The sequence below is a fragment of the Viridibacillus sp. NPDC093762 genome, from assembly GCF_050279675.1.
Taxonomy (GTDB): domain Bacteria; phylum Bacillota; class Bacilli; order Bacillales_A; family Planococcaceae; genus Viridibacillus.
Window position 1 is genome coordinate 1 of sequence record NZ_JBNNUK010000021.1, and the last position, 57526, is coordinate 57526.

At 34.4% G+C, this 57526-nt stretch carries 57 protein-coding genes and 2 pseudogenes; 17 read left to right on the forward strand and 42 right to left on the reverse strand.

Annotated features, from left to right (window positions below):
• The 11 genes and pseudogenes from ACQKM9_RS18495 to ACQKM9_RS18545 all read right to left on the reverse strand — a co-directional run.
• Window positions 1–161 (reverse strand): annotated as a pseudogene (locus ACQKM9_RS18495) (purine-nucleoside phosphorylase); the annotation flags it as partial.
• 585 nt (window positions 162–746) lie between these two features.
• A complete protein-coding gene (locus ACQKM9_RS18500) occupies window positions 747–1469 on the reverse strand; it encodes an exonuclease domain-containing protein (RefSeq protein WP_427735860.1) in 723 nt (240 codons plus the stop codon).
• A gap of 2 nt (window positions 1470–1471) precedes the next feature.
• Window positions 1472–2446: a DUF294 nucleotidyltransferase-like domain-containing protein gene (locus tag ACQKM9_RS18505; RefSeq protein WP_427735861.1), complete on the reverse strand. Its 975-nt coding sequence runs from the start codon at window positions 2444–2446 to the stop codon at window positions 1472–1474.
• 59 nt (window positions 2447–2505) lie between these two features.
• The gene (locus tag ACQKM9_RS18510) at window positions 2506–3786 is read right to left on the reverse strand and encodes an ammonium transporter (RefSeq protein WP_427735862.1); all 1281 of its coding nucleotides are present in this window, start codon (window positions 3784–3786) and stop codon (window positions 2506–2508) included.
• Between the two features lie 299 nt (window positions 3787–4085).
• Window positions 4086–4289, reverse strand: coding sequence for a hypothetical protein (locus ACQKM9_RS18515; RefSeq protein ID WP_427735863.1), 204 nt, complete (start codon window positions 4287–4289; stop codon window positions 4086–4088).
• Window positions 4290–4329: 40 nt separating this feature from the next.
• Window positions 4330–4644 (reverse strand): hypothetical protein, encoded by a 315-nt coding sequence (locus tag ACQKM9_RS18520; RefSeq protein ID WP_427735864.1) that lies wholly within the window; start codon window positions 4642–4644, stop codon window positions 4330–4332.
• A 680-nt stretch (window positions 4645–5324) separates the two neighbouring features.
• On the reverse strand, window positions 5325–5765 hold the full coding sequence (locus tag ACQKM9_RS18525) for a cell wall hydrolase (RefSeq protein ID WP_427735865.1): 441 nt from the start codon (window positions 5763–5765) through the stop codon (window positions 5325–5327).
• A gap of 232 nt (window positions 5766–5997) precedes the next feature.
• Entirely contained in the window at window positions 5998–6144 is a 147-nt protein-coding gene (locus ACQKM9_RS18530) for a hypothetical protein (RefSeq protein ID WP_427735866.1), read from the reverse strand.
• 378 nt (window positions 6145–6522) lie between these two features.
• The gene (locus tag ACQKM9_RS18535) at window positions 6523–6729 is read right to left on the reverse strand and encodes a hypothetical protein (protein ID WP_427735867.1); all 207 of its coding nucleotides are present in this window, start codon (window positions 6727–6729) and stop codon (window positions 6523–6525) included.
• A gap of 37 nt (window positions 6730–6766) precedes the next feature.
• Window positions 6767–7357 carry a TetR-like C-terminal domain-containing protein gene (locus ACQKM9_RS18540; protein WP_427735868.1) on the reverse strand — a complete coding sequence of 197 codons (591 nt, stop codon included), beginning with the start codon at window positions 7355–7357 and terminating at the stop codon, window positions 6767–6769.
• A gap of 143 nt (window positions 7358–7500) precedes the next feature.
• Entirely contained in the window at window positions 7501–8247 is a 747-nt protein-coding gene (locus ACQKM9_RS18545; RefSeq protein ID WP_427735869.1) for an SDR family NAD(P)-dependent oxidoreductase, read from the reverse strand.
• 955 nt (window positions 8248–9202) lie between these two features.
• On the opposite strand from ACQKM9_RS18545, the gene ACQKM9_RS18550 reads away from it, so the two are divergent.
• Together ACQKM9_RS18550 and ACQKM9_RS18555 are read left to right on the forward strand one after the other, a co-directional pair.
• On the forward strand, window positions 9203–10408 hold the full coding sequence (locus ACQKM9_RS18550) for a quaternary amine ABC transporter ATP-binding protein (protein WP_427735870.1): 1206 nt from the start codon (window positions 9203–9205) through the stop codon (window positions 10406–10408).
• Window positions 10409–10411: 3 nt separating this feature from the next.
• Window positions 10412–12139, forward strand: a complete 1728-nt coding sequence (locus tag ACQKM9_RS18555; protein ID WP_427735871.1) for a glycine betaine ABC transporter substrate-binding protein — start codon at window positions 10412–10414, stop codon at window positions 12137–12139.
• Between the two features lie 48 nt (window positions 12140–12187).
• Here the strand turns inward: ACQKM9_RS18555 and ACQKM9_RS18560 are convergent, their stop codons facing one another.
• The 8 genes from ACQKM9_RS18560 to ACQKM9_RS18595 all read right to left on the reverse strand — a co-directional run bounded on the left by ACQKM9_RS18560 (window position 12188) and on the right by ACQKM9_RS18595 (window position 21394).
• The gene (locus ACQKM9_RS18560; RefSeq protein ID WP_427735872.1) at window positions 12188–13549 is read right to left on the reverse strand and encodes an MmgE/PrpD family protein; all 1362 of its coding nucleotides are present in this window, start codon (window positions 13547–13549) and stop codon (window positions 12188–12190) included.
• An 11-nt stretch (window positions 13550–13560) separates the two neighbouring features.
• Window positions 13561–14688, reverse strand: a complete 1128-nt coding sequence (locus tag ACQKM9_RS18565; protein WP_427735873.1) for a zinc-dependent alcohol dehydrogenase family protein — start codon at window positions 14686–14688, stop codon at window positions 13561–13563.
• 14 nt (window positions 14689–14702) lie between these two features.
• Entirely contained in the window at window positions 14703–16139 is a 1437-nt protein-coding gene (locus ACQKM9_RS18570; RefSeq protein ID WP_427735874.1) for an aldehyde dehydrogenase family protein, read from the reverse strand.
• 69 nt (window positions 16140–16208) lie between these two features.
• A complete protein-coding gene (gene ahlS, locus ACQKM9_RS18575; protein ID WP_427735875.1) occupies window positions 16209–17042 on the reverse strand; it encodes an AhlS family quorum-quenching N-acyl homoserine lactonase in 834 nt (277 codons plus the stop codon).
• Window positions 17043–17100: 58 nt separating this feature from the next.
• Window positions 17101–18282, reverse strand: a complete 1182-nt coding sequence (locus ACQKM9_RS18580; RefSeq protein ID WP_427735876.1) for a CaiB/BaiF CoA transferase family protein — start codon at window positions 18280–18282, stop codon at window positions 17101–17103.
• A gap of 47 nt (window positions 18283–18329) precedes the next feature.
• Window positions 18330–19499 (reverse strand): acyl-CoA dehydrogenase family protein, encoded by a 1170-nt coding sequence (locus tag ACQKM9_RS18585; protein WP_427735877.1) that lies wholly within the window; start codon window positions 19497–19499, stop codon window positions 18330–18332.
• Between the two features lie 12 nt (window positions 19500–19511).
• Window positions 19512–20297: an enoyl-CoA hydratase/isomerase family protein gene (locus ACQKM9_RS18590; protein ID WP_427735878.1), complete on the reverse strand. Its 786-nt coding sequence runs from the start codon at window positions 20295–20297 to the stop codon at window positions 19512–19514.
• A gap of 2 nt (window positions 20298–20299) precedes the next feature.
• Complete coding sequence (locus ACQKM9_RS18595) at window positions 20300–21394, reverse strand: zinc-binding dehydrogenase (protein WP_427735879.1); 1095 nt, start codon at window positions 21392–21394, stop codon at window positions 20300–20302.
• Window positions 21395–21682: 288 nt separating this feature from the next.
• On the opposite strand from ACQKM9_RS18595, the gene ACQKM9_RS18600 reads away from it, so the two are divergent.
• Entirely contained in the window at window positions 21683–23287 is a 1605-nt protein-coding gene (locus ACQKM9_RS18600) for an ABC-F family ATP-binding cassette domain-containing protein (RefSeq protein ID WP_427735880.1), read from the forward strand.
• Between the two features lie 169 nt (window positions 23288–23456).
• Here ACQKM9_RS18600 and ACQKM9_RS18605 read toward each other — a convergent pair whose 3' ends face one another.
• Both ACQKM9_RS18605 and ACQKM9_RS18610 read right to left on the reverse strand, forming a co-directional pair.
• Entirely contained in the window at window positions 23457–24137 is a 681-nt protein-coding gene (locus tag ACQKM9_RS18605) for a YjjG family noncanonical pyrimidine nucleotidase (protein WP_427735881.1), read from the reverse strand.
• A 262-nt stretch (window positions 24138–24399) separates the two neighbouring features.
• Window positions 24400–25224, reverse strand: coding sequence for a DUF4097 family beta strand repeat-containing protein (locus tag ACQKM9_RS18610; RefSeq protein ID WP_427735882.1), 825 nt, complete (start codon window positions 25222–25224; stop codon window positions 24400–24402).
• Between the two features lie 369 nt (window positions 25225–25593).
• Here ACQKM9_RS18610 and ACQKM9_RS18615 point away from each other — a divergent pair, with 369 nt between their 5' ends.
• Complete coding sequence (locus ACQKM9_RS18615) at window positions 25594–26118, forward strand: cupin domain-containing protein (RefSeq protein ID WP_427735883.1); 525 nt, start codon at window positions 25594–25596, stop codon at window positions 26116–26118.
• A gap of 310 nt (window positions 26119–26428) precedes the next feature.
• Here ACQKM9_RS18615 and ACQKM9_RS18620 read toward each other — a convergent pair whose 3' ends face one another.
• The 3 genes from ACQKM9_RS18620 to ACQKM9_RS18630 form a co-directional block, all read right to left on the reverse strand.
• A complete protein-coding gene (locus ACQKM9_RS18620) occupies window positions 26429–26842 on the reverse strand; it encodes a MarR family winged helix-turn-helix transcriptional regulator (RefSeq protein ID WP_427735884.1) in 414 nt (137 codons plus the stop codon).
• A 170-nt stretch (window positions 26843–27012) separates the two neighbouring features.
• Window positions 27013–27192: a hypothetical protein gene (locus tag ACQKM9_RS18625; protein WP_038189333.1), complete on the reverse strand. Its 180-nt coding sequence runs from the start codon at window positions 27190–27192 to the stop codon at window positions 27013–27015.
• A 179-nt stretch (window positions 27193–27371) separates the two neighbouring features.
• A complete protein-coding gene (locus tag ACQKM9_RS18630; protein ID WP_427735885.1) occupies window positions 27372–28133 on the reverse strand; it encodes a glycosyltransferase in 762 nt (253 codons plus the stop codon).
• A gap of 243 nt (window positions 28134–28376) precedes the next feature.
• Between ACQKM9_RS18630 and ACQKM9_RS18635 the strand changes: the two genes are divergently transcribed.
• The gene (locus ACQKM9_RS18635; protein WP_427735886.1) at window positions 28377–28745 is read left to right on the forward strand and encodes a VOC family protein; all 369 of its coding nucleotides are present in this window, start codon (window positions 28377–28379) and stop codon (window positions 28743–28745) included.
• Window positions 28746–28871: 126 nt separating this feature from the next.
• Here the strand turns inward: ACQKM9_RS18635 and ACQKM9_RS18640 are convergent, their stop codons facing one another.
• The 5 genes and pseudogenes from ACQKM9_RS18640 to ACQKM9_RS18660 form a co-directional block, all read right to left on the reverse strand.
• The gene (locus ACQKM9_RS18640) at window positions 28872–30581 is read right to left on the reverse strand and encodes a M3 family oligoendopeptidase (RefSeq protein WP_427735887.1); all 1710 of its coding nucleotides are present in this window, start codon (window positions 30579–30581) and stop codon (window positions 28872–28874) included.
• A gap of 187 nt (window positions 30582–30768) precedes the next feature.
• Window positions 30769–31172, reverse strand: a pseudogene (locus ACQKM9_RS18645) (DUF5391 family protein).
• Window positions 31173–31204: 32 nt separating this feature from the next.
• Complete coding sequence (locus ACQKM9_RS18650) at window positions 31205–31666, reverse strand: GNAT family N-acetyltransferase (RefSeq protein ID WP_427735915.1); 462 nt, start codon at window positions 31664–31666, stop codon at window positions 31205–31207.
• 183 nt (window positions 31667–31849) lie between these two features.
• Window positions 31850–32140 (reverse strand): hypothetical protein, encoded by a 291-nt coding sequence (locus ACQKM9_RS18655; RefSeq protein WP_427735888.1) that lies wholly within the window; start codon window positions 32138–32140, stop codon window positions 31850–31852.
• An 81-nt stretch (window positions 32141–32221) separates the two neighbouring features.
• Entirely contained in the window at window positions 32222–32836 is a 615-nt protein-coding gene (locus ACQKM9_RS18660) for a TetR/AcrR family transcriptional regulator (protein WP_427735889.1), read from the reverse strand.
• Window positions 32837–33018: 182 nt separating this feature from the next.
• On the opposite strand from ACQKM9_RS18660, the gene kynU reads away from it, so the two are divergent.
• From kynU to kynB, 3 genes are all read left to right on the forward strand, one after another.
• A complete protein-coding gene (gene kynU / locus ACQKM9_RS18665; RefSeq protein WP_427735890.1) occupies window positions 33019–34296 on the forward strand; it encodes a kynureninase in 1278 nt (425 codons plus the stop codon).
• Window positions 34297–34492: 196 nt separating this feature from the next.
• Entirely contained in the window at window positions 34493–35347 is an 855-nt protein-coding gene (gene kynA, locus ACQKM9_RS18670; protein WP_427735891.1) for a tryptophan 2,3-dioxygenase, read from the forward strand.
• A gap of 72 nt (window positions 35348–35419) precedes the next feature.
• Window positions 35420–36046: an arylformamidase gene (gene kynB, locus ACQKM9_RS18675; RefSeq protein ID WP_427735892.1), complete on the forward strand. Its 627-nt coding sequence runs from the start codon at window positions 35420–35422 to the stop codon at window positions 36044–36046.
• A gap of 228 nt (window positions 36047–36274) precedes the next feature.
• Here the strand turns inward: kynB and ACQKM9_RS18680 are convergent, their stop codons facing one another.
• The 3 genes from ACQKM9_RS18680 to ACQKM9_RS18690 form a co-directional block, all read right to left on the reverse strand.
• Window positions 36275–36646, reverse strand: coding sequence for a VOC family protein (locus tag ACQKM9_RS18680; RefSeq protein ID WP_427735893.1), 372 nt, complete (start codon window positions 36644–36646; stop codon window positions 36275–36277).
• Window positions 36647–36931: 285 nt separating this feature from the next.
• The gene (locus ACQKM9_RS18685) at window positions 36932–37132 is read right to left on the reverse strand and encodes a cold-shock protein (protein ID WP_038189357.1); all 201 of its coding nucleotides are present in this window, start codon (window positions 37130–37132) and stop codon (window positions 36932–36934) included.
• A gap of 218 nt (window positions 37133–37350) precedes the next feature.
• Window positions 37351–37638, reverse strand: a complete 288-nt coding sequence (locus ACQKM9_RS18690; RefSeq protein ID WP_427735894.1) for a DUF1033 family protein — start codon at window positions 37636–37638, stop codon at window positions 37351–37353.
• 126 nt (window positions 37639–37764) lie between these two features.
• Here ACQKM9_RS18690 and ACQKM9_RS18695 point away from each other — a divergent pair, with 126 nt between their 5' ends.
• The 3 genes from ACQKM9_RS18695 to ACQKM9_RS18705 all read left to right on the forward strand — a co-directional run bounded on the left by ACQKM9_RS18695 (window position 37765) and on the right by ACQKM9_RS18705 (window position 41729).
• Entirely contained in the window at window positions 37765–39492 is a 1728-nt protein-coding gene (locus ACQKM9_RS18695) for a methyl-accepting chemotaxis protein (RefSeq protein WP_427735895.1), read from the forward strand.
• 391 nt (window positions 39493–39883) lie between these two features.
• Window positions 39884–40540 (forward strand): 5-bromo-4-chloroindolyl phosphate hydrolysis family protein, encoded by a 657-nt coding sequence (locus tag ACQKM9_RS18700; RefSeq protein WP_427735897.1) that lies wholly within the window; start codon window positions 39884–39886, stop codon window positions 40538–40540.
• The gene (locus ACQKM9_RS18705; RefSeq protein WP_427735898.1) at window positions 40530–41729 is read left to right on the forward strand and encodes a toxic anion resistance protein; all 1200 of its coding nucleotides are present in this window, start codon (window positions 40530–40532) and stop codon (window positions 41727–41729) included. Before ACQKM9_RS18700 ends, ACQKM9_RS18705 begins: the two co-directional genes overlap by 11 nt.
• Before the next feature lie 78 nt (window positions 41730–41807).
• On the opposite strand, the gene ACQKM9_RS18710 is transcribed toward ACQKM9_RS18705, so the two are convergent.
• From ACQKM9_RS18710 to ACQKM9_RS18740, 7 genes are all read right to left on the reverse strand, one after another.
• On the reverse strand, window positions 41808–42992 hold the full coding sequence (locus ACQKM9_RS18710; protein ID WP_427735900.1) for an ABC transporter permease: 1185 nt from the start codon (window positions 42990–42992) through the stop codon (window positions 41808–41810).
• A 71-nt stretch (window positions 42993–43063) separates the two neighbouring features.
• Complete coding sequence (locus tag ACQKM9_RS18715; RefSeq protein WP_427735916.1) at window positions 43064–43528, reverse strand: DUF523 domain-containing protein; 465 nt, start codon at window positions 43526–43528, stop codon at window positions 43064–43066.
• A 304-nt stretch (window positions 43529–43832) separates the two neighbouring features.
• Window positions 43833–44426 carry a GNAT family N-acetyltransferase gene (locus ACQKM9_RS18720; protein ID WP_427735901.1) on the reverse strand — a complete coding sequence of 198 codons (594 nt, stop codon included), beginning with the start codon at window positions 44424–44426 and terminating at the stop codon, window positions 43833–43835.
• Window positions 44427–44629: 203 nt separating this feature from the next.
• Entirely contained in the window at window positions 44630–45115 is a 486-nt protein-coding gene (locus ACQKM9_RS18725) for an HIT family protein (RefSeq protein WP_427735902.1), read from the reverse strand.
• Window positions 45116–45519: 404 nt separating this feature from the next.
• Window positions 45520–46047 (reverse strand): DUF2812 domain-containing protein, encoded by a 528-nt coding sequence (locus ACQKM9_RS18730; protein ID WP_427735903.1) that lies wholly within the window; start codon window positions 46045–46047, stop codon window positions 45520–45522.
• A 2-nt stretch (window positions 46048–46049) separates the two neighbouring features.
• Window positions 46050–46364, reverse strand: a complete 315-nt coding sequence (locus tag ACQKM9_RS18735; RefSeq protein ID WP_427735904.1) for a PadR family transcriptional regulator — start codon at window positions 46362–46364, stop codon at window positions 46050–46052.
• A 174-nt stretch (window positions 46365–46538) separates the two neighbouring features.
• On the reverse strand, window positions 46539–47963 hold the full coding sequence (locus tag ACQKM9_RS18740; RefSeq protein ID WP_427735905.1) for a PLP-dependent aminotransferase family protein: 1425 nt from the start codon (window positions 47961–47963) through the stop codon (window positions 46539–46541).
• 107 nt (window positions 47964–48070) lie between these two features.
• Here ACQKM9_RS18740 and ACQKM9_RS18745 point away from each other — a divergent pair, with 107 nt between their 5' ends.
• Both ACQKM9_RS18745 and ACQKM9_RS18750 read left to right on the forward strand, forming a co-directional pair.
• On the forward strand, window positions 48071–48679 hold the full coding sequence (locus tag ACQKM9_RS18745; protein WP_427735906.1) for a LysE/ArgO family amino acid transporter: 609 nt from the start codon (window positions 48071–48073) through the stop codon (window positions 48677–48679).
• Between the two features lie 192 nt (window positions 48680–48871).
• A complete protein-coding gene (locus ACQKM9_RS18750) occupies window positions 48872–50239 on the forward strand; it encodes an MFS transporter (protein WP_427735907.1) in 1368 nt (455 codons plus the stop codon).
• A 206-nt stretch (window positions 50240–50445) separates the two neighbouring features.
• Here the strand turns inward: ACQKM9_RS18750 and ACQKM9_RS18755 are convergent, their stop codons facing one another.
• From ACQKM9_RS18755 to ACQKM9_RS18765, 3 genes are all read right to left on the reverse strand, one after another.
• Complete coding sequence (locus ACQKM9_RS18755; RefSeq protein ID WP_427735908.1) at window positions 50446–50838, reverse strand: hypothetical protein; 393 nt, start codon at window positions 50836–50838, stop codon at window positions 50446–50448.
• Between the two features lie 610 nt (window positions 50839–51448).
• On the reverse strand, window positions 51449–51985 hold the full coding sequence (locus tag ACQKM9_RS18760) for a YusW family protein (RefSeq protein ID WP_427735909.1): 537 nt from the start codon (window positions 51983–51985) through the stop codon (window positions 51449–51451).
• Window positions 51986–52135: 150 nt separating this feature from the next.
• On the reverse strand, window positions 52136–53605 hold the full coding sequence (locus ACQKM9_RS18765; protein WP_427735910.1) for a UDP-N-acetylmuramoyl-L-alanyl-D-glutamate--2,6-diaminopimelate ligase: 1470 nt from the start codon (window positions 53603–53605) through the stop codon (window positions 52136–52138).
• 278 nt (window positions 53606–53883) lie between these two features.
• Between ACQKM9_RS18765 and ACQKM9_RS18770 the strand changes: the two genes are divergently transcribed.
• The 4 genes from ACQKM9_RS18770 to ACQKM9_RS18785 all read left to right on the forward strand — a co-directional run bounded on the left by ACQKM9_RS18770 (window position 53884) and on the right by ACQKM9_RS18785 (window position 57366).
• Window positions 53884–54414, forward strand: a complete 531-nt coding sequence (locus ACQKM9_RS18770) for a GNAT family N-acetyltransferase (protein ID WP_427735911.1) — start codon at window positions 53884–53886, stop codon at window positions 54412–54414.
• A gap of 264 nt (window positions 54415–54678) precedes the next feature.
• The gene (locus ACQKM9_RS18775; protein WP_427735912.1) at window positions 54679–55674 is read left to right on the forward strand and encodes an alpha/beta fold hydrolase; all 996 of its coding nucleotides are present in this window, start codon (window positions 54679–54681) and stop codon (window positions 55672–55674) included.
• Window positions 55675–55699: 25 nt separating this feature from the next.
• A complete protein-coding gene (locus tag ACQKM9_RS18780) occupies window positions 55700–56371 on the forward strand; it encodes a response regulator transcription factor (RefSeq protein ID WP_427735913.1) in 672 nt (223 codons plus the stop codon).
• Window positions 56368–57366, forward strand: a complete 999-nt coding sequence (locus ACQKM9_RS18785) for an ATP-binding protein (protein WP_427735914.1) — start codon at window positions 56368–56370, stop codon at window positions 57364–57366. The genes ACQKM9_RS18780 and ACQKM9_RS18785 overlap by 4 nt, the downstream gene beginning before the upstream one ends.
• Window positions 57367–57526 lie beyond the last annotated feature (160 nt).

Sequence of the window (57526 nt, forward strand, 5' to 3'; positions counted from 1 at the left end):
TATCCAAGCATGCCACGCACTTCGTTGAACTGCACGACATCTTCCAAATAATTATCTGCAATAAATTTAGCTCGTAATGGATCACCTGGTAATAGTATTGTCTCTGCAATTTCTACTCCATTAGGCTTAATGTGTGGCGTTTCTTTGTGATTTGTACTCATTGAATAAGTCTCCTTTGTATATGATTAATAAAGTCGTTTTACTCTATTTCTTTAGAAATCTGAATGCGCTTACTTTTCGAGAAAAAATAGACAACTTATATATCTAATGAACATCTCGTATGACAAGTTGTCTAATTGATATTATATAAAAATACCACACGTTCATTTCTTTTTTCAATAAAATTTTGAGTTTAACAATTTAATATTAAAATATCTGCACTTTTTATACTAGATTTCATTGAAATCACCTTATTTATGGAAATTCAAATAGTATGGCCATAAAAAATCTATACACAACTTCAAATACTCGTCACTTAGATTTTTTGTTTGGTTTTTACAACAAAAAAAGAGGCTGTCTAATAAGTCCTATTTAGACTTATTAACACCTCCATTACATCAATTAAGCACTTTAGCGTTATAGCAATACTTCCATTTACATGAAGAATCATATTAATTAATACTTATTTATTGATATTTTTTCAAATCTACCAATTTTCTATAAAAAAACTAAGCATTACATCATTATATTACAATGAAAATTTCTCTAATTTAATTTTCATTGCTTCATTATTATCAAATCGTGATTTATATCCTTGCAAAACGCTCATAAACATCATTTAATGTTCCACAACCCAATTCCTGAACTTTCGCTACATATAAGCTCCACAGTTCAGCAGTTAGCTTTGCATCCCCTAATGCATGGTGACGGTTGACCACTGAAATACCATTTTGCTCACATAAATCCTCTAGTTTCATATTTTTAGATTTAGGTTCAACAATTTTATATAGGAAAGAAGTGTCCACAATTCGATGCTTAAAAGGTGTGCGAAATAACTTTGAGCTGGCATGTTGCATAAAATGTCTTTCATGATTGGCATGATGTGCTACAAGCGTACAATCCCCTTTAAATTGAAGGAAATGGATGAGAACTTCGGATAAACTTGGCGCTTCTATTAATTGATCATTTGTGATACCAGTGAGCTGAATAATTTCCTGGGGAATGTTCTGATCAAAATGAACGAGCGAGTAAAATCCCTCATCTTTTATAATAGTTTTTCCACTCATTTTAATTGCACCAATTGAAAGTATTCCATCACCTTTTTCAGGAGAGAAGCCTGTTGTTTCAATATCGAAAACTACTACATTTAGTTCATGCAAAGGCGTATTTAATGCTTTTTCTTGATTCACCTCTTTTTGCAAATGCCTTAAAAAAGCCATTTGCTGTGAGTTTTGAATATCACCTATTCTACCAGTATTTCTTTTACCTTGAATTCCTCTTAATAGTTGGATAAACGGTTCAAAAACCATTGTTAACACCCTTTATCGATAATTGCTATGACATAATCATGAAGCTTCTTACCATCCTTTAGAATTCTTTTTATTTCTTTCCGTTGTTCTTTTTGAAGACTTTCTATATTCAAGTAATGTGTGTCGGTATAGGATTCCACTTGAAATAATGTCAGACGATATTTTAATAACGTTAAGAAATTGTCTTCACAACCCTTTAACGCCTTTGAATAGTCCTTTGTTTGCTTCAAACATTTCATTCTATCTAACGTAGAAGTTTCAGAAACCCCTTCTTTTATAGACAACACTCGAATGGCATTCACATAGGGTAAAAACGCTGCATATTTTAGATTCACACTTCCTTGGTACATACCATGTTGTTCTACTAAAATTTGACCAAGTGGCCCAATGATATTCTTTACATGCGTTACATTCGCCATAAAACGCTTTAGAACTGTCTGATTTTTTAATTGATATTGGTAAATAACCATTTTTAATTCTTCTACAAAAAAGTTTCTACCTGTTAAAACCCTTGCATCATAAAATATTTGCACGTAACGAATAGCATCCCAGCTTTCGTCTTCCATCCATTTTAGAAGCTGCGCTTTCCATTCATGCATTGACTTACACCAAAGTGAATTTGAGCTCATGACATTGCCTTTACAATAGGGGTAACCAACGATGAATAGTCCATAAGATACTTCTTCACCGAGTTTCTTAAAATAGATATCATTTTCTACATTCGATATTGCATATATCAATCCATGATCTTGGTCACTAATGACTCCTTGCTCAAATCTGCCACCACTCCCAGTAATAAACCATGAGAACTCACAGGGGGGACTTCCCTTGTTCACGCGACCGATGGCTATATCAAATACTTTGCACATTACTTGATCATGAAATTTATTCAAAGAAACAGTATCATCTAGAAAAGAGGAGATATTTTTAACCTTCCATTCCTTTATAGATGCATATGTTCCAATATCTGTTTCCACAGCAACACTTCCCTTTTTACACCAAAAACGCCTTATAAGGGGCTTTTGCCACATTAACGTTACTTAGTTTCTACTACTGGACGTAGGTTTGAGCCTTCTAAAACCATTTGCTCAGGATACCCGTAGTTACCATGTTCACTCATATCAAGTCCCATGATTTCCTCTTCCTCGCTAACACGAATACCACCCATCACTTTTTTCATGATATATAAGATGACAAACGATACAGCAAATGCATAAGCACCAGATGTTGCAACCCCCATTAACTGTACACCTAACTGTTCAAAACCACCGCCATAAAGTAAGCCTGGCTTACCTACTGTTGCAAGTTCAGGTGTAGCAAATAGCCCCGTTGATAAGGTGCCCCATATACCTGCTGTTCCATGTACGGATAATGCGAAGATTGGATCATCAATTTTTTTCTTTTCAAAAAATCTAGTACTATAAAATACTATGACGCCAGCTACGAACCCAATGACTACAGATGCCCAAACATCTACAAATGCACATGCAGCTGTAATTGCTACTAACCCAGCTAGCGCACCATTTAAAATCGTTGTGATATCAGGTTTACCTAACATTACCCACGAAATTAGAGTCGCTGCGACTGCACCTGCTGCTGCAGCAAGATTCGTGTTTAAAGCAACAAATCCGAAGAAGGCACCATCAACTGATACAGTACTACCTGCATTAAATCCAAACCAACCAACCCAAAGGATTAATACAGCTAAAGCAGTATACACTTGGTTATGACCAGCAAGATTATTCGCAGAACCATCTTTTTTATATTTCCCAATTCTTGGTTTCAGTAAGATAGTTGCTGCAAGAGCTGCCATTGCACCGGTTAAATGGACAACTGTTGAACCAGCAAAATCTTGTTTCCCATGTTCAGCTAACCAACCGCCCCCCCAAATCCAGTGTGCAATGACAGGATAAACTAATACTCCGAATAGAATTGTGAAGATGACGTATGCTGAAAACTTCGCACGTTCTGCAAATCCACCGAGTGCGATTGTAACTGATATACCTGCAAATGCTAGTTGGAAGACGAAAAATACAGTTGTAGCAAGCCCTGAATCTTTAACTAATTCTCCTGAATAGAAAAAATCTGACATTCCAACAAAGAAATTCGCATCACTACCAAAGATAAACCCATAGCCTGCTGCCCAGAAAACTAATGATGCTAAACCAAAAGTAAAGACTGTTTTTCCTGCTACGTGACCTGCGTTTTTCATTCTTGTTGAACCTGCCTCAAGTAAGATAAATCCACCAATCATAAAGATTACTAAAATTGCTCCTAGCATCGTCCACAAGCTGTTCATCAAATACATAACATCCATCTTCAATCTCCCCTTTTCACCATGTTAGATTTCTTAATATTTATATGTCAGAAAACTTAACACGTTATTTATATTCTTTATTTTAACCTGTTCCCACCCCTTGTCAACAGAATTTTCAGAATAAATAGAAATTACGTTATAAAAACTAACATGAAAAGGGTTTCAATATCGCTAAAAGACCACTTGTATCCATATTCATTAGAAAATAAAAAGAATACATTTTGAGAAGACATGTTCAAAATGAATTCTTGCAAAAAATCTATGTATTTTTAAGCGTTACTTTGCCTTCTCTATTTTCTTCATGAGGATAGTTTGTCCTCCGTAACAACCTTAAACAATATTGCTGAATTTTCTTTTGTCAATTTAGCATACAGATTATTCCCCTGAACTATTTCTACTTGATCTTTATTAGGACTTATCCAAAGTTGATACACCATGGCTTTTGCCTCTATTTTAGGATTTTTATACTGATAAAAAAATGCGTAAGCAGCTGGAAGATCCATCTCTACTTTATCATCTTCCCAATTTGTTTCTTTTAAATTCTTATACTTCCCTACGAATTATCGGAATTGCTGCAAGTACATTATCTATTATAAAAGTACGGTTAGCGCGTTTAACAAAGCAATAAGCTAGGAAATTTTCGGATGATATTTTAATGATCTTCACACGTCGTTTTGTAATGTCTCCACTACTCGACATATATATCATGTTCACCAATTGATTACGCTGCATTGCTTTCATTAATAACTCTTTAACATTGTTCACTCCTTTTACATCAATAAGAACATTCTTTTCTACTGAGAAAAAAATAACCAGGGGACCGAATTCACGGTTACCTAGTTTTAAGTGTAGTATCATGGTTATGGAGTTATGAAAGTTAATATGAATAATTAGCTAAAATAAGGTTACTTAGACTTATTTTATTGGTTTATTCATTAAGTTTAAACATAAAAAATTGAACGTAAAAATCTTCATTATCAATATTTTTTTCTTCTTCAAACTCAATATTTAGCGCTTATCAAAAGGTTCTTCTAAAATATAACTGAAGGTTCATTCTTTGCTAATTTAACAACAATGCATTTCCTTTTATCCAATTAATCAACATCTACGTTAGTCTATACGCCTTCCAATTTAAATCGAATGACTTAATTTCGAAATCGTCATTTGATGATATGTCTAACCCATCTGTAAACTCGCAAAGATTGAGTAATAATGCTGAGTATATGACAAATATTTCAATTGCTCTTTTTCACAATCATGCTTCCTTCAATAAAATACTATTACTAAATATTTGATATATAAAAGGGAACACCTGCTAACCAGGAAGTTCCCTTTTTATTTTTAGATAAAATACACCTAATCAACGTTTGAGAAAAATAGTATACGGTTAGCGATTGAAGCTTTTTTCAACCGATAACTGTTCCCTTACCTAAAAGAGTTGCACCGAATGCATATGGTTAGCTACCATCCAGTATCTACGACTAAAAATGGGCTAAATCTCAATTATACTCCAAGATTAACAATATCCACCATTCAACCTAATCTATATAAACACTTTCACATGTTCCAGCAGCTGGTTCATAAAAACAATGATTTTTAAATTGACCAGTAAAAGGTTGACCGTACCATGTTGGAGGACATTCAGCAAACGGATTAAAATACCAAAGGGCAAAATGCGCTGGATGTTGTCTCCAATAATCCAAATTCATTTTTGCTAATCTTTTTTCATTTGATCTCGCTCTTTGATAAAATAAATTCCCTTTTTGAACAGCTTCAAAAGAATAATTTCCTCCTTGCACCTGATAAATGACATCTTCAATTGTTCTTACATCTCTAAAGTCTAAACAATCTGCTACAGCACGATTAACAATTACATTGCCAACATATAACATCCCTTGGTTTCCTTCGCCCTCGGCTTCCGCTCTCATCATCCTTGCCATTAAATCAATGTCTGCCTCTCGATATTTAACTCTTGGCATTTTTCCACCCCGTAAATATTATATGAAAAAAAGCATTTATTGTTGTCATTATTTATAACAATAAGCATTACTCATTACAAAGAAATTCTCCAGAACATTAAACGATTCGATTTAGTAATTGTTCAATTCACTAGTCTCCTTGGTTGAATGAGAAAAAAACCGCCTGAGCAGCCACACACTCTTTAACTCAAGCACTTGTTAGTTGAATAGAAATCACTTCCGACTCAATCAATTAATATAGACTTTTCACTAAACGAACTATCATTCTTGGAATAAAAGTTAAGATGTTTAAAACCAATTCAGATAAGATTGAATCACGAATTTCATCCACTATTCTTTTGAAAAATCCTTCTTTACCTTTCTTTTTTTCTTTTTTCATCTTTTATACCCTCTTTAACTCTCAAAAATTATACAAGTATATTCCTCTAAATAGTTCCTCAATTATTCTACCTATACCCTTTATACCTCAAGAAAAAAACTTATTTTTCTTTATGTAACTAAACTGTACAACCAACAGCAATCAAGAAATAAATGCTCAATAATATGGCGGCTTTTTTATGTCCTATTCAAGCCCTCCATTTCTTATAATCATCTTACCATTAATAATCCAATCATTTTTTTAAACTAACCTGCCCGTTAGTTTAATTACATTACTTCACATTCTTTTCATCGATTTCAATATAATTATCCAATAAAAAATCACCTCAAAGAAAAACTAAAGAGGTGATTTTATAGAACAACACAATAATTAATATTTTTAGTCCCCACCGCCACAAGAAGACCCTGAATCACCAGAATCCGAACTAGACGAAGAACTTCCACATGAATTTGATGAATCACCAAATACAGAAGAAAAAAAACCTGTATTTGTTATATCATTATTGCTATCAACTCGTGAATAATCAGCTTCCTTCTTAAGACTATTACTTTTATGTCCTTTACGTTTTTTATTGAATAGCCACATACAAGACCTCCTTAAAAATGAATTCTTCAAAAATAATCTAGTTTTTCTCTTCTAAATAAGGTCCACAAATTGAGATTTTCAAAAGAATTTCTGTGAGCTCTTCTGGCGTGTGTTTATCTAGCCCTTCCAACCACGAGGTGATTACTTCTAAAAAAGCCCCCGTAGCATACTGAATCAATATATCTTTAGGTACAATTACTACCATACCTGATTCCTGTGCCGCTCCTATACCTTCTTCTACAAAAGATCGAATAATCTGCTTAAATTCTTTCGCAAATTTTGTCTTACGGTTTTGCAATAAGAACATTTCATAGTAAGAATGATTATCCTTAATATGTTTAAATAATGACACCATGTTTCCAGGTAAGTTGGTTGAACTTAAATCTCGAATGGCCATTTTTTGCTGAACTGCAATACGAGATGTTAAATCACTTAACATCTCTTCAGAAAATTTATCCATTAGTTCATTAATAGACGAATAATGTTTGTAAAATGTCGGACGTGTAATATTAGCACTTTCACAGAGAGTTTTAATAGAAATTGTTTCTGAAGAAGTGAGCATATTAAAGAATGCATTTTTAATGCTTTCTAAGCTTCTTATTTCTCTTGGATCTAATCCTTCTTTCATTAGTTACACTACCCCCGATCAATGTACGTATTCCAATATTATACAAAAAATAATGTGGAAATGCGAAATAACTTGATTTAAACAAAATTACTCATAGAAAAGAGCTGACTTTGAATAATTAGCCCTTTTCTATGAAATAATAATTAAAGTGCAGTCCATCCACCATCGATAACAAGTTCAGAACCAGTAACAAAACGTGCCTCATCACTTGCTAAGAATAATACACCGTAGGCAACATCTTCTGGGTTACCCATATAAGGAAGTTGAGTGTGTGCTTCATAATAAGGCATAGCAGGTTCCATATGTGGCTCTGTCATTGGTGTAACGATAATTCCCGGGTGTACTGAGTTTACGCGAATTCTATCTTTACCGTATTCAATTGCAGCAGCTTTTGATAAAACACGCAATGCTCCTTTAGAAGCTGTATAAGGGCTTGTACCAGCCATACCCACAAGTCCACCAATAGAAGAAATATTAACAACTGAACCACTGCCGTTTTTCTGCATTTCAGGAACAGCATATTTCATACCTAGTACACAGCTATTTAAGTTAATATCCATTACTCTATTCCATTCAAACATCTCGATATTAGCAATTACACTCGTGCAAGACACACCTGCATTATTAACAAGAATATCTACTTTACCGAATTTCTCAACAGTTAAAGCTACAACTTCTTTCCATTGTACTTCTGAAGTTACATCATGCTTAAATGCAATTGCCTGACCACCCGCTGCATTAATTGCTTCAACTACTTCATTTAAAAGTTCTTCTTGAATATCTGTAGCAACTACAGATGCTCCTTCTTTAGCGAATAACTCGCATTCTTTAGCACCCATACCCGATGCTGCACCCGTAATAATTGCTACTTTACCGCTCAAACGCCCCATATAAAAACCTCCTATTAATATGTAATTGAACAAACTATTTTACACTATGAAAAATAGTTTTCGTTATCTTTATAACACGAATATTCTGAAATAGCAAATAAGGGTATTTTTAAATACCATAATAACTAGCATTAAAAATAAAGGACTTATATAAATGGTTAAATTATACAAAAAAACTCAGATAATTTGTTGTTGATGGAAAGAGTTCCACCCTTTTCAATGAACCTGTCGCACTATTAGTAGAAACTCTTCGATGCACTTTATTAATAAGTGATCAAAATCACCGTTTTTCATTTTCCATTTTGGAGAAAAAACTAATTACATATAAGTAAAAATTTTCAATTTATATCTTGCTAATTTTTAGCTTTTTATCCATCTTTCAAAAATGAAAATATCCATTTATACATCATTGCAAACTAGTGTTTTCCTACGGAAATTTAAATAGGTCTAAACTCACATTTTAAAAATATATTTCATCTATTATTCTATCTATGAAATCTGCTGTTAAAAAAGACAGAAACATCTATACACCAACGTTTATATTAGATTTCAAAAATTTCAACACCGCGAAAAAGTTACTGAAATCAATAGTTCTAAGTACGGCTATCATTTGAAATGAAGTTTAGTAAACGCTATAGTAATAAAGTAAACACTCTATTTTGCCCATAAAAAAATCCCTTATTTGATGTTGTTTTTCCCCTTTTTTCTTTACCCTCATCATTAACACATATCAAAAATTGGTAAAAATATGAGTAAAGCAAGCATAAATATAATGACTAATTTCCATTTACTTTATTAAACAATTGGAAATTCAAGTAAGAAGGATTGTTTTCGTCAACTTCGCACATGATAAATCAATAACTTCTTATTTATTTTCCGAGATAATTAAATTTAATAATCGTTATTTCATGACTGCTTCTGTTTTCAAAAAGAATATTAAGAACGAGGTGTTTAAATGGATCCTTTTGTAGAAGTAAGAAACGTATCAAAGATTTTTGGTAAGTCTCCCAAAGCAGCACTGGAGCTTTTAGAATTAGGTCGTTCTAAAAAAGAAATTTTGAAAGAGACTGGACAAACATTAGGTGTAAATAAAGTGAACTTTAGTATTTACCCTGGAGAGATCTTCGTAATCATGGGCTTGTCTGGTAGTGGTAAATCTACGTTAATCCGAATGTTTAATCGTTTGATTGCCCCAACCATTGGTGAGATCTTAATTGATAATGAAGATATTGTAAAAATGAGCGCTTCCCGTCTGAGAGAAGTAAGACAACAGAAAATTAGTATGGTATTTCAAAACTTTGCTCTTTTCCCCCACAAAACAATTTTAGAAAACACTGAATTTGGACTTGAGATTCAAAAGAAACCTATAAAAGATCGACGTGAGAAGGCTATGCAAGCTTTAGAAATCGTTGGACTTAAAGGGTATGAACATCAATTACCATCACAACTAAGCGGTGGTATGCAACAAAGGGTAGGTCTTGCTCGCGCACTTGCTAGTGACACCGATATCTTGCTGATGGATGAGGCATTTAGTGCACTAGACCCATTAATCCGTAAAGACATGCAAGATGAACTACTCGAGATTCAGGAGAATTTCAAAAAAACGATTATCTTTATTACACATGATTTAGACGAAGCACTAAGAATTGGCGATCGAATCGCTTTAATGAAAGATGGTAGTATCATCCAACTTGGTACACCGGAACAAATCATGATGAACCCAGCAAATGAATTTGTTGAAAAATTCGTAGAAGATGTCGATTTATCTAAAGTCTTAACAGCTTCACATATTATGAAACGTCCTGAGAAAATCGGTGCCGATAGAGGTCCGCGTGTTGCACTAGAGATCATGCGTAAAGAAGGTTATTCAAGTATATTCGTGGTGGATCGTAAGAAAAAACTACTCGGTGCCATCTCTGCGGAACAAGCTCGTCACGCGATTGATCAAAACTTATCAATATTAGAAGTCATGACAACTGAAGTACCAACAGTACCTGAGGATGCACTACTTGTTGACTTAATGGATGTTATGGCAACATCCGCTCTTCCAATATCAGTCGTAGATGATAAACACAGAATCAAAGGAATTGTTATTCGCGGAGCTGTCATAGGTGCATTAGCTGGTAACAAAGATTCCTTGAACGCATTGGAGAGTGAGTAAACGATGAATATGACAAAAATTCCATTAGGTGAATGGGTAGATTCTTTAGTAGATTGGATCACAGTCACGTTTGCTGCACTGTTTTCATTTTTTACAAATTTTATCGATGGACTGTTAAATATAATTGTTGATGTATTAAGTGTCGGCCCCCCAATCGTTTTAATTATTGTGTTAGCTTTACTAGTCGGCTACACCAGTAAATGGCCATTAGGTATATTTACAGTAGTGAGTTTGCTATTAGTTGATAACTTAGGTTATTGGGATTCAACGATTCAAACTTTAGCGATTGTGTTAGTATCAGGATTCTTTATCATTTTACTTGGTATTCCTATTGGTATATGGTGTGCACAAAATAAAACAGTACAAAATATCGTTACACCTATTTTAGACTTTATGCAGACAATGCCTGCATTTGTTTATCTGATTCCTTCAATACTATTTTTCGGAATCGGTGTAGTACCAGGTATTGTTGCATCGTTTATTTTCGCGATTGCGCCCGCTATACGTATGACGAATCTCGGTATTCAAGAAGTGCCAAAAGATTTGATTGAAGCATCAGATGCATTCGGCTCAACACCTAGTCAAAAATTATTTAAAGTTCAATTACCTTTAGCAACACCAACTATATTAGCAGGTATTAACCAAAGTATTATGCTTGCCCTTTCTATGGTTGTTACTGCTTCATTAGTTGGTGCGCCTGGACTTGGTGCAGACGTTTACCGTGCAGTGAGTCAGATTAATGTTGGACAAGGTTTTGAAGCAGGTCTTTCTATTGTATTCATTGCCATCATTTTAGACCGCATTACTCAAAACATCCGTAAACCAGCGTATGAAAAACTTGTAAGTCGTAAAATTGTCCTTATTATCACAGGTATCCTCATTGTAGTCGCTGCATTATTTAACACATTTACAAAAGAGGACACTATTAAAGGTACTGGTTCTGCAATTGGTGAAGCGACGAATTATAAAATTATCGGTATTGAGCCTGGCGCTGGTCTTATGACACAAGCTAAAACGGCTATGAAAGATTATAAATTAGATAATTGGACGCTTGTTGAAGGTTCTTCTGCCGCAATGGTTGCTGAATTGAAAAAAGCATATTCAAAGAAAGAACCAATTATTATTACAGGTTGGTCTCCACACTGGATGTTTGCTTCCTTCGATTTGAAATATCTTGATGATCCTAACGGGACATTTGGTGGCGCAGAAGAAATTAATACACTCGTACGAAAAGGTTTAAAAGAAGATGCTCCAGGTGCATATACAATACTTGATCAATTCTCTTGGGACACAAGTGATATGGAGAAAGTTATGGTAGATGTATCAGGTGGTATGGATCCAAAAGAAGCAGCTAACAAATGGATTAAAGCAAATACTGATAAAGTAGCTGAATGGACGAAAGGAGCACAAGCGGGTAATGGTGAAGAAATTAAACTCGTTTATGTTGCTTGGGACACTGAAATTGCTAGTACAAACGTCATTGCGAAAGTACTTGAGCAAAACGGCTATAAAGTAAAAATGAGTCAAGTTGAGGTTGGACCGATGTTTGCAGGTGTTGCAAACGGCAGTGTCGATGCAATGGTCGCAGCATGGTTACCAAGTACTCACAAGGATTATTATGAATCATACAAAAAAGATTTAGTTAATTTAGGACCAAACTTAAAAGGAACAAAAAATGGTATTGTAGTTCCTAAATATGTAGATATTGATTCGATTGAAGATTTAAAATAGAAGAAAACGAACCCAAAATAGTATCCACTATTTTGGGTTTTTCTATATTTATGTTATAGCTTCAATCTTCCTATGCACTGTAGCTACTAGTTCTTTCACGGTATATTGTTCTAGATTAAGGATTGTTTTTACGATTTGCACTCTTTGTTCGAATGGTAAATTGTTTGTCAGCGTCATAAATTTCTCAACTAACGCATCTGTAGACACTGGATTTTCTGGATCTCCTACTGGATAGCTCGTTTTTGCTTTATAAATCGAACCATCATTAAAATGTATCGACAGATTTGTACCCCATTCTTCTGGATATGCAGCATCTACTTTTTCATCTACTTGAACTACAATTTTTTCTACTATTGCGCGAATTGTTGGATCGTGCAATATTTGTTCTGTAAATGCATGATAACTTCCGCTACCAGTTATTAATGCAAGGGCCGCACAAAACTGAATACTAAATTTTGCAGCATAAATCGTATCAGGAGATGGATTATCCGTTATATCCAATGCTACTTTATAAGTTGAAATTACGATTTTCTTTATCGCTTTTAAATTCACATTATGTCCTTTATGATATTCGACTAGTAAATCCATTACATGATGTGTATGACGACATGAAGCATGTATTTTAAATGAGTTTTCAATAATTTTAAAGCTATCGCCTAAACCATCCGTCATTTTGGACACATCATGCTGTTCACTCATGGCTTCAAAAAAGCCGCGACTTCCTTCTAAAATTTTCTTCGCGCCCGTAAATCCTTTTTGCGCAAGTAAACAACTTAAAACACCGTGCATAGCCGCTTTCCCTGGATGAAGTTGCTTGGACATTGCACCATCTTCAATAAATTCCCAAAGACCAGCTGCTTGTGTACCAGCACTACCTAACGCATCGACAATTTGATTTTCATTTAACTTCAGTAACTTCGCTACTGCCGCAGTAGCACCAAAAGTTCCACATGTAGCTGTATTATGGAAGTAATAATAATGTGATGGTGACACTGTTTCCCCAACTCGATACGCCACTTCATACCCTGCGACAATCGCTGTGATAAGATCTTTCCCAGAATGCCTTTTCCACTCAGCAACTGCGATTGCGGCTGGCATTACAACTGTTGCCGCGTGCACTATAGATGCTTTATGAATATCATCGAGTTCAATAATATGACTTGCCGCACCATTTAATAACGCTACATTCAACACTGAATTTTTTACATTAGTAACTGTTGTTGCTTGCGGTGTTCCACCCATTTCACGAATGAGTTCATTAATCATTTGTATTGGAACCCCATCTCGTCCTTTTAGAGCAGATGCATAATAATCAAGGATACACCGCTTTGTAAATGTAACGACTTCCTTTGGTAATTGCTCGTATGTTAAACCTACAATGTAGTTTGCGATTTGATTGCTAAACCCCACAAAACTGCCCCCTAATCCATTTTAATAATAATACGTGATGAATCCCCAGTTGCTAGTAAATCAAAACCTTCGTTAATTTCTTCGAGGGTAATAATGTTCGACATTAGCTCATCTACAGGCAAACGTCCTTGCTTCATAAGCTCAATATAACGTGTAATATCACGCTTTGGTACACAACTACCAACATACGATCCTTTTAACGTCTTTTCTTCCGCTGTTAATGTCACGTAAGGAAAAGAAAATTGATGTTCTGGATGCGGTAAACCCGTTGTTGTCGCAATACCGCCACGCTTTGTTACAGCATATGCAACATCCAAAGCTGCTACTGCCCCAGCTGTTTCAAATGCATAATCGACTCCGCCGTTCGTATACTTTTTGACTTGTTCAATGACATCTTCGTCCCTTGAATTAAAGACAGCCGTAGCTCCCAGTTCTTTTGCTTGTACGAGTTTTTTTTCATTAATATCAATCGCAATCACTTCGCTAGCACCTGCAGCAATTGCACCAAGCAATGCGCTTAAGCCAATGCCCCCAAGGCCGATAACAGCTACCGTACTACCAAGCTTCACATTTGCCGTATTCACGACCGCTCCTACACCAGTAATAACCGCACAACCAAACAAAGCGAGTTTTTCAAATGGCAGATCTTCATCAATTTTTACCAAAGAATTCTCTGATACTACTGCGTATTCAGAAAAAGCAGAGACACCCACATGGTGATTGACATCCTCTGTTTCAGTATGAATGCGAATTCCTCCACTAATTAGTGTCCCTGCTCCATTTGAAACAGCACCTGGTTCACAAAGTGCCGGGCGACCTTCAGAACATGGAATACAGTGTCCGCAACTTGGTACAAAAACACAAACCACTTTGTCGCCAGGTGAGAATGCTGTCACACCTGCGCCTACTTCAACAACAATACCAGCCGCTTCATGTCCAAGCGCCATTGGAAGAGGTCGTGGGCGACTACCATCAATAACGGATAAGTCCGAGTGACAAAGACTTGCTGCTTTTATTTGAACAAGCACTTCTCCTACTTCTGGTGAATCTAGCTCTACTGTTTCAATATGAATTGGTCGACTTTTTGCATAGGGCTTTTGAACACCAGATGCACGTAAAATAGCTGATTTTACTTTCATTGGTAACGTCCCCTTTACGTTAAGATATTGATACCGATAAACTTCAACTCTGTCATACCTTCAATTGAATATTGAATACCTTCCTTGCCAACTCCACTCTTCTTCACACCGCCATATGGAATATGATCATAGCGCTTAACAGAAACTTCATTTATCCATACGCCACCGGTTTCTAATTGTTCTGCCACACGAAGTGCACGATTAATATTATTCGTAAAGATACCTGCCTGTAAGCCGAATTCTGTATCATTCGCCCATTTGATGACATCTTTTTCTCTAGTAAAAGGGATGATAGAAATTATAGGTGCAAATACTTCGGCACAAACCACTTTCATATCAAATCGAACATGATCTAGAATGGTTGCTTGCATCATTGTCCCGTGACGCTTCCCACCAGTCAGCACAACTGCTCCTTGAGCAACTGCTTCATCTACCCATTCTTCTGCACGTTTTGCTGCCTCTTCTGTAATCATCGGTCCAAGTTCTGTTGATTCATCAAGTGGATCTCCCATTTTCAAATTAGACACTTTTTCAACAATCTTTTTTATAAATTCCTTATACACTGTCTGATGAACAAAAATACGTTGTGCTGATACACATGCCTGCCCTGCAAATGTGAACCCGCCCATTGTAATCGCATTGACTGCATGATCGATATCTGCATCTTCAAATACGATATTAGGTGCATTGGAGCCAAGCTCTAACGTAATTTTTTTCCCTTTCGCCATCTCTTGTATTTTCCATCCAACTGTACTACTTCCTGTGAATGTCACCTTTTTAACAAAAGGGTGTGTTACTAATGTTTCTACTAATTGTTCTCCAGGACCATTTAACAAATTAAATGCTCCCTTTGGTAAACCAGCTTGTTCAAATAATTTATATAACTTTATCGCTGATAATGGCGTCTTCTCTGCTGGTTTTAACACGATAGTATTACCTGCTGCGATAGCAGGAGCAACTTTATGAAGGGACATATTTAACGGGAAATTGAATGGTGTAATTGCTGCAACAACTCCAATTGGTACTCGTTTAGCTATACCTATTTGCCCTTCACCACCAAGTGCATTATCTAAGACAATTTGTTCCCCATTTAAATTTTTTGCCCCTTCAGATGCAAAGCGTAATACTTGAATAGCCCGAGCTACTTCACCTCTTGCTTCTACAATCGGCTTGCCTGCTTCTAGAGCTAACGTCTTCGCAAAATCTGATGCTTGGATTTCTAGTAGATCTGCCGCTCGACGTAAAATTGTACTGCGTTCATGTGCTGGCATTGACTTCATTTTTTGTTGGTATATTTCATGTGCTACTTCAACTGCAAGTTTCACATCGCTAGTTGTAGCACAACTGACTATTCCGATTAGCTCACTGTTATAGGGATTACGCACTTCAATTTCTTCACGTAAATCACCTTTAATTTCAACACCTCTAATATAAGAACAAGATTCAATCATTTTTTAATCCTCCTCTGTATTTTATAAAAATACCCTAAGACAATAGTGGCCTTAGGGATGTTATTTGATTTACTCGTAATATCCTTCGGTTGATTTAATAAATGAATTAAACTGACTTGCATCATGACCAAACCAAATTGTTGAATTATTTTGTTCTGCAAGTTTTCGAATACGTTCTGCTGAGCTACTATAGCCAACAGAATCATAAATAATACCTGGTGGTTTAACGGGTGGCCCTAAGCTCTCTGCTGTATATAAAGCATCAGAAGCAAGTAGAAGATTACCTGTACCTGGCAACTCAATATGCAAGCCAAGCATGCCGTAAGCATGACCTGGACCAAAGTTTAAGATTTTGATACCATTCACAAGTTCCACTTCTTTTTCATGTGATTTGATTGTACGCCAGCGTAGCTGATTTTTTATCCAGGCTTCTACATCACCCCATATATAAGCACCCATATCACGTGTCATCGCAAATGTTTTCATAACATTAGATAACTCAGAATCATGGACAATGATTTCGGCATTCGTAAATAGCTCTAAGCAACCAGCATGGTCTAAATGCAGATGAGATGCGACAACATATTTTATATCTTCTGGACGCACCTTAAGTTGTTCCAAACGATTGATTAAGTAGCATTCCTCACTTTGGAAAACTGGGAACAGCTTTTGTACACCTTGTGGCCAGCGTCCTTCTTCTCCCATACCATCAGGATTACAACCTGTATCAAATAAAATTTTCCCTTCAGGATGATCAATCAATACTGCATAAACTGGGAATTCTACAAACTCTGCTGGGGGGGAAGGATTATCAACACTTGCTGGGTTATGCATAGCAATCATATAGTTTTTATCCATCTTCATCGAACCGGTGTCTAATACATACACTTTCGATTTACACATAGTCATTCCTCCAATTGATCAATTATTTAGAGCTACTTTCAAAAACAGAAGTCTGGTGTTAATTTTGCAAAGCTTGCATGTTCATGAAACGCTCAATTTCTACATCACTTTTCCCTAAAGACCTTAGCACTTCAACTGTATGCTCACCTAGAGCTGGGGGCATATTTCTGACTTGCCAATCCACTGATGATAGTGTAATCGGTAAGCGGGTTAAGTGGATGTTTCCATTGTTTGGGTGCTCGGCATCTATAAGCATTTGGTTACTAAGTGTTTGAGGGTGCATTGCTACATCAGTCATTTGCTGAATCATGGCACTAGGTACACCTTGCTTCTCTAGAGCGACAAGCCAATCTGCTGCTTTTTTTGTTTGTAGCACATCAGCTAGTTTTTCATTGAGCAGTTCACGATTTTGAACACGCATTACGTTTGAAAAAAATCGCTCATCTTTAAGCCATTGCTGCTTCTCTAACACTTCACAGAGCTTTTCAAATAATCGATTATTAGAAACGCCTATCATGATCGGCACATCTGCTGTTTGAAAAGCCCCATATGGTGCAAAGGAAGCGTGATTAGAGCCTAATTTTTCTGGATTTTGCCCTGTTAACATAGTTGAGAGTAAATGATAACCTACCCAGTTGACACCTGTTTCAAAAAGTGAAGTTTCAACTTTTTGCCCTTGTCCATTTTCTTTTCGCTGCAAAAGAGCTGCTAAAATACCAAGCGCACCCCACACAGCACTACCTTGGTCTAAAATCGAAACAGGTACACGTGCTAATTGATCGCTTCCTGTCATACTCATTAAACCTGTTTCGGCCTGTAAAATAGCATCATAGCCAGGTTTATGTTTGGAAGGGCCTTTTTGACCATATGCTGATAACGAACAATAAATTAAACGCTCATTTAAAGATTTCAAAGTATCAAAGCCAAGCCCTAACTTATCGGCTTTTCCTAATCGATAATTTTCAACAAAAATATCGGCATCACGTATTAGCTCATACATTACTTTCTTTGCTTCTAGTATTTGCAAATTTAAAACAACTGACTTTTTATTGCGATTAATATTCAAGAAAAATGTTCCATCTTCTTTAACAATCGGGGCCATTTTACGAGCTTCGTCACCCACACCTGGACGTTCAATCTTAATAACTTCCGCACCAAGATCAGCTAGAATCATCGTCAAGCTAGGACCTGAAATGTTCGTCGTGACATCAATGACTCGCATTCCTTGTAATGGCAACATTCATTTCATCACCCTTCCATTTACACCTTCCTATTCCAAAACATCACTTAGTAAGATTTCGGCATATTCAAAACATGCTCCCCTACAAACGATAAAATAAGATTTGTCGAAATAGGTGCTACTTGATATAATCGCGTTTCTTTAAATTTACGCTCAATATCGTACTCCGTCGCGAAGCCATAACCACCGTGTGTTTGTAATGTGACATTGGCCGCTTCCCAAGACGCATCGGCTGCAAGTAGTTTTGACATATTCGCCTCTGCCCCACATGGTTTTCCTTCATCAAATAATTGAGCTGCTTTAAAACGCATGAGATCGGCCGCTTCAATATTGATATGTGCTCTTGCAATCGGGAACTGAATGCCTTGATTTTGACTAATAGGACGATTAAAAATGACACGTTCATTCGCATAGTTTGTCGCACGTTCAATAAACCAGCGACCGTCACCAATACATTCTGAGGCTATTAAAATACGTTCTGCATTCATACCGTCTAAAATGTACCGAAAACCCTTTCCTTCCTCTCCAATTAAGTTCTCTACAGGCACTTTTAAATGTTCCATAAACAACTCAGTCGTTGAATGATTCATCATCGTCTTAATCGGTCGAATTTCAAGACCATTGCCCACTGCCTCTCGCAAATCAACTAATAGCACGGACAAGCCTTCACTCTTTTTCGTTACTTGTTCAACAGGGGTTGTACGCACGAGTAAAATCATTAAATCAGAATGTTCCGTACGAGATATAAAAACCTTCTGACCATTCACAATATAGTGATTACCTTGTCGCACGGCTGTAGTTTTTAAATTTGTCGTATCCGTACCTGTATTTGGTTCTGTCACCCCAAATGCTTGTAGGCGTAAGCTTCCATCAGCAATTTTTGGCAAATACATACGTTTTTGATCATCCGAACCATGACGTAAAATGGTTCCCATCGTATACATTTGGGCATGGCATGCCCCTGAGTTTCCACCAGAACGATTGATTTCCTCTAAAATAACGGACGCTTCTGTAATGCCAAGTCCCGAACCCCCATATTCTTCAGGAATCAGAGCTGCTAAAAAGCCTGCATCAGTTAGCGCTTTCACAAATTCCGTTGGATATGCTTGCAGCTCATCAATTTCTCGCCAATATTTGTCGGGAAATGCTTTACAAACAGCACGTACACTTTGACGGAGTTCTTCTAAAAACGCCACTTTTTCTTCTGCTAATAACAACGCAATTCTCCCTCACTTCCCTGTGAAAATCGGTGCCCTTTTCTCATTAAATGCAAGCACACCTTCAAGACGATCATTTGAATTAACCGCTAAGTTATAAATCTCTATTTCTTGTTTTCTCGCTTCACTATTTGATAATGTCCCTAACGTATTTGCACTCTTCTTACAACCTTGCACACCCAAAGGAGCATTTTTTGCAATTTTATTTGCAAGTCTTAGTGCTGTTTGGAACAACTCCTCCGGTAGGACGACCGCATTAAGTAGACCAGCATCACTTGCCTCTTCTACTCCAAAGATTTCACCGGTAAACAACCATTGTTTCGCTTTATGTAATGGCACTCGTTTCGGTAAAAGACGTGAACCACCACATCCAGGCATAATGCCACGCGTTACTTCTGGCAAGCCAAATTTCGATGTTTGTGCTGCAACAAGTAAATCGCAATTGAGCGCTAATTCAAAACCACCCGCCAAAGCATAGCCATTCACTACGGCAATTGTTGGCTGTGGTAGATCCTCAAGCGCATAAAACATTTGCTCAAATAATTCATGCTGATCCTTCCAAGCCTCATCAGAAAGTCCTTGGCGTTCCTTCAAATCCGCTCCAGTGCAAAATGCATCATTATTTGAAGAAGTTAAAAGTACAACCCGAATGGACGAATCAGTTGAAACAACTTTTAAAAGAGACAACATATACTCAGCCATTTTTGTATTAAAAGCATTGAGCATTTTCGGTCGATTTAAAGTTATGTTTAAAATCTGTCCGTTTTCTCCTAATATTTCAGTTAGAATGGGATTCATAATTACACTCCTTCATTGACTAAAATTGAAGCTCGTGTTATTTCACGATTTGCGGAAGTATCAAGTGCTTTTGCAATATCTGCTAACGTATAATCACAAGCTAGCATGTCATCAAATGGGTATAAATCGTTTTTGTCACTTAAAAACGCGAGTGCTTTTTGCAAATACCATGGATTGTATCGAATAACACCTAAAATCTGAATATTTTTTCGCGTCATTAGCCCTGGGTCAAACTCAGTCAACTTTCCTGGTGAGATATTACCAATACTAATGTACTTGCCTCCTGCTTTTAATAAATGGATACCCTCATTTAATGCAGCAGGTACACCCGTTAACTCCATCGCAATATCAGCGCCTCTATTGTTCGTTAAAGCTAATAGGCGAGCTACTCGATCTGCTACCGAAGGATATTCTGCAAAAGAAATTGTATAATCTGCCCCAAACCTCTTCGCAAGTGCAAGGCGACTTTCAACAGCATCGATCACAATTACTGTCGCACCTAATGATTTCGCAACAGCGGATGCATTCAATCCAAGTCCTCCAGCTCCTTGTATGACGACTGTATCGCCATACTTAATACCCGCTTTTTCAATCCCATAATATACTTGAGACAATGCACAATTGGCACTGGCTGCAGATGCATCTGAGACATTTTCTGGTACTTTATAAAAATATTGATTTGGATGAATATAATAATGCGTTGCAAAAGAACCATGGAAATGAGGGTATTCATGAGCATCCTTACTCCAAAATTCGTATGCATTTTCGCATAAGTTAAACAATCCTTGCTGACAATGATTACACTTGCGGCAAGTTAAAAAGTAAGCCGCTGCAATCCTGTCTCCAACTTTCACTGGATTTCCAGCAAAATCCGTTGTGACATTTTCACCAAGCTCTACAATTTCTCCCACCATCTCATGACCCATCACACCTGATTTTTTTGTTGGATGTTGTCCTCTCCAAATGTGTAGTTCAGAACCACATACATTCGTTCGAATCACTTTCACTAATACACTACCTTGTCCAGCTTTTGGTAAATCATATTCTTCAAAGATAAGTTGCTCAGGCTCTGTCATCACCGCGACTTTCCCTTTCATAGGAATCCCACCTTTTCTTTGATTTACATCTTATTAATTCTATTTCTATGTGATTCAAAAAATGAGTATAATCTAAAGTTTAATTTTTTCTATTTCAATATTTTTACAAAAGATGCACTTAGAATGACCATTCATACTATTTTTATTGCCATTAAGATGCAGAATTCAGTTGTTTTGACTAAAAAGCATATAATATACGCAAATTTATACACTTTTAGAGTTTTATTTACTGCCTTGCATAGCGTTCCATGATATACTAAAAGCATTGTGAAAAAAGGAGGAACTTACATGATTCAAGTAAGTAATGTAGGTCTTCGCTATGGCGACCGTAAATTATTTGACGACGTAAATATTAAATTCACACCAGGTAACTGTTACGGACTAATCGGAGCAAACGGTGCTGGTAAATCAACATTCTTAAAAATTTTATCTGGTGATATTGAGGCACAAGATGGCCATGTATCAATGGGTAAAGATGAACGTCTTTCTGTATTAAAGCAAAATCACTTCGAATACGATGAATTTAACGTTTTAGATACAGTTGTTATGGGGAACAAACGTCTTTGGGAAGTAAAAGCTGAAAAAGACGCAATCTACGCAAAAGAAGAATTTTCTGATGAAGATGGCATGCGTGCTGCTGAATTAGAAGGTGAGTTTGCTGATCTAAACGGTTGGGAAGCTGAATCTGAAGCGGCAACATTATTAAACGGTTTAGGGATTGGCGACGAACTTCACTATTTGCTTATGGCTGACCTAGAAGGTTCTGACAAAGTTAAAGTGTTATTAGCACAAGCTCTATTTGGTAAGCCAGACGTTCTATTACTGGATGAGCCTACCAACCACCTTGACTTAAAAGCAATTCAATGGTTAGAAGAATTTTTAATCAACTTTGAAAATACGGTTATTGTTGTATCCCATGACCGTCACTTCTTAAACAAAGTATGTACACATATTGCTGACCTGGATTTCTCTAAAATCCAATTATATGTCGGTAACTATGACTTCTGGTATGAGTCTAGCCAATTAGCACAAAAAATGATGTCTGACCAAAACAAGAAGAAAGAAGAGAAGATTAAAGAGCTACAAGCATTCGTTGCTCGTTTCTCTGCGAACGCATCTAAATCTAGCCAAGCAACTTCTCGTAAAAAAATGTTGGATAAAATCGAGCTTGATGACATTAAACCATCTAGCCGTAAATATCCATTCATCAACTTCCAAACTGGTCGTGAAATCGGTAATGATGTGTTAACTGTTGATGGTCTAACAGCAAGTCATGATGGCGAAACTCTATTTAAAGATATTCGCTTCTCAATGAACAAAGAAGACAAAATCATTTTATTAGGTAGCCCACAAGCAAAAACTGCTCTTCTTGATATCTTAATGGAACAAAAAGAAGCAGATGCTGGAACATATAAATGGGGTGTTACTACATCTCAAAGCTACTTTGAAAATGATCATGATAAATACTTCGGAGGCAATGAGAAATCATTAGTAGAATGGTTACGCCAATATTCACCAGAAGACGAAACTGAAAGCTTCTTACGTGGATTCTTAGGTCGTATGCTATTCTCAGGTGAAGAAGTGAAAAAATCTCCTTCTGTATTATCTGGGGGAGAAAAAGTTCGTTGTATGCTTTCTAAAATGATGCTTGCATCTGCAAATGTTATTTTACTTGATGAGCCTACTAACCACCTTGACCTTGAGTCAATCCAAGCACTAAATGAAGGTTTAATCCGCTTCAAAGGCGCTATGGTCTTCACATCTCATGACCATCAGTTCATCGAAACAATTGCTAACCGCGTAATTGAAATCCGTGAAGACGGTTCAATTTTAGATAAGCAATTAACTTATGATGAATATTTAGAGTGGAAAGAAAAAGAAGGTTTGAAATAATCCTTTTTAATCACTTTTAAGGATTTAAACCGAACAAAACCCTGGACTTCCCAAGTTAATTGGAAAGTCCGGGGTTTTTTATGTCAACTAATAGAATTTAATATCTATTTATAGCGCTGGAAATAAATCCAAACAGATGATTTGAAGATCCAATTAAACTTCTCTATTTCTATACAATTTCTAAAAGTTCAGTAAGCTCATGGATTTCATACGTCGGCTTAATCCCTACTTTATTTTCTTTAAAATGCGGATTAAACCAGCACGTATCAATCCCGTAATTGATCCCACCTTGGATATCAGAGGTTAAAGAATCACCCACGATCAACACTTTTTCTTTATCTGTAATCTGTAACTTAGAAAACGCATATTCGAAAATACCTTTTTCAGGTTTCTGGAAACCAATTTCTTCAGAAATAAAGATATGCTCAAAAGTATTACTGAGAGGAGAGCCCCCAATTCTTGCTATCTGCACATCTTTAAAGCCATTTGTGATAATAGACAGCCGACAATCAGAAAGCTTGTCACATACTCCAACAGCTCCCTTTATAGGATTTATTTCCTTGCCCAAATATCCAAGATAAATACTACTGAACTTTTCAGCATTAATTTCAAGCTTATGTGTAAAGAACAACTGCTTAAATCTTTCAACTCCCAGTTTTGGTAAAGTGATAAGTCCTTGTTCCAAATCTCTCCATAACATCATGCTAATCTCTTTGTATGTGGTTCCATAATCCGCTAATCCCTTTGGTAATCCGAACTCCACAAAAGTCTTATGTAAGGCATTTTTTTCCGACTTACTAAAGTCCAATAGTGTATCATCAACATCGAACAAAATAATTTCGTACATCATATAGCTACCTCCATTAAACAATACCGACCTAACTAGGACGCTTCACATAATTTGAATTCAAAAAACATTGATGTACTCTCTGTTACTTCATTTGTTATATCTCTATCTTCCCCTGCAAAGTATGTAAAAAAATTGACTATTGATAGGACTTTGGAAGAAAGCTTGTATTCATAGTTTTATAGAAGAGTACATCCATATTATACGGTATATTTAGAAAGCCTTATATATCTCATAGCTCTTTCATTCAATTAGCTTTAGTCATTCATTTGATTTTTATATGACCTACTGAGACAGAAATATCTAATTCGTTATCCGACTTTATGTAATTCACTATTCTATTTCCTGCCCCTTGTTTTATTATATTTTCGATTAGTAATTTATCATTTTCTGAAGTTATTTTCCCATTCTTCGTTGCAATATTGAAGCTAATTTTATTTTTTTCTAGCTCTTTAGGTAGGGTTATGTGGACATTGCCGTTTGATAATTTTATCTTGCTCTTGCCCTTTATATGAGTAAAAACCAAGCTTTTTAGTGAGCCTGTTTGGTTCTTTATATTAACCGCTCCATCCACACTCCCTATTTTAATAGAACCGTTTTTTGCTTCAATATTTAAGACTTCCCCTTTAAAAGAGTCTACATTAATATTTCCTACACTTGAACTAAAACTTAATTGATTAATTTCACTTACATTTTTTGCAGTTATATTGCCATTTCGCGTATTTATTTGCACATGTTCTAATAATCCAGTAGGAATATTCAATATCAATTCCCCTCTTTTTGTTAAACCAGGCACTATGGTCATCCACTTTTTTTGAATTGCCTTTAGCTTTATAATGGCTTGATCCTTCTCATAAACAATATCCATGCTAGGACTTCCAACGAATGATTTTTGACCTTTATACCTAACATTCATCATGGGCCCACCAGTGACTATAACAATGTTTGAAATATCAGCATCAACATAAATCCTCTTCACGATTTCCAAATCACTCTTGTACTCAACATCTTTTTTACTTATATTCGATGAAATAAGAGAGCTAGCTATTATCAAAATCAACACCCCAATCATCCATTTTATTTTTTTCATACTCTTCTCCTTATTTAGAATTAATAATAATCATTTTAACTTCATAAATAAAATATTTCAATCACTAAAATATATATTTAATATAATATGTAATAATGATACTAAATGTCAAATTTCTTAAATAAAACATTTTCTCAGTATCTAGTGATAAAACCCAATCAACTAATAATGGAGGTATCGACCTTCTCTAGCCCTATATCTTGAAAATTCAAAAGAAAAGATACGATTTTGAAATTTGGCCAACCTCAATGAGCTATTATACTTTGCCTATTAACGAGTAGATTTACTGTTTTCTTTAATAAAATCTAACTATGACATAAAGAAATGATGTAATATTTAGATATTGAGTCGAAAGGATGGCTATATAAAATGATCAAACTAAGTGAATTACAATCTTGGGTATCAAAACTTGGACTTGTTCCTCATCCAGAGGGGGGATACTACAAAGAAACTTTTCAATCTGAGGAATGCACTTCTGACAAAGAGTTACAAGTAACTTTTGAAGGTAAAAGAAAGCTTTATACGAGTATTTATTTTCTATTAACGTCAAATGACATTTCCCATTTCCATCGTTTGAAATCTGATGAATTATGGTACTATCACGGTGGAAGTCCTTTAACAATACATATCATTCATGAAAATGGAGAATATGAAGAGATTAAATTAGGATTAAATCTTGAAAAAGGAGAAGTCCCTCAAGCTTTAGTTCCTAAACATTCAATCTTTGGATCTTCTGTTATGGGGGAAGATGTATGCTCTCTAGTTGGGTGCATGGTTTCTCCAGGTTTTGAATTCCAAGACTTCGAATTGTTTACACAAGACGAACTTTTACTAAAATACCCTCAACACAGAGACATCATTTTGAAGTTAGCGTACAAACAAATTCCAAAATAATTTATTAGGACTTACTATTTACTTACAGGGACAAAAAGTATTTTTTTGCCCCTGTTATGTATAAACCTATCAAATATGAATACTTTGGAAATAATATAAAGATTGTTAATTTTTATATTAAACTTTGATTATAATGCTGGAATATTCTATTTTTTCTCACAATAAGAGCAGGTTAATTGAAGAGGATTACAACTACATAAATTTTGCGATACCTAACTATTTTTAAAAGGAATTTACATTAACTATTCCATTAACAGTGATTTAATGAAATAAAAAAAACAGATTGGAAGTAATCTGTTTTTAGAATTGATTAATATTCGATTTTTTTAAACAGCTTATTTATTTCTACAAATACACTTGAGATTTCCTCAATCTTTTCTTTTGAGAATTTAGAAAAAATTGCTGCAACTCTTTCTTCGCCTTTTTCAGTAAGAGAAACCCTTACAACTCTTCTATCATCTTTAATCCTTATTCTTTCTACATAATCTAAGTTTTCAAGTTTATCACACATATTCGTTGCTGCTCCAGGTGTTAGCATAAACGCTTCTGAGATTTCAGTAATTTTCATATGTTTGAATAATTTTAGTCTTAGTAATAAGAGGATTAAATTTTCTGAGAGGTTTTCGTCATGCGTAAGTACCTCCATAAATTTATTTGATTTATTTTGAATATCAAACATTTCCTCCATTAAATTCTTTATAGCATCTTCAAAAGATTTTCCCATCACAATCATCCCTTAGATAATTTTAGTTATTAAAATTTAAATTGTTTAAACAATTCAAGAGCTATATATATTATACAAGCTACAGTAAGAATTTGCTAATTTTTATCGATGACCTTTATCTAAAGTAACTCAAAATAAAAAGCCACATCTAGTTGATGTGGCTTAAATTATTACTCTTCTATACCGACAATTTCAGAGATATGTGCAATCGCAACCGTTGTAAAGTCATCTAAATCAAGGTATGCATAACTTTCTACAGTTTCACTTAAATAATTTTCATAAAACTCGTCGGGAGATTCATCAACAACATATGTATTCCCATTCCCCATAATGACCAGTGATTTCTTCATATCTCTTCCTCCTCGTAACATATTATTAATATCATATGCTAGTAAATAAGAGGTTCATGCCACATTAGGTAAGTTTTATTTAAAGTTTTAAGATATCCACGCTAAAATTCTCGACTTTCATATCAATATATATTTTGATGGATGAAAATACTATACATTTGTTTCCAACTCTATTTTAGTTATCTTTTTTGGTCCTCATAATATGTGCTATCCGCATATTTTTGATCAGTACCATTTAGGTATGCTAAAATTACTTTTGGATTTTTCAATAATCCCCAATCCCCGTAGGTATCAAATCTTCTACATGAAGTAATCATTCCATTTTTTATCGTTCCATACTTTTTATTATTTTTCTTTCCCCATTCTTTCAATCGCTTCGCAAAGTCTGCATCTTCAGCCATTAGCATTTTTTCATTAAATCCGTTGATAGCGTTAAAGTCTTTTCTATAACACCAAAAGATCCCTACTGATATTAATCCATACTTAAAGAGTAAGGGAATAATTAATAACATTGCAGAGACGATAATTCCTAAAGACATCCTCTCAAACTGCCCGTTCACGCCACCCCCAATGTATTTTCCTGATGCTAAATAATTGTCTACTTTCGATAACAGCCCCTCTGTCATCTGTGTATCGGCGTCAATGGTGATGATTATTTCACCTTGTGCTATTGCAGCACCTGCATTACGAATTTTAGCTAAGTTTTTATCATTATTTTCTAATGTAATACAATTATAAGACTTTGCCACTTCCTCCGTTTTGTCTGTACATCGATTTAATACAACAATGATTTCGATTTGATCTCCATAAACTTGTGATGCCTTTTTTATTGAATCCAAACATTTCCCTATATACTTTTCTTCATTATGTGCAGGGATTATTACGGAAAACTTTATTTTCTCGTTATGTTCCTCTTTTGATTTTTGATTTGCACTCGTCATATGTCATCTCCTTTAAGTGTTCGCTACTGGCTACCTCTTCAATAATGTATATGCTTAAAATCATGTTAGTATCGCTTTCAAATATAATCAATACAACAAACCTCCAATTTCTAATTACTTCCTGCTAGATATTTCGAAAAAATAACATAAGTAATTATTATGAATCTTCATAATTTTAATCACATTTCCTTATCGAATAATTTGAGATAAAATGGAAATACAACGATACAAGGAGGTTTTATAATGTCATTTGTATTTAAATCGATTGCTCATATTCAACTAGCTGCTCCTAAAGGTTCCGAAGACAAAGCGAAAAGATTTTTTGGTGATATTCTAGGCTTTCGAGAAATTGAAAAACCAGAACTGTTAAAAAAAAGAGGCGGTGTTTGGTTTGAATTTGCTCACTATCAAATTCATATTGGAATTGAAGAACCATTTACTCCCGCTAAAAAGGCACATCCAGCTTTTGAGGTAGAAAATATTGAAGATTTAAAATCCCATTTATCCAAAAATAATATTAAATTCATTATTGATGGAGATTTGCCAGGAGCCAATAGAATTTATATAAACGATCCATTTGGCAATCGAGTTGAAATTTTAGAGTGGCTTTGAAAAAAAATAGTCTAATTCTAGCTTTAATATACAAGAAGCAATCAAGACTATGTATGATAGAAGGCATAAAGATTAAGAGCCTGTATGGACCTTATTTAAAACAGGCTCTTTATTCATTTTATATGATTATTTTTGATTTACCCCATCTAATTGTTCGTGTTTAACAAACCATGTTTTAATTTCATCTACCATGTTTTCAAATGCAGCATTTTCAAAAGGCGAAGCAATATTAGAATGTTCAAGTAAATCTAGGAAAGATAGTTGTCCTCCTTGTTTACATAAATCCATGTACATACTCCATGCAGTCTCTTTATTTGTTTGAGCTTTCGTCCAAATTTGTAATGCACAAATTTGAGCTATTGCGTAATCTATATAGTAAAATGGAAATTTGAATAAATGAGTTTGCTGCTGCCACAAGCTTCCTCTTGCTAAATAAGGATGATTAAATGATGTTTTATACGGCATATACTTTTGGGCAATTTCAATCCATTTCTCTTTCCTTTCTTTAGAAGATATACTTGGATTTTCGTAGATAACATGTTGAAACTCATCAATACTTGCTCGGTAAGGCATTGCATATATTGCATCTTCTAAATGTGAATATCTATAGTTCTGAGCTTCATCTCCAAATATTCCCTCCACATATGGCCAAATCAAAAATTCCATTGCTATTGAACTTATTTCACAAGCTTCTTTAGTAGGTAATATATATTCTTGTATATTATTATTTTGATTAGAAACAGCCATTTGAAATGCATGCCCAAATTCATGTGCAAGCACTTTTACATCTTTACGCGAACCATTTAAGTTAGCAAAGATATATGGAGTCTTTTCATCACACAAAAAAGTAGAGTAAGCTCCTCGTGCTTTATTTTCTTTAACCGACAAATCCATCATTTTATTGTTCATCATAGTTGTGAAAACTTCTCCACACTGCTTTGAAAGCTGTTGGAATATTGTTTTAAATTTTTCTATAATACAGTTAATATCTCCACTTAAAATAGTGTCAACAGATTTAAATCGAACTTCTTCATCATAGTACTTTAGAGTATCTAATCCTAGTCTAATTCGTTGCTTTTCCCTTAACTCTTCGGATATAGGAACGAAATATCTTAAAATCATTTCTCTGAAGTTAGCTACATCATGTTGATTGTAACCAATTCTTGAAAGTCTTGCATACCCAAGTTCCACAAAAGAATGATAGCCTAGTTTTTTAGCAATGTCCGTTCTCACCTGAACTAAAGAGTTGAAAATCTCATCAATTCTCTCTTCATGTTGCTCCATTAGCTCATATTTCTTCTCAGTTGCTTCCTTTCTAATAGTCCTATCTTGAGAAGCTACAAATTTATCTAATTGAGAAAGATTTCTCTCCTCCCCTTTAAATTCTATTTTTGCATTTGCTAATAACTTCGTATATTCACTAATCAAATTATTTTCTAATGCTAAATCGGCAATAACCTCCGAACTAATGGTATTTATATTAAGTTCAGCAAGTGATAGCAATTGTTTTCCATATTTTTGAATAATTTGTCCTTTGAATGATGAATTAATTAAATGTTCATAATAACTCGCTGTAACCTTTTCATAGATTGGCCACTTTTTGTTGATGAACTGTTGTTCTTCCTGATATTTTATATCTGAAGAATTTAATAGACCTCTTACTTCTGCTATTGTTAGCATCGTTAACACATGATTTCTAATTGCATTGATCTTATCAATTATCTTAAATTGTTCTTTAAATGACTCTGCTCTAGCAAATCTTTCTAATAGATTCGATACCCTATCCTCAAATTCAACCATGTCTGGTCTTTTGTAAATAAGCTCATTAAAAATCATCATTCTCCTCCATCATCAGTTTATTCATATTCCATTTTATGGTATAATATGAACCCCGATAATTAAAGTCTTATTATTCAAAAAGTTTTATGTTATAATTACAATATAAGGAAATGGGTATTGTTAGAATACATTAAAAGGGCCGCTTACTCTTAAGCTGGCCCTTTTAATGTATTCTTTAAACTTCTTAATGATTAGAAATCGTTAGTTCAACTTTTTTAGGTCGAAATGCTACAAAAAACCAGCTAATATTAACAATTATTGCAGCTAAACAGATCGCTACAACGACAAAAATTTCAGGGACGATATTATGAACAAAACCTAAGACAATCACTGTTCCTATTGTAGCCGTAAATATTAGTATGTCGAAGCCACAAAGGATTGCCATTACGAATTTCATAGCTTTTATCCCTGCTACGAATAGGATTACAGGTAATAGATAGCAGAACAATATCATCACCATGCCGAACCAAATTTATTGGCATTCGGGCCCAAATTAGAGATAGGTGTAAGTGAATTTACGACTAGTAAAGAACAAAAAAGGATTGCAGAAATAAACGTCATTACAATAATGCCTTTTCTATTCACCATTAGTAATTTAACCACCTTTTTATAAAATATCGCTATTTAATAGGTAGATACATAACATCCTCATCATCATATACTTCTCCTGTAAGCAGAAAACCGAATTGTTCATACAAATGGCGTGCATTTATATTTTCTTTATGGACTGTTAAACGTATCTCCTTACAAATATCAAATCGATTTACTATCCACTGAACCATCTCATTTAATGCTGCTTTACCATACCCTCTACGTTGATATTTGTTATCCACTATAAAACCGTTTATCCAATACATATCCGTCGTATTTTCTTCATAAGCATGCATTATGAAGCCGACCATTTGCTCATTGTCATAAATGGCGAATGGTATGTATTCAACAGAATCTCCATCTGGTTTGATATATACTTTTGCAAGAGAGACTGCAACTGACGGCACAAAATTCGTCTGTCCATTTTTAACACTTAACCTCATTGCTTCTTCCCAATTTTCTCTAATTACAGGTTTTAATTGTATTTTCATATAAATCACCTCTACATCAATTAAATGCATGACTATATGGCATCTTCATCACCACTTATATCCATAATACATAAATTCAGTAATATAAATCCATATAAATTAGACAAATAAAAAAGCGCAGTAGTAAGACAACGCTTTATATAAACTCTATACCGCTTTAAATTAAAAATAAATTTAATTAAGCTAATCTATTTGCTCCATAACAACGCTCTTTTTGAAAACACCTATCAATGTAAGAATTAACCCGATTATAAAAAATGTTGGTAAGAGGAGCATCATCATACCGACACCAGCGAATCCATCACCAACAGCTATTGCTACAGACATGCTAATAAACCATCCTACAAATGGTGTGAAAATGAACATTGTAACTAATCCCCAAATAATATATTTCTTTTTTAAAGATTGATTTTTAGTGAAAGTCACTGAAAAATAAATCCCTAACAAAATGATAACTGCAGCAAAAAGGAACAATTATTAGCCCTCCCCTATTCAATAAAAGTGTGTATAAAAATGGATTTTTTCGAACTACAAAATATAGCAATATCAATATAATTACAAATACAAACCTTCGAAGTAAACTGACGTGATAGTTTGAGCAATTTCTTCGATAGTACTTTGATGTTCATTACGAACAATTTCCCAAAGATACATTTCATTTGTGAAAAACCACCCTTTTGCAACAAGCTCATGGTTTAGTTCAGCTCTTGCCAATCCATTTTGCTGTGCATAGGCGACGTCCTTTGATATTCGCTGAATGAACTTCATCCGAATTGCTTTCCATTTATCTGATATAACGGTTGAAATTCCAATAGCCTGTTCAAAAACTTGCATCATATTGCGTTCTGCCTCTGCCATTTTTAAAAAAGCATTTGTTTGTTTGTTTATAATATGTTTTGCTTCATCTTTTGATTTTGGAAAGAAAGAGGTTTCGGCAATTTCATAAAATTGCTCCATGATATTCTCCATTAATACAATTAAAAGATCCTCTTTTCCTTTAAAATGAACATATGCAGTTCCATAACCGATGTTTGCCTTTTTAATCATTTGAGAAATAACCGCAGCTTGAAAACCTTCTTCCAGGAAGATTTCCTTTGCAGCTTCTAATAACTTTTGACGTGTCATAATTGAGCGCAAATGTCGTTTATCCCCTACTTTGCCATTATTCATTCCTATTCCTCCCCTTATCTACTAGCATAAAGGAAATCTTTCAAAATAAAAAACATTTGTTGGAAAAAACATTCGAATGATTCAATATTAATAATTTTCAGAAATAACTTATTGACATTGTGTCATATTCTTTGGTACGATTTTTCTGGAATATTCAGGCAAACCAATTTAGGAGGATCATTATGGTTTCAAAATACACTTTGGATTACGCAAAACAACTGGATGAGAAAGATATCCTTAAAAGTTTTCGGGAAGAGTTTTATTTAAATCCAGATGCCATCTATATGGATGGAAACTCGTTGGGACTTCTTTCGAAAAGAGCTGAGCGTACTCTTTTAGAATCTTTAGAGGATTGGAAAAAATATGGCATTGACGGATGGACGCAAGGAAATCATCCATGGTTTTATATGGCAGAGCAATTGTCCGGGAAGATTGCACAATTAGTGGGTGCATCTCCCGAGGAAGTTATTGTAACCGGGTCTACAACTGTAAATCTGCATCAACTTGTAGCTACTTTTTATAAGCCGGCAGGAACACGCACAAAAATTTTAGCAGATGAACTAACTTTTCCGACTGATATTTATGCTCTTCAAAGTCAACTGTCTATACATGGATACGACCCGCAAACCAATCTCATTCGTGTGAAAAGTCGCGATGGCCGACTTCTTGATGAGGATGACATTATCAAAGCAATGACCGATGACATCGCTCTGATTATCTTGCCAACAGTGCTGTATCGCAGTGGTCAAATTTTGGATATGGAACGGTTAACTGCTGAAGCACATAAAAGAGGAATCATGATCGGATTTGATGGATGTCACTCTATTGGTGCAATCCCTCATTTATTCAGTGAATGGGATGTTGACTTTGCGTATTGGTGCAATTATAAACACTTAAATGGCGGTCCTGGAGCTGTTGGAGGCTTATATGTAAATCGAAAACATTTTGGAACGATGCCTGGATTGGCCGGATGGTTCGGGTCTAGAAAAGATAAACAATTCGATATGGAACATACATTAACACCAGCTGAATCTGCTGGCGCGTATCAAATCGGAACACCTCATGTTTTAAGTTGTGCACCCTTGATTGGGTCTTTAGATATTTTCATAGAAGCAGGAATCGAGAATATTCGAGAAAAATCTCTAAAAATCAATCAATATTTAATAGATTTAGTGGAATTCGAGTTGGACAATATGGGGTTTTTCATTGGAACGCCGAGAGAAGACATACGTCGCGGAGGTCATGTGAGCCTTGAGCATAAAGAAGCTGCACGCATTTGTAAGGCATTGAAAGAAAACGGTGTCATTCCGGATTTCCGAGCACCTAACATCATTCGTCTCGCTCCAGTTGCCCTATATACTTCCTACGCAGAAGTTTGGAAAGTGGTACAAATACTTAAGAATATCATGTCAGAAAAAACATATGAAAAATTCAAGAATGAACGAGAAGTGGTTGCATAACGTGGGATATTCACCAGAGGACAGTTTACAAATTTCTAAATCATGCTTCAATTCGGGATTCCTCGGTTACTATTTATACTTGTCGCCTATTTTGTTTTGAAAAGATGATATGCAAATCATTGTAGCGGAAGTATCTCTGGATGTGAAGAAAAAATAGTATGAGCGATTTATTTATGAAAAGTGAGGGAATTGCAGAATGAAGAGTAAGGATAACAATGAACATACACAAACTGGGCTAGAGAAAGAAATTCAAACCGATTTTCAAAAATCGATGTCTTACGGAGATTATCTCCACCTTGATAAGATTTTATCTAGTCAGCATAGACTTTCTGACCATCACGATGAAATGCTTTTCATCATTATCCATCAAGCGAGTGAGTTATGGATGAAGCTCATTTTACATGAGTTGGCAGCTGCTACTGAGTGTATACGCCAAAATAAGCTGGAACCCTCGTTTAAAATGTTGTCGCGCGTTTCGAGAATTCAACAGCAATTGATTCAGTCATGGAGTGTCCTTTCAACTTTGACACCTTCTGAATACATGGAATTTAGGGATAAACTAGGACAATCTTCTGGATTCCAATCTTATCAAAATCGTTTGATTGAATTTGCATTAGGAAATAAAAATATCCATATGCTATCAGTCTATCAACATCAAACAGATTTATCTGAGCAAATGATGCATGCCCTTCATGAGCCAAGTATTTATGACGCCGCGATTCATGCCCTTGTGGCGCGTGGATTACCTATTGACCAAGAAGCAATTGGCAGGGATGTTTCACAAAAATATGAACCAAATGCCAGTGTGGAGGAGGCATGGCTGACAGTTTACCGCGATGTCGAGCAATATTGGGACTTATATGAGTTGGCCGAGAAGTTAGTGGACATTGGTAATCAACAGCAATTATGGCGTTTTAATCATGTAAGTACAGTGGAAAGAATTATTGGTCATAAACAAGGAACTGGTGGATCATCAGGTGTTACGTATTTAAAAAAAGTACTGGACCAACAATTTTTTCCAGAGTTATGGAGTTTAAGAACAAAGCTATAAAAAATAAAGTAGGTTTTTCTTTTAAAAGCACGTCAAAGAAAATAATAGCCAAAAGAGATGGAGGTAAGATGCATGGGTATATGGATAGATATTTCACAACGTCTTGATGAAAACATTCCAGTATGGCCTGGAGATACACCATTCTCATACAAAGTCAATTGGAGTAAAGTAGAGAGTGGATCTGTCAATGTAGGTCAAATCAATATGAGTTTACACACTGGTACTCATATCGATGCACCTTTTCATTTTGATAACGATGGAAAAAGAGTAATTGATCTGGATCTCGATTTATATATAGGGGATGCAACAGTCATCCATTTACCGAACAGAACAAGTATTGGTGTCAATGAATTATCCAATCTAGATCTAAAAGGTGTGACGCGACTGTTAATCCGCACAGATGCATGGAAGGATCGAAGCGTGTTTCCACAAACTATTCCTCATATCCAACCAGAATTAGCGGCATATCTTTCAGAACTCGGTGTTCGTCTTATTGGGCTTGATTTGCCTTCAGTAGATCCACTTGATAGTAAAGAATTGTCTGCTCATCATGAACTTGCTGGTCATAGAATTCACATTTTAGAGGGGCTAGTATTAGACGATATTGGACCAGGTAATTATGAGTTGGCAGCCCTCCCACTTCCATTGGTTGAAGCAGATGGAAGTCCGGTACGTGCTGTATTGAAAAAGTTACCTTAAAAAGAAATATAAAAATTTATATATCAATAAAAAAACACATATTAGACATCGCTAATATGTGTTTTTCTTTATTATGGATTATTAGAAGGTGAGATTTATCAATTCCATTAACAATAATTCGGATGATCTGATTAAATCGAGTATCCAGCCTACTAGTTTATTCATCAACCAGATTCTACCAATCTAGTTGTACATAGCACTATTGTAAAAATGGCGTTTAATTATGAATTATTTCGGTTCAATTATGGCAAAGTAATTCTCTTCTACATCCGCAAAGTTAAACACTTTCCCATGAGGTAATTCAACAATTGCTCCGACTTTTACGCCTTTTTCCTGTAAAGTTTGATAGTCTTTTTCGAGGTCATTTGAATAAAGCAAAATAGATGGTGTACCTAAATGTAATTCCGGACTCATCTTAGCTATAAATTCTTTATCATGCAAAACAAAACTAGTCTCACTGTCTTCAGTAGGTGCAAGCTCTACCGATAATGGCTCGTTGCTTTTTTGTCGAACAACAAAGTTTAATTTATCTTCCCAAAAAGTTGCAACTGCCTCAACATCGTTTACATATAGCATTACTTGTCCAATTTTATTAATCATAACGCCACCTCCTATTTGATTAAATTAGTATAACATGATAAATACTGTTTTATATAGACTATCGCTTCCCTTTAACCACAGAAATCACTTATTCCAAACTTATTCAGATTCTTAGAAATCTTCTTCCAAAAACAATTTGTATTAATGTATTATTTCACCCATTTAAACTTATACTAGCAACAGAAGCTTTCCATTACATATTTTTCAAAGAATACATACTATCTACATAAAGAAGAACTGAAAAAAAGGAATATCCCGAAAGATATTCCTTTTTATTAGCTAATATTAAAGTTTAGTAACGTTAGCTGCTTGTGGTCCGCGGTTACCTTCAACTACTTCAAACTCAACTTTTTGACCTTCGTCAAGAGTTTTGAAGCCATCACCTTGGATAGCGCTGAAGTGTACGAATACGTCGTTTTCGCCTTCAACTTCGATAAAACCGAAGCCTTTTTCTGAGTTAAACCATTTTACTGTACCTTGTTTCATGTGAGAAAACCTCCAAAAAAATAAATGTAGACAATATGCAATCAATGACCGAAATCAAAAATTCACATATTCCATAAAGTACCGAACTACTGCCGATCACTTTATGGAATATGTGAATGCGAGTTGCGGTTAATCAATTTCAATTGTTAAGATAATTATAAGTACAGCTGGAAGTTTTGTCAATGAATGTTCATGATTTTTGGTAAATTTTCTTATATTTAAGGTTGATTTTTCTCATCTAACCAAATAATACCGTGATAAGTTTGGATATCTTCATCACAAGCTTCACAAAAACCAACTTCATCATCAGACCAAAATACCCAGAATCGTTCTTTTTTACTAGCGTCATGATCATACTTTTCTTTGAAATTTTGTAATGTATCAACCAAATATTGCTCTGCTTCCTCTTTTATTTCAAACGCATTTTCTTCAACAATATGTTCTTCCCAACCTTCAAATTGCCACCACGGCTCATAATCCGCTTTCATATAAATTATTTTATACATATTTTTCAAATCCTTTTATTTGTATTTTGAATTTTCTACAGAAACCTTTTTTTGTGCCTTTATTCCCTATTGTTAATATGCTAAAATTACTATGAAAATACAACATTTTAACATAGGGGGATTCGGATGTTTGCTACTATTAGACCCAAATTAGAAATGGCTCAGCTACTCCAAAGAGGAACTGATATCAATACAATTGGGAGATTTAAAGATACATTAGCATTTAATAATTTCCATAAAAGAGATGAAGAAAACTTAAAACAGCTGTATTCAAAATTAATGGAATGTACACCTTCCATGCGTGATATTTTCATAAAATACTTAGAAGAAATTTCTCCAGATAAACATAATCCAATTTCTGATCAATATATAGAAAAATACTTAAATGCATTCTTTTTACATCCTAGAGATGAAAAGTACGTAGATGACACTGTTCGTTTCTTCTACTTATTCAGACACCATAAATTTGAACCAGGTAAAACCATTGTTCTCTTCAATCAATTTGCTTTTTATGTGACTACACACATATTGTATAACTTTGGATACAAACCTGCCAAAGCATTCGACTTGATGCGTTCATTTCAAGGTGCAGTGAATATCGATCAAGAACTACTATTTGAGGTAGCGACAGAAAGAATGATTGAACACGCTGTAAGTGAAGTTTCAGCCTTAATGGATACGAACTCACAAATTATGTATATGAAAGACCTTGTATATAGTTTGGATCGTCAAAACGAAGAAATTCAATCATCCACGGCCGCAACAGAGCAGATTACTGCCTCAATTAGTGAAGTAGCTAGAACATCCGCCCGTATTTCTGAAAAAACAGCTGACTCTGTCGAATATGCAACAAATAGTAAAAACACCATTGACTTAGCATTAAATGAAATCTTCAAAACGGAAGAAACCTTCACATCGATTGTAGAATCATTCAGTGAATTACAAAAACGAGTCAATGATATAGAAAATGTAGTAACTTTAATAAAAGAGATTGCTGATCAAACAAACCTACTTGCTCTAAATGCTTCTATAGAAGCTGCACGTGCAGGTGAACACGGAAAGGGCTTTGCTGTTGTTGCTCAAGAAGTTCGTAAACTAGCTGAAAACACTGTATCAGCATTAGGAGAAGTCTCTTCAAACGTACAACATCTAAAAAGTTATTCAAGTAATGTAGCAACATCGATTTCTCAAACAACGACTATTATTAAAGAGGCTACAAATGAGGCAAAAGATTCCCTACCCCTTCTGTCCTCAATCGTTGAAGCAATTGAAGAGATTAATGTCGATGTAACAAATACAGCAGCAATATCAGAACAGCAGGCTGCAGCAATAGATGAAGTCTCTCATCGCATGGTGCAAATTTCTGATTTGCAAGATATTATTCGCGAATTAGGACAATCAACATCAGCTGGTATCCACCAACTAGGTGCGGAGATTAATCATTTCCGATTAAGTATAGTTGATAATAATAATGTTCAACTTTCAAGTAATGCCCTATTACAATTATCAAAAGCAGATCATATTCTTTGGAAATGGCGCGTCTATAATATGTTCTTAGGGCTAGAGAGAATCGAAGAAAGTGAAGTCTCTTCACATAGAGATTGCAGACTAGGAAAATGGTATACATCTGAAAAGGCCCGCGATAAATTCGGTCAAGAAAGAGCCTATATCGAGTTAGAATCACATCATCAAAAAGTTCATGAAGCTGCAAAACGAGCTGCTGTTTTCTATAACGCAGGTAAAATCGACGATGCTGAATTAGCATTAAAAGAGGTTGAAAGCTCATCTCAACAAGTACTCCATTATATTAATGAACTTATTGATAAATTGGAAAAAGAACGTTCAATAATTTAAAGGTAGATAAGCCGACGATATCGTAATGCCGGATTACCACCTCTAATTTTATTGGAGACAATTGAATGAAAAAGCGAGCGCATTTCGTATTTACTAGCAAAGTTCAAAAAACGGATATCGATTTTTCATTAGGCAAAAATGAACGTTAGCAAATTGAAGTTGATATCGAGGGAACTAACGAGCAAACAACCAATTTTTTTCATATGTACAACATGGTGTTGATCCACAATCGGAAAATAATAGTTTCCGTGTTGAATTACATAATGATTTAAAAGGGTATACTTCTATGGAGTCGGATATTGATTAAACCGACTCTTTTTTGTACGATAAAGTGAAACTTTCTTGTATCTATTTCGTACATAATATTAGGGTGTTTAAGGAGGAATTTAAAATGCTCAATTTCCGACACTTTCTAGCAAGATATGCAATCACAATCCCTTTTACTTTCTTCACGTGGTTTGTATTTCTATTTGGTTTTAAACTGAATTTTCTTGAATGTTCTGGCTTAGCTCTAATCACTTATTTTACAACAGCCTATATTGTCAAAAAAGTTCAAATAAGAAAGCAATTGAAAATGGTAGGCATAACTCGCTCAGAATATCGTCACATTAAAGAACAAATGATGTTAGCAGAAGCCCAAATTAAAAACTTAAATCGACACTACACTAAGGTACGCTCAATCTCGGCCTTTAAACAACTATTTGAAATGAATCGATTAGCAAAACGGATTTTCCAAATTGTACGGACAAACCCTAAGAAATTTTACCAAGCCGAAGATTTCTTTTATGCACATCTAGAATCAGCTGCTGAATTAACTGAGAAATATGCCCTACTCTCAACGCAACCGATTAAAGACATAGATGTTCATATTGCTCTTCAACAAACGCGCGATACATTAGAAGACTTAAATCATACAATGCAAGAGGATCTACGAGCGGTCTTAGCATCTGATATAGAAGAGTTAAAAATGGAACTCGATTTCGTTCAGATCTCAACTCAAAAAAACAAACCTTTGCTAGCTCGAAAGGAGAATTTATATGACAAATAATCCATCTTCACCCGAACCAGTTAAATCAATGGACGACCTACTTAGCAATCCGTTTGATATGCAACCAGAACTAGCGAAAGCACCATCTGCTTCCCCTGCTCCGGACATGCCAGTCAAACAAATTGACAGATTATCGGATGAGGATAAAAAGAAAGCGGAACAACTTGCTTCTCAAATTCCAGTTGGCAACTATGAATCCATTTTAACTTATGGCGCCAATGCTCAAAATGAACTTTCTCGCTTTTCTCATCAAATGCTTGACCATGTACAACGTAAAGATATTGGTCCAGTTGGTGATGTTTTAAAAGATTTAATGGATAAGCTATCTGAAATCGATCCTGAAGAACTTTCTCAAGATAAAAAGTCAGGTCTTCGCAAACTTTTTGGTAAAATAGCACGTCCAATCCAAGAAATGATGACAAAATATCAAAAACTTAGCACACAAATTGACCGCATCGGCATTCAATTAGAACATTCTAAACGTGGTTTAGTAGAAGATGTACAAATGCTTGATAAACTATATGAACAAAACAAAACATATTTCGAAGCATTGAATGTTTACATCGCTGCAGCTGAACTAAAACGCGACGAAATCACAGCCAAGCTATTACCAGAATTACGTCAAAAAGCAGAAATTGCTAACGACCAAATGCTTGTACAAGAAGTAAATGATTTGGCTCAATTCGTGGATCGTCTTGAAAAACGTATTTACGACTTACAACTATCTCGTCAAATTACAATTCAATCTGCGCCACAAATCCGGATGATTCAACAAACGAACCAGACGCTAGCAGAGAAAATTCAAGCTTCGATTATGACGGCTATCCCGTTATGGAAAAACCAGATTGCTATTGCTCTTACTTTAAACAATCAACGAAGAGCCGTAGAAGCACAAAAACAAGTTACAAAAACAACGAATGACCTGTTGCTTAAAAACTCTGAAATGCTCAAAGTAAATACCATTGAAACTGCTAAAGAAAACGAACGCGGTCTCATCGAAATCGATACTTTGAAAAAAACACAAGAGAACCTTCTTCAAACAATCGAAGAGACCCTACAAATCCAAGCAGATGGACGTCAAAAACGAAAAGCAGCTGAAATTGAAATTGCTCGTATGGAAGGCGAATTAAAACAACGTCTACTAGCTATTCATACACAACAACAAAATAATAATCGTCCGAATTATTAATTACAAAAAAAGATCAATTCAGTTAACTGAATTGATCTTTTTTTTATAATTATTTTTCCACCTATTAATATCGCTGTGTTACTTCGTTCCAGTAAAGCGAATTGTCATTTCTCCAATAACTATTATTAGAACGAAACTTATAAATGAAGCTGATTGTACAAAGCTACTTATCAAAACAATACTACCTTGTAAAAGCATCAATGCACGCAATAGCCTGTTGACAGCTATTTGTTGATTACTTACTGGGATTGGATAGAATGCATTCATCCTAACCCCCATAGGTGAAATGAACATATGTTTAATTTGATATATCGTTGCAAATGACAAGGCACTTACAATCATCGATACAACAAAAGGTACTTTTACAAAAGCTACTATAAAAGCTGAAATAATCGTTAACCTCAACCATAAATAGATGGACTCATCAGTTCTCATAAAAGTACGAACTATTAAATAAAGAGAAGTATTCTTTTGATCATAACGTATAAGCTTAGTCGCAAAATCTAGCCATACTCTTCGACTAATATTTTCTTTTAAAAAAGGTACATCTGTAAAATAACTCACAAATCGATAAAATCTAGCCATTCGAGCACTTTCGATTTTTGAAAAATAGTCATACGGAATAGGTTCTAATATAGCTTTCTTTCTATACTGTTTCTCATATACTAGTAATATGACAATAATAATAGAAAAGAGGATGATTTCACCCTCGATTGCTAGCTTCAAAACCATAATTGAAAGAGACAACTGAAGTAAACGATCAATAAAGTGATGTTTCCCCTGCTTCTTTCTATGATTTGAAAATTCAATTTGAACATTTAAATATTTTAAAATTAATATTGCACATAATCCCATTGAGATTTTCCATAATGATGGACTTTCTACTTTTAGTAAAAGAGGAATTGCAGCACAATATATAACTAATACACTAAAAATTTGCGACCAGTATGTCCATATTAGCGCTTTTCTAAAATAGCTACCCATTCCAGACTCTAACTGTAAAAAAAAGACCTGGTCAGGTTCACGAATTAATGTTGTCGGACTACTAAATGACAACAATATCCCACAAATAGTAGATACTAGCCACTCAGAAGGGAACTCATACGGAACCACCTGTAACCATTTCATATAATAACCAACAGCAAAGCTTCCAGCAATAATTAATGCTATATAACTTGTAGCAAAAACAAAACGTAGGTATTTAAAAAGTTCTTTCAAATATTGTTGGAATCTCTTGCCCCAAATCCCTTCTAGATTCTTCATTATATTCTCCTACTTATCAAATGACTTCTTAATTTATGTTATCTAGTAATTCTTGATTATTTTTATTTTTGTTATAACTCTACCTTAACTTCAGAAAACTGTTCTTCTGAAATAACTTGTAATCCATGTCTTTTTAGTAAAGCAGTCGTAACACCGTTTCCAACAATTTTTTCATTTTCAAATTGCCCATTATAAATCATTGAACTACCACATGATGGGCTATATTCTTTGAGGACAATCATAGTTGCATTTAGCTCCTGTACCTTTATAAGTGTAGCAACAGCACCTTTTATGTATAACTCCGTAACATCTCTACCTGATTTTTCAATTACTTTAGCCTTCCCGTCCAGTACATCTTCCCCATTGCCCCCTATTATTTCCGCAGGTTCTCTGGGTGTTGAGAAACCCCCTAACAGTTCAGGACACACAGTTACAGCCTTTTTTTCTTCAATTAGTTTATGAATTTTATGATCTAAACTATGTGTACTGTTATATCTTACCTTTAACCCTGCCAAACATGAACTTACTACTATCAACGCTATCACCTCTATATAATAGTATATTAAACTTTTTCATTCCAAACTATCTTGATATACTTTTCACTATACTTGATACTTGGCAGTTAAAAATCGCTTTACACCCATATTTTCTTAGTAATTCAATCATTTCTGCAATTTAAGAAACGCTATGAAAATTATATAAATATAGTATTATCGAGAAAAAACACCTCTTAAATAGAATCCTAATTACTTAGAGATGTTAATGTGTATTACGATTTTCTCACTTTAATTAAACTGACAACATTTATCTAACTCCTGTTAATAAATATATAATTTCATTTTAGTCATACTCACTAAAGAACTTCTTTTTTACATCAAACCATTCATCTGTAATAATACTAAAATATACATCATCTCTTTGCTTTCCAAACTGATCTATATAATTACTTCGAAAAATCCCTTCTTGTTTAGCACCTAACTTTATAATAGCGTTTTGAGATTTTTTATTATCAATATCTGCACTAAATTGAACTCGGTTAAATTTCATTTGTTCAAATACATAACGTAGTAATTCATATTTACAAGCTTTGTTGTGTCCTGTTCCTTGAAACTTTGTACCATACCAAGTCCAACCAATTTCCAAACGTTTATTATGAAAATTTATATTTCCTAATCTTGTACTACCTATTACACTTTCGCTTTCTTTATCAATAACAATAAATGGATATGCTTTTCCTTCTAACTTTTCTAATATAGTTGAATCTATATATTTATCTAATTCATGTTCATCGCGGATAGAAAGACCCATATATCTCCATATACGCTCATCAAAAACAATTTTCTTTAGTGATTCTTTATATTTTAAAGAAAATGGAACCAGCAATACTCTCTCATTTTCTAACGTAATATCACTTTGAAAAAAGTCATTCATCATCAATACACATCCTCATGTTTATTTAATTACCTAAACACCTCTTCATTGATATTAAGTTATATTACCCCTTAACCGTCTTTACGGTGTTACTATTTCTAACGGTAATCCATACAATTTTTGAATTAGTATACATGCACCATTTTATTCTCGCTCGAATCAACACCCTACTAAACATATACGTGCTTTCATTGAAAATCAAAATATTACTTATTCAATTCTTCTCTTAGTGCATCTATTCCTTCAATTACTCTTTTTACATTTTCATCATTATTTAATTCGTTCCTTGCACAAAGCAAAACAGGTCTAACTGATTCCACCGAACGACCATACACATTCATCCATTCGTAGCGAGGAACCATCCAAGTGTGAAAGTGATGGGTAGTATCTTCATTGTAAAAGTAATAAACATGTTCTATTCCCAGTACCTCTCTTTGTGCTTTTCTAATCTTAGATAATAAGATTATGTAATCAATCATTTCTTCTTCATTTAATTCATCCAAACATTTAATATGTCGTTTCGATGCTAAAATAACTAACCCCTTTATCGGATATGCAACGTCTTGATGCGCGTGAAAATACTCTGTTTCAACTATTACACCACCATCAATTTCAATTAGACTATTTGTTATTGCACAACTCAAGCATTCAACGGCAACTGTTTTTCCATTAGATAAAGTGATTTCCCTCATAATTCCTCCTAAAAACATAAATATTAAAGCTAATAATTAGTTTACAACAATACAGGAAATTATATCCATTAACAGGACTGTAAAAATACCGTATCCTAATCATTTAGATTAGGTAATAATTGCGTTAAGATTATACAAGTATTATTACTTTCACTATGTTAATTACATGTACTTTCATCACTTCTTCTTATAGACATTATTCTATTCTGAAATCCCTCACTAATAGATTAATCTTTATTTTAGCTGTTGAAAAAGGAGCCTTATAGGCTCCTTTCTTAAGAAACTACTTAATATAGGAAATGAAGTTGTACCAATAACTATTTTATAAAGTAAGTTAAATATTGACCAAACTTCCCATTGAAAATAGTCAAATTATCGAACTTCATTTCAACTCATCAGTACATTTAACTCTTTTTTATCCACTTTCGATACTGCAGAGCAACCAGCATTCCTAGCATTGGCATCAATAATACATATGAACCTATAAATAGCCATGTACCTATTTGCTGAAACGGACTATTTGAAAAGGTCATGATCACCCAAAATAACATAGCTATAAGTGCAACAAAAATAGTGGAAATATTAACTGGTCTAGCTAATCGTGCAACTTTATCAATATTCGATTCAGCATCAGTGTAAATTGGTTTTGTTTTAGGTGTAGCTTTGAAAATATGCATTTCATAACTTGAACATACATGTGTCCAACCGGCTGTAGAAAATAATTCAAAATATTCATCCTCTTCACCTTTTTCTAACTTACGATAATCAATACTATACTGTACATCCTCTGGGTCCTTTTTTTCTAAGTTGTAACCAAGTGTTGCAAAACTACTTAAATGCCATCCTTTTTGTGCATTCTTCTGTAACTTTTGCATATCCTTTTGCTCGGAAAATGCTAATCCCCCAGACATCATATATTTCATATTCGTCATACTTAGTCCCCCTTTGTAAGTTCTTTTTCCGCTAACATAATCATTATTTTGCGGCGTTCAATATCTTCTTTTAAAACGGTTCTCCCTTTTTCCGTAAGTACATATACCTTACGGCGAGAATCTGATGCGTCATGTAGCACTATCAATTCTTCGGCCAATAACTTTTTAATAATCGTATATAAAGTAGCAGGTCCAATGACAAATGCACCTTTCGTTGTTTCCTCCACTAAGCTCATCACTGCATAGCCATGCTTTGGTTTTGCCAATGCTGCCATAATATAAAAAACTGGATCTGTTAATTGTTCAAGTGACTTCAACTTAGCAACCTCCTAATGTATCACTTAATGATATATCTAAAAGTAGTATATCATTAAGTGATACAAAAAAGCAACCTCAGGATGAGATCGCTTTTTAAATGGTTATTTATTCCAAAATACATTTTTCGCTTCTTGAAGTAATAACTTTATCACATAAACACCAGTGTCAATTTGTTATTGTAATTTAATAATGGATAACAATATAGCCAACCCCTCTTGTAATTCAGGAAATGAAGCATATGCATAAGACATACGTATATGATGCATATCATTAGGATCATATATGTAACCAGGATTGATAAGAACCTTTTGCTTTATTAGTTTTAAAAACAATACTTTATTAACTATAGGCTCATTAAATCTCAGCCAAATATAAAAGCCCCCTCTTGGCTTCTCCCATGTTGCTACTTCTTTAAATTCCTGTTCTAAAATTTTTTCAACAAACGACGCGCGCTGTTGTAATTGTTGGCGCAATTGTCCGAGATGTTGATCATATAAACCAGTCTCTAACCAATGTGCGACGATTTCTTGTGAAAAAGCACTGGAGCCGTAGTCAGTTTGCATTTTAATATCAGCAAGTCGATTGATAACCGGTTCAGGCGCGACGACCCAGCCAATTCGGAGTCCTGGACTTAAAGTCTTTGATACACTACCCAAATATAAAACTTGTCCTGACTGATCAAATGATTTTAGAGCCGGAACAGATTCTTCAAATAATAATTCTTGGTATACATTATCTTCAATGATTGGTATTTGTAACGTACTACAGATTTCCAATAATTGATAGCGTTCCTCCACTGACATTATTCGACCAGTAGGATTATGTAATGTTGGTACAGTATAAAAAAGAGATTGTCTTTTTCCCTTTAAAGTTTTTAATGTTTCAGCTAAACGTTCATTGCTTTGTACTGACACCATCTGCATTCCAGCAGACTGAAAGGGATGAATAGAATTCAAATAAGAAGGATGCTCTTGGAAAATAATGGATTGCTGTTCAAGTAATCCTACTGAAATTAATTGAAGTGCTTGTAACGCACCCGAAACGATTAATATACTTTCAGGAGACGTATGAATACCTTGTTTACCCAAATATTCACTTAATACCATTCTCAATCTCTTACTCCCTTTCGGTTCTGAATAACCTATATCGCGAGCATTAAGTGTCATGGATTGTAGTGATTCTTCTAGTAAATTGGTTGGCAATAATTCAGGAGACAGTTCTCCCGTACCTAACCGTATCATGGATACATCTTGCTCATACTCATTGATGAGTTGAATTGTATGGTAATTAGGCTTATGAATACTCATTTGAATATGCTTTTGCCAATTAGGCTGCGATTTATTTAGTAGGACATTCCAGCTATTGTTAGCCACAAAAGTTCCCCCGCCTCTTTTTGTTTCAAGTAATCCATCGGCCTTTAACTCATCTAATACTTGAATAATCGTACTACGGTTCACATCCAATATTTCAGCTAACTTTCGTTGAGGTGGTAACTTCATCCCTATTGTCCATTCACCTTGTTGTATAAGAGAAGTCATCCAATCAACAATTTGGCTATGAAGGGATAGTTGTGAATGTCGTTTTGGTTTCCATTGCAAAATGATCTCTCCTTTTTTAAAAATTGGTTGGGTTGAAAACCAACCAATTGGATGTTTTCTTTTAGTTGTAACATAGATAAAGTTGTAATGGAAGGGAGTTTTTTGATATGGAAGCTATATTACATGGATTATTACTTGCATTTGGACTTATTTTACCTTTAGGTGTACAAAACGTTTTTATTTTCTCACAAGGTGCTTCGCAACCAAATTTATTGAAGGCACTACCTGCGACTATTGCTGCTTCACTTTGTGATACTTTGCTTATTGTACTTGCGGTTTTTGGCTTATCTGCCATCGTATTGCAATTTGAATGGTTACGACTAGGCTTAATGAGTGTTGGAATCATCTTTTTACTTTATATGGGGTATTCCATTTGGACTTCTAAACCGGCAACAGTTGAGACAGGAAAAAGCTTAACGATAAAGAAACAAATCTTCTTTGCATTATCGGTGTCCCTGTTAAATCCACATGCTATTTTAGATACGGTAGGTGTAATTGGGACAAGTGCATTACGATACGCTGGCATGGACCAAATTATTTTCACTGCTACTTGTATTGCCGTATCTTGGTGTTGGTTTATCGCACTTACACTAGCAGGAGCAACGATGAAAAAAGTGGATAGCTCAGGAACACTAATGAATTTTTTCAATAAATGCTCGAGTATTTTTATATGGTGTACAGCAGTGTTCTTATTCAAAGGATTAGTTTTTAAGTAATTGAACCCTAAATTTTTTCTGAATTATTGATTAATTACTCTATCACCTATAAACTAGAAGAACACTAGAGGGGTTAAATAACCCTATTTAAAAATAAGATGCTTTGTATATTGTTAAATCCGAAGAATATCTTATATAGTCGAAGTGTATTGAAAGAAGGATGCGTAAAAACACATAAATTTACAACTAATCATGTGTATTAATTTCTATTTATTGAAAGGCGGACTTGTATTGGCAATTGAAGATAACGATTCTAAAGCATTAAAAAACCAAGCTTCGTGGTTACAGAGTTATATTGATTCTCCTGAAAAACAGCGACAATTGTATAAGCGAACATTATTCATTATTGTTATGTCACAAATATTTGGTGGTGCTGGTTTAGCTGCCGGAGTAACTGTTGGAGCACTTTTAGTTCAAGATATGCTAGGGACTGATAGTTTTGCTGGATTGCCTGTAGCATTCTTAACTTTAGGTTCAGCAAGTGCAGCGCTAATTGTAGGTCGCTTAACTCAACGGTTTGGACGCCGTATGGGTCTCACAACTGGCTTTTTAGCTGGAGGGATTGGGGCATTAGGGGTAATAATAGCCGCTACAACAAATAACATCATTCTGCTCTTTGCATCACTACTCATTTATGGTGCAGGTACAGCGACAAACTTACAAGCACGCTATGCAGGTACAGATTTAGCAAATTCTACTCAGCGAGCAACTGCGGTCAGTATTGCCATGGTGTCAACAACATTAGGTGCGGTGGCAGGACCAAATTTAGTAGGCGTAATGGGAAGTGTGGCCATCTCCTTAGGTATTCCACCTTTAGCTGGTCCATTTATACTTGGTGCAGCGGCCTTCATCCTAGCGGGCTTAGTACTACTGATTTTTCTTCGCCCAGATCCTTTCATCGTGGCAAAAGCAATTGCAGAAGCTAAGGACACTAATAATAGTAAAAATTCAAACACATATTCTACTACTCAACTATCGAATAAACGAGGTATAGTAGTTGGAGCTACAATAATGGTCTTAACACAAGTAGTCATGGTGTCAATAATGACTATGACACCAGTACATATGGGACATCATGGGCATGGATTAAATGCAATAGGTTTGGTCATTGGCTTTCATATTGGAGCAATGTATCTCCCATCCCTTATAACTGGAATACTCGTAGACAAAATGGGCCGTATCACGATGGCTATTGCTGCTGCTGCCACATTGCTAGCATCTGGCATTGTAGCAGCTTTAGCGCCCGGAGATTCGTTACCATTCTTAATCCTTGCGCTTGTTTTACTTGGCATGGGTTGGAACTTTGGCTTTATTAGTGGAACAGCACTAATTGTAGATGCCACTACTATTACTACTCGTGCAAAAACGCAAGGGACAGTAGATGTTTTAATTGCCTTATCTGGAGCATCTGCCGGAGCAATGTCAGGCATCGTCGTAGCAAGTTCTAGTTATGCTACACTTTCCTTTGTAGGAAGTACTCTCTCACTTTTACTGATCCCAGTAGTAGTGTGGTCTCGTAGTAAACCGAAAAAACAAGTACTTATAAATTCAGAAGAGTAGACATTTCACTTGGTTAATAACTATACAAAATTTCGAGAAAAAGCTCCTTGCTACGAAAAATTGCAAGGAGCTTTTGACTATTGTGATAGTATTTAAACACACGAAGTAAACATTTATTGTAAGTAGACCACGAAATTTACGTGACATTAATGTATAGTTTATTTTCAATCAGCATTGCATAGTTGATACCCTGGAACTCTAATATTCTAAACATTTTTATTTCTTTCATTAGTAGTTCTTGCAAGTATTTTAATCCAAAGCAATATCCCTACAAATACCGAGAATACCAAGACTCCAAACGTAAAACCATTAAAAAAAATCGTGTTTGTATATATGTTGATCACCGATCCGTATTCTCCTCTAAATGGATGGTACGGTGTATTTTCTAGTTGCTTCAAAGTACTATTCATAAAAGTTGCACCGAAAATTAATCCGACTACTAACACGCTTAAACCAAAGAGTAAATATTTATTTACCATAGACAACGATTTAAGAACAAAGTCCTTATATATTATTACAACCCATGTCCAAAGAAAAATAAAGAGCCATGGAAACAAAAAAGGGTAGACTATAATAGCAGGATTTCCATTACCAGACATCGTTTCCCTGTTATTCTTCAATGTGAATATATCTAGTATTATTAAACTAAATATATTTAAAAACAAGGTTGAGGTTATAATAAGAAACTTGATTCCTCCTATTCTTCTCTCCATGTTATGAATTACAAAAAAGATACATACGACCACAAGTAGTATATATAAATAAGGTAACATTTTGATTCCTACTTTCTTAATACTTATATATTCCTTAAACATCGAATGTTTGATATAAATTAGAAGATAACTAAAAAAAGGAGTCCTCAACACCACTATAACTCATTATTATCTAACTTCTCCTCAAAAGTTCTTAATATTTCATTTTTTTCTCTTTGTAATTTCACCATGTTAACCGCAAACCAAATAATAAACATTATTGGTAATATGTAAAAATAATAAAACAAATAGAATTGCTATACTTGGCCTTACCATTTCTTCACACCCTTTATTGAATTTTTATATGTATAATATTTCCTCCAACTATTATAGATGAGACTACACCTTTTATTACCAATAAATTTGTTATGCACTCAAAATTGAGATCGGCGTCTATTTCTCCATTAAAAAATGCCTCACAAGTACAAAACAACTTGTAAGGCATTTCTAATTTAGCTTATTTTGTTTTCTTATATTCCTTCTTAGTTCCATCTGCGAATTTCACTTCAAGTTCAAACGAAGTATAGTTTTTGTCTATGCCAAAGACAGAAATCACATGATCGATTACTTCATCATTTGCTGTAGACGCATCAAATTTAAGCTTTTTAAACATAGGCTCTAACTTAGCCAAAGCTTCGTCGCCTCTAAGCTTCACATTATTACGGTCATCATCCAGCTCAACATCTACACCTTTAGTTTCATTTTCGTAATCAACTTCATAAGATTCTGTCGGTGAATACTCAACATCTAACGAAAACTCCGCAAAATTATAAGGTAAATTTTCCGTTGTCCCTGCTTGTCCATTGTTATTCATATCTTTGTTAGTGTCCTTGTTTGTATTTGTATCTGTATTTGCATTTTTATCGGTATTCGTATTAGTCTCTTCTTGTTTAACAGTTGTCTTATCCGTTTCATTTGTCGCCTTGTCAGAACTACAACCGTATAACATACCAAATAGAAGTGGTACTCCTATGGCCATTTTTAAATGTTTCATTTAACAATCTTCCTTTCTGTATTTAACTTCTCGCTTTTTAATATTCCCCAAAACAGAAAAAATAAACTTATTAATTGTACTAAACACTTTGGATTTAATAAATGTAAATCAAATATCTTTTGAATTCCTTTTATTAATAAAGAATTACCATTAATGAAGAGGCTTAAACTCTCCATTTGTTGCTTGATCAATTTGTTGAAAAAGAAACTGGACTGTCTCTTTATCAGAGGCTGTTGGCAAACGAAACTTTTGTTGGTAATCTTCTGCACCTTTGCCTGTTATACAAATCCAATCTCCTTTATGCGCATGCTCTAATACCTCTTTTATCGCTATTGTTCGATCAGAAATGACATAGCCTCCATCACTTAATGCATAGAGAGCCTGCTCCATTTCTTCATAAGGAACATCATTCAAATCATCCAATGTTAGAATATGAACATCGCTGATTTCTTTGGAAACACTAACCATATCTCGTCTTTTTTCCTTATCCCTATCTCCTCTAAATCCAAAAACGTGAAATACACGATTGGCGCCTTCTTCTCTTGCCGTTTGAAGACACTGATAAAAGGCATCTGCTGTATGAGCATAATCTATTACTACTGTAGCTCCATTAGGATGTTGTAGCATTTCAAATCTACCGGGTACTCCCGGAAATTTTTCTAATGCATAAACAATTTTTTGTTGTGGAATACCTATCAATAAAGCAGTTAAAAAAGCCATAGAAGCATTCAGAATATTGTGCTTCCCTAAAATGTTAAGACTTAATTCTAAACTTTGATTCCCTTTAAGGGATACTGTTGATACACCTGATTTGAGATGAACGATTTGTAGATCATGGTAACTTTTATCGCCTACCAAAAATAGTTGACACCCTTTTGAAGTTAAAAGATTTGCTAGTCTCTTCCCCCAACCATCCAAATGGTTAATAATAGCTAGTCCATTAGGCTTTAATTGATCAAATAGGCTTGCCTTTACAGAGAAGTAAGCCTCCATATCACGATGATAATCAAGGTGTTCTTTATCTAAATTTGTAAATAGACAATAATCAAATTCTACACCCTCTACTCGATATTGAGAAAGACCGTGTGATGAAACTTCCATTATAATAAATTCATCTTCACTCAGGGCAATTTGCTTTTGAAGTTCTTGTGAATCGGGGGTAGTATTTACAGAGGGTAAGGTTTTTCCATTAACAACATTCTGAACTGTACCGAATAAGGAACAAGATCTTCCGCAGCTTTCCAAAATATACTTAAGCATATAGGTAGTTGTTGTTTTACCATTCGTACCAGTAATTCCAATGACAACCTTATTTCGTGAAGGGTTACCATAAAACTGACACGCTATTTGCGCAAGTGCTAAACGACTGTTAATTACTCGAACATAAGGTACAATCAAATCTTTCAAGTCCTTCTCTCCAACCACTACACTCGCTCCCGCTTGAATAGCGGCATCTATAAACTGATGACCGTCTACACGGTAGCCAGGAATTGCTACAAAAATGTCGTTAGGACGGACTAAAGAAGAATTTGTCGCGATTCCTTTTATTTCTACATCAATATCTAGAAGATGTGAATTCACAGCTTTATCTACATGTTCTAATAGTATGTTTAATTTCATTTACGGCTCACTCCTAGGTTACAAAACGAGTCATTTAATCCACGCATTTTATTTATGACCTATTGTGAAATATTTATACTATAAAGGCGCTCTGATAAGTGAGCACCTTTTTACTGAAAAATTATAATAAATAACTGATAAGTAAAGTGAAAATATTTTTATTTCATTAAATGAAGTGTTTTAAAACCAAGATCACTTACAAAATGATTAAACACTAAAAGATTTATGCTAGACTGAAGGTGAATATAAGAAAAGTTATGTATTTAGGAGTTGTAAAAATGAACATAACAATTAGACAAGAACAATCTTCAGATTATAAATTCACAGAAAATGTTGTACAAAAAGCATTTGCGAACATGAAATTTAGTGATAAAACAGAACATGAGCTAGTGGACCGCTTAAGAAAAACTGATGCATTCATCCCTCAATTATCTATTGTCGCAATTGATAATGATGAAGTTATGGGGCATATTCTTTTAACAAAAATTAACATAATCAACGAGGATCAATCTACAAAGTCTCTTGCACTTGCCCCAGTTTCTGTAATACCTGAATATCAAAATAAAGGCATTGGCAAGCTTTTAATAAACACAGCATTAGAAAAAGCTAAAGAACTCGGTTACAAATCTGTTGTCGTATTAGGACACCCAGACTATTATCCGAAATTCGGATTTAAAAAAGCATCAACATGGAAAATAAAAGCACCTTTTGAAGTGCCGGATGATGCATTTATGGCATTTGAATTAAGTGATAACGCTCTTAGTAATGTTTCAGGTGTAGTTGAATACTCAAGTACATTTTTTGAATAAGATATCAATTAGATTAAACATTACCTAGCTATTCCCCATTGGATTTTATTATCTAATGGTTTTTTTTGTGAAAGAAGCCCATTAGGAATTGTATTAATGTGGTAATGTAAATACAACATTGTTCAATTTTTCATATTATATTTTTTCCAGTAAGCAAAACCAATAGTCATTTCAATCAGTTCCTCTTTGGTAAAATCACAAAAAATTAATTAGAAATTTATTTTTATATTATATCCTTTCAATATTAGTCGAAAGGAGAATTCTATGCGAAAAATAATTAAAGTATTAAAAAAACTATCTGTTCTGTTCATTATCTTTATGGTACTAGTAACCGTAACAATCTTTACCTACCATAAATATCTTTTAAAGAAAGAGTCGGCACTAATTAAAGATGCAGGTATGTTAGTCGATTTTAATAGTAAAAAGATTGATGTTTACATTGAAGGTAGAGGTGAGGATACGTATGTATTTATCCCCGGCTCAGGGGTAGCTGCCCCTGTTTATGAAATGAAAGGTCTTTATAGCAAATTCTCAACAGAAAATAAAATTGCTGTAATTAATAGAGCAGGCTATGGTCAAAGTGATGTTTTTAACGATAACAGAGATATTGACACTATATTAGAACAAACTAGAAGCGCACTTATTCAGAGTGGGAATACACCTCCATATATATTAGTACCACACTCTTTATCTGGATTAGAAGCTATTTATTGGGCACAAAAATACCCAAATGAAGTAAAAGGAATTATTGCTGTAGATATTGGTTTACCACAACAGTATGTAACTCATAAAATGAGCCTAGTTGACTCATTAACAGTAAGAGGAATGAATCTTTTATCGAAAGTGGGTTTTCATCGACTCTTTCCTTCTTTAACATTTAATCCCGAAGTACTTAAACAATCTTTTTTAACTGAACATGAAAAAGAAGTATTTAAAGCCATTTCATATAAACAGTTTTTTAATAACAATATGGAGCAAGAACTTTTACAGGTATACGAAAATGGTAAAAAATCAGTTGACCTACCGATACCATCAGAAACACCTATTTTATTTTTAGATGCGATTGCTGAAGAAAATAAAAACTCGAAATATACAAAGCAAAAAACGAAAGATTATGAGGAGTTTGCAGAAAAACTATTAATATCAGATGTGATAACTATGGAAGGAAAACACAGCATTTATTTATATTCTCCGGATAAGATTTATAAACTTTCCAAGGATTTTATAAATAATAAAGTTAAAGAAGATAAACCGATTTAAATTTTGATTATGGAAGGTCAAACAAATGAAAGAATATAATATATTAATTGTTGAAGACGATCTTATGATTGGTCGTTTACTACAGAAGATTTTACGACGCGAAGAGTATAATGTTTGTTGGAAAACAGACGGTAAAGAGGTACTAGATGTAATACATAAAATAGACTTAGTAATAATGGATGTCATGTTACCCGGTGAAGATGGTTATCAAATCACCCAAAAAATAAAAAACTTAGGTTTAAATATCCCGATTATTTTTCTATCAGCAAGGCAGGATATTGATAGCAAACTTCAAGGTTTGACAGTCGGAGAAGATTATATGATAAAGCCATTTGACCCTAGAGAGTTGTTACTGAGAATGCAAAAAATGCTTGAGAATCAATACGGTACTTTTACACAAATCAAACATTTATATATTGATGCGGATCTTACGAAGGTTTTTAATAAAAACTTAAAAAACGAGGTTCCTTTTACTTCTATTGAAAGAAAAATATTCTTTTATTTATATGATAATAGAGATCGCATTTTGACAAAAGAACATTTCTTTAATTATTTATGGCCACTTGATGATAGAAATCAAAATATCATAAACGTACACATGAAAAAAATTAGAACAAAGATTAATGATCTCAATGGTGAGATTATACAAAATATATATGGAGAAGGGTATAGATTAAATACCTATATAAAAAAATGAAATTAAAAAAGAAATATCAGTTATTATTATTTTCCGCAATTATTAGTGTTCCCTTTTTGTTACTAGTGATTAGTGTGCTTATGTCAATAATTTATAATGCTATCTTTAAATCAAAACATCAAAACATCCCTTTTCATGAATCTTTTGCATATCCAACAATGCTGTTCGTATTTTTGGTTTCTTTATTTTTGCTTGCTTTTTTATTTTCGAGGTCTATTAACTCATTATTAAATAAAATTAATATTTTGAATAAAACCATTCGAGAATTAGCTAGTGATGAAAAAATCCCTGATAAATTAGTTGTAACTAAAAATGATGAAATAGGTGAACTAATCAAGTCTGTAAATATATTAATCGAAAGAACAACGTATAGAGAACTTGAACTTAATCAAAACGAAGAAATAAAAAAAGAACTTTTAAATAAATTAAGGCATGATATTAATACACCGTTAACTACCGTTCGATTACAATTATTTTATCTAGAAGATCAATTTATTGATCAAGTTCCTATACTAGAATCACTCTACCAACAAATACAATACATTTCTGAGTTAACAAATGAACTGAATGTTCATTCTACTGATTCGTTGGAGAATTCTTATATCCTAAATGATGAAGTGAATATGAATAATTTATTAGAAATTATGTGCAAGAAGTGGAGTTATTTGTATAGCATTCATGATATTGAATTGATTTATAGCACACTAAATAATGATTTAACATGGGTAAGTAACGATTTGTGGCTTCAAAGATTGTTCGATAATATTTTCCAAAATACATTAAAACATTCAAATGCAACAAAACTAGAAATTATCGTAGACAATAATACTATTTCTTTCCAAGATAACGGAATAGGTTTCGATATCGATCATAATAATACGGGGCTAGGTTTAAAAATAATTGAAGATATAGCTAGATCGTTAAATATAAATTATACTTTACAGTCAACTAAAAATGGGACTTTTTTTAGTTTTACAACAGAAAGCAATATATAAAGCCATGACAAAATAGCATTTGTATTCAAAACTACTTCAAGATAAAAAGCTGGGATGACCAAATCTGAACTGACCCAAGAAAGTTAGACATATTTATTTAAGCAGCTTCTAAGACCTGAGTTCGGTATTCCACCGGGCTTAGGTCTTTTAATTTTTCCTT

Bases quoted from the DNA above. Each gene is read 5' to 3' on its own strand.
- ACQKM9_RS18500 (WP_427735860.1), bottom strand. From the start codon at position 1,469: ATGGTTTTTGAACCGTTTATCCAACTATTAAGAGGAATTCAAGGTAAA.
- ACQKM9_RS18510 (WP_427735862.1), bottom strand. From the start codon at position 3,786: ATGGATGTTATGTATTTGATGAACAGCTTGTGGACGATGCTAGGAGCA.
- ACQKM9_RS18515 (WP_427735863.1), bottom strand. From the start codon at position 4,289: ATGGATCTTCCAGCTGCTTACGCATTTTTTTATCAGTATAAAAATCCT.
- ACQKM9_RS18520 (WP_427735864.1), bottom strand. From the start codon at position 4,644: ATGATACTACACTTAAAACTAGGTAACCGTGAATTCGGTCCCCTGGTT.
- ACQKM9_RS18525 (WP_427735865.1), bottom strand. From the start codon at position 5,765: ATGCCAAGAGTTAAATATCGAGAGGCAGACATTGATTTAATGGCAAGG.
- ACQKM9_RS18530 (WP_427735866.1), bottom strand. From the start codon at position 6,144: ATGAAAAAAGAAAAAAAGAAAGGTAAAGAAGGATTTTTCAAAAGAATA.
- ACQKM9_RS18535 (WP_427735867.1), bottom strand. From the start codon at position 6,729: ATGTGGCTATTCAATAAAAAACGTAAAGGACATAAAAGTAATAGTCTT.
- ACQKM9_RS18540 (WP_427735868.1), bottom strand. From the start codon at position 7,357: ATGAAAGAAGGATTAGATCCAAGAGAAATAAGAAGCTTAGAAAGCATT.
- ACQKM9_RS18545 (WP_427735869.1), bottom strand. From the start codon at position 8,247: ATGGGGCGTTTGAGCGGTAAAGTAGCAATTATTACGGGTGCAGCATCG.
- ACQKM9_RS18550 (WP_427735870.1), top strand. From the start codon at position 9,203: ATGGATCCTTTTGTAGAAGTAAGAAACGTATCAAAGATTTTTGGTAAG.
- ACQKM9_RS18555 (WP_427735871.1), top strand. From the start codon at position 10,412: ATGAATATGACAAAAATTCCATTAGGTGAATGGGTAGATTCTTTAGTA.
- ACQKM9_RS18565 (WP_427735873.1), bottom strand. From the start codon at position 14,688: ATGAAAGTAAAATCAGCTATTTTACGTGCATCTGGTGTTCAAAAGCCC.
- ACQKM9_RS18570 (WP_427735874.1), bottom strand. From the start codon at position 16,139: ATGATTGAATCTTGTTCTTATATTAGAGGTGTTGAAATTAAAGGTGAT.
- ahlS (WP_427735875.1), bottom strand. From the start codon at position 17,042: ATGTGTAAATCGAAAGTGTATGTATTAGACACCGGTTCGATGAAGATG.
- ACQKM9_RS18580 (WP_427735876.1), bottom strand. From the start codon at position 18,282: ATGTTGCCATTACAAGGAATGCGAGTCATTGATGTCACGACGAACATT.
- ACQKM9_RS18590 (WP_427735878.1), bottom strand. From the start codon at position 20,297: ATGAATCCCATTCTAACTGAAATATTAGGAGAAAACGGACAGATTTTA.
- ACQKM9_RS18595 (WP_427735879.1), bottom strand. From the start codon at position 21,394: ATGAAAGGGAAAGTCGCGGTGATGACAGAGCCTGAGCAACTTATCTTT.
- ACQKM9_RS18600 (WP_427735880.1), top strand. From the start codon at position 21,683: ATGATTCAAGTAAGTAATGTAGGTCTTCGCTATGGCGACCGTAAATTA.
- ACQKM9_RS18605 (WP_427735881.1), bottom strand. From the start codon at position 24,137: ATGATGTACGAAATTATTTTGTTCGATGTTGATGATACACTATTGGAC.
- ACQKM9_RS18610 (WP_427735882.1), bottom strand. From the start codon at position 25,224: ATGAAAAAAATAAAATGGATGATTGGGGTGTTGATTTTGATAATAGCT.
- ACQKM9_RS18615 (WP_427735883.1), top strand. From the start codon at position 25,594: ATGATCAAACTAAGTGAATTACAATCTTGGGTATCAAAACTTGGACTT.
- ACQKM9_RS18620 (WP_427735884.1), bottom strand. From the start codon at position 26,842: ATGGGAAAATCTTTTGAAGATGCTATAAAGAATTTAATGGAGGAAATG.
- ACQKM9_RS18625 (WP_038189333.1), bottom strand. From the start codon at position 27,192: ATGAAGAAATCACTGGTCATTATGGGGAATGGGAATACATATGTTGTT.
- ACQKM9_RS18630 (WP_427735885.1), bottom strand. From the start codon at position 28,133: ATGACGAGTGCAAATCAAAAATCAAAAGAGGAACATAACGAGAAAATA.
- ACQKM9_RS18635 (WP_427735886.1), top strand. From the start codon at position 28,377: ATGTCATTTGTATTTAAATCGATTGCTCATATTCAACTAGCTGCTCCT.
- ACQKM9_RS18640 (WP_427735887.1), bottom strand. From the start codon at position 30,581: ATGATTTTTAATGAGCTTATTTACAAAAGACCAGACATGGTTGAATTT.
- ACQKM9_RS18650 (WP_427735915.1), bottom strand. From the start codon at position 31,666: ATGAAAATACAATTAAAACCTGTAATTAGAGAAAATTGGGAAGAAGCA.
- ACQKM9_RS18660 (WP_427735889.1), bottom strand. From the start codon at position 32,836: ATGAATAATGGCAAAGTAGGGGATAAACGACATTTGCGCTCAATTATG.
- kynU (WP_427735890.1), top strand. From the start codon at position 33,019: ATGGTTTCAAAATACACTTTGGATTACGCAAAACAACTGGATGAGAAA.
- kynA (WP_427735891.1), top strand. From the start codon at position 34,493: ATGAAGAGTAAGGATAACAATGAACATACACAAACTGGGCTAGAGAAA.
- kynB (WP_427735892.1), top strand. From the start codon at position 35,420: ATGGGTATATGGATAGATATTTCACAACGTCTTGATGAAAACATTCCA.
- ACQKM9_RS18680 (WP_427735893.1), bottom strand. From the start codon at position 36,646: ATGATTAATAAAATTGGACAAGTAATGCTATATGTAAACGATGTTGAG.
- ACQKM9_RS18685 (WP_038189357.1), bottom strand. From the start codon at position 37,132: ATGAAACAAGGTACAGTAAAATGGTTTAACTCAGAAAAAGGCTTCGGT.
- ACQKM9_RS18690 (WP_427735894.1), bottom strand. From the start codon at position 37,638: ATGTATAAAATAATTTATATGAAAGCGGATTATGAGCCGTGGTGGCAA.
- ACQKM9_RS18695 (WP_427735895.1), top strand. From the start codon at position 37,765: ATGTTTGCTACTATTAGACCCAAATTAGAAATGGCTCAGCTACTCCAA.
- ACQKM9_RS18700 (WP_427735897.1), top strand. From the start codon at position 39,884: ATGCTCAATTTCCGACACTTTCTAGCAAGATATGCAATCACAATCCCT.
- ACQKM9_RS18705 (WP_427735898.1), top strand. From the start codon at position 40,530: ATGACAAATAATCCATCTTCACCCGAACCAGTTAAATCAATGGACGAC.
- ACQKM9_RS18710 (WP_427735900.1), bottom strand. From the start codon at position 42,992: ATGAAGAATCTAGAAGGGATTTGGGGCAAGAGATTCCAACAATATTTG.
- ACQKM9_RS18720 (WP_427735901.1), bottom strand. From the start codon at position 44,426: ATGATGAATGACTTTTTTCAAAGTGATATTACGTTAGAAAATGAGAGA.
- ACQKM9_RS18725 (WP_427735902.1), bottom strand. From the start codon at position 45,115: ATGAGGGAAATCACTTTATCTAATGGAAAAACAGTTGCCGTTGAATGC.
- ACQKM9_RS18730 (WP_427735903.1), bottom strand. From the start codon at position 46,047: ATGACGAATATGAAATATATGATGTCTGGGGGATTAGCATTTTCCGAG.
- ACQKM9_RS18745 (WP_427735906.1), top strand. From the start codon at position 48,071: ATGGAAGCTATATTACATGGATTATTACTTGCATTTGGACTTATTTTA.
- ACQKM9_RS18750 (WP_427735907.1), top strand. From the start codon at position 48,872: ATGTGTATTAATTTCTATTTATTGAAAGGCGGACTTGTATTGGCAATT.
- ACQKM9_RS18755 (WP_427735908.1), bottom strand. From the start codon at position 50,838: ATGTCTGGTAATGGAAATCCTGCTATTATAGTCTACCCTTTTTTGTTT.
- ACQKM9_RS18760 (WP_427735909.1), bottom strand. From the start codon at position 51,985: ATGAAACATTTAAAAATGGCCATAGGAGTACCACTTCTATTTGGTATG.
- ACQKM9_RS18765 (WP_427735910.1), bottom strand. From the start codon at position 53,605: ATGAAATTAAACATACTATTAGAACATGTAGATAAAGCTGTGAATTCA.
- ACQKM9_RS18770 (WP_427735911.1), top strand. From the start codon at position 53,884: ATGAACATAACAATTAGACAAGAACAATCTTCAGATTATAAATTCACA.
- ACQKM9_RS18775 (WP_427735912.1), top strand. From the start codon at position 54,679: ATGCGAAAAATAATTAAAGTATTAAAAAAACTATCTGTTCTGTTCATT.
- ACQKM9_RS18780 (WP_427735913.1), top strand. From the start codon at position 55,700: ATGAAAGAATATAATATATTAATTGTTGAAGACGATCTTATGATTGGT.
- ACQKM9_RS18785 (WP_427735914.1), top strand. From the start codon at position 56,368: ATGAAATTAAAAAAGAAATATCAGTTATTATTATTTTCCGCAATTATT.